This window comes from Cytobacillus sp. NCCP-133, from assembly GCF_026011715.1.
Classification (GTDB): Bacteria; Bacillota; Bacilli; order Bacillales; family Cytobacillaceae; genus Cytobacillus.
Window position 1 is genome coordinate 23,714 of sequence record NZ_BRVM01000004.1, and the last position, 57,671, is coordinate 81,384.

At 42.1% G+C, this 57,671-nt stretch carries 49 protein-coding genes and 1 pseudogene; 5 read left to right on the forward strand and 45 right to left on the reverse strand.

Going from position 1 to position 57,671, the window contains the following annotated elements:
* A partial coding sequence (locus NCCP133_RS07185) for a trimeric intracellular cation channel family protein (RefSeq protein WP_264804251.1) occupies nt 1-407 on the forward strand: 407 nt, incomplete at its 5' end.
* A 251-nt stretch (nt 408-658) separates the two neighbouring features.
* Here NCCP133_RS07185 and NCCP133_RS07190 read toward each other — a convergent pair.
* From NCCP133_RS07190 to miaA, 4 genes are all read right to left on the reverse strand, one after another.
* The gene (locus tag NCCP133_RS07190) at nt 659-892 is read right to left on the reverse strand and encodes a glutaredoxin family protein (RefSeq protein ID WP_264804252.1); all 234 of its coding nucleotides are present in this window, start codon (nt 890-892) and stop codon (nt 659-661) included.
* Nucleotides 893-1,000: 108 nt separating this feature from the next.
* On the reverse strand, nt 1,001-1,951 hold the full coding sequence (gene spoVK, locus NCCP133_RS07195; protein WP_264804253.1) for a stage V sporulation protein K: 951 nt from the start codon (nt 1,949-1,951) through the stop codon (nt 1,001-1,003).
* Between the two features lie 396 nt (nt 1,952-2,347).
* Nucleotides 2,348-2,581, reverse strand: coding sequence for an RNA chaperone Hfq (gene hfq / locus NCCP133_RS07200; RefSeq protein ID WP_264804254.1), 234 nt, complete (start codon nt 2,579-2,581; stop codon nt 2,348-2,350).
* Between the two features lie 27 nt (nt 2,582-2,608).
* A complete protein-coding gene (miaA, locus tag NCCP133_RS07205; RefSeq protein WP_264804255.1) occupies nt 2,609-3,571 on the reverse strand; it encodes a tRNA (adenosine(37)-N6)-dimethylallyltransferase MiaA in 963 nt (320 codons plus the stop codon).
* 318 nt (nt 3,572-3,889) lie between these two features.
* Between miaA and mreBH the strand changes: the two genes are divergently transcribed.
* Complete coding sequence (gene mreBH, locus NCCP133_RS07210; protein ID WP_264804256.1) at nt 3,890-4,897, forward strand: rod-share determining protein MreBH; 1,008 nt, start codon at nt 3,890-3,892, stop codon at nt 4,895-4,897.
* A 422-nt stretch (nt 4,898-5,319) separates the two neighbouring features.
* On the opposite strand, the gene mutL is transcribed toward mreBH, so the two are convergent.
* The 6 genes and pseudogenes from mutL to NCCP133_RS07235 form a co-directional block, all read right to left on the reverse strand.
* A complete protein-coding gene (mutL, locus tag NCCP133_RS07215) occupies nt 5,320-7,275 on the reverse strand; it encodes a DNA mismatch repair endonuclease MutL (RefSeq protein WP_264804257.1) in 1,956 nt (651 codons plus the stop codon).
* A 16-nt stretch (nt 7,276-7,291) separates the two neighbouring features.
* Nucleotides 7,292-9,910, reverse strand: coding sequence for a DNA mismatch repair protein MutS (gene mutS, locus NCCP133_RS07220; RefSeq protein WP_264804258.1), 2,619 nt, complete (start codon nt 9,908-9,910; stop codon nt 7,292-7,294).
* Between the two features lie 163 nt (nt 9,911-10,073).
* Complete coding sequence (locus NCCP133_RS07225) at nt 10,074-10,691, reverse strand: PH domain-containing protein (protein ID WP_264804259.1); 618 nt, start codon at nt 10,689-10,691, stop codon at nt 10,074-10,076.
* A 125-nt stretch (nt 10,692-10,816) separates the two neighbouring features.
* A complete protein-coding gene (locus NCCP133_RS07230) occupies nt 10,817-11,209 on the reverse strand; it encodes a VOC family protein (RefSeq protein ID WP_264804403.1) in 393 nt (130 codons plus the stop codon).
* 342 nt (nt 11,210-11,551) lie between these two features.
* Nucleotides 11,552-11,866, reverse strand: a pseudogene (locus tag NCCP133_RS21930) (VOC family protein); the annotation flags it as partial.
* A gap of 160 nt (nt 11,867-12,026) precedes the next feature.
* Complete coding sequence (locus tag NCCP133_RS07235; RefSeq protein ID WP_264804404.1) at nt 12,027-12,575, reverse strand: outer spore coat protein CotE; 549 nt, start codon at nt 12,573-12,575, stop codon at nt 12,027-12,029.
* Nucleotides 12,576-12,924: 349 nt separating this feature from the next.
* On the opposite strand from NCCP133_RS07235, the gene NCCP133_RS07240 reads away from it, so the two are divergent.
* Genes NCCP133_RS07240 through NCCP133_RS07250 form a run of 3 tightly spaced genes read left to right on the forward strand, consistent with a single transcriptional unit; the run spans nt 12,925 to nt 14,048 of the window.
* The gene (locus tag NCCP133_RS07240) at nt 12,925-13,299 is read left to right on the forward strand and encodes a hypothetical protein (protein WP_264804260.1); all 375 of its coding nucleotides are present in this window, start codon (nt 12,925-12,927) and stop codon (nt 13,297-13,299) included.
* A 45-nt stretch (nt 13,300-13,344) separates the two neighbouring features.
* Nucleotides 13,345-13,638: a hypothetical protein gene (locus tag NCCP133_RS07245; RefSeq protein ID WP_264804261.1), complete on the forward strand. Its 294-nt coding sequence runs from the start codon at nt 13,345-13,347 to the stop codon at nt 13,636-13,638.
* 59 nt (nt 13,639-13,697) lie between these two features.
* On the forward strand, nt 13,698-14,048 hold the full coding sequence (locus NCCP133_RS07250) for a hypothetical protein (RefSeq protein WP_264804262.1): 351 nt from the start codon (nt 13,698-13,700) through the stop codon (nt 14,046-14,048).
* Between the two features lie 101 nt (nt 14,049-14,149).
* Here NCCP133_RS07250 and NCCP133_RS07255 read toward each other — a convergent pair whose 3' ends face one another.
* From NCCP133_RS07255 to pnp, 35 genes are all read right to left on the reverse strand, one after another.
* Nucleotides 14,150-14,575, reverse strand: a complete 426-nt coding sequence (locus tag NCCP133_RS07255; protein ID WP_264804263.1) for a RicAFT regulatory complex protein RicA family protein — start codon at nt 14,573-14,575, stop codon at nt 14,150-14,152.
* Between the two features lie 2 nt (nt 14,576-14,577).
* Complete coding sequence (miaB, locus tag NCCP133_RS07260) at nt 14,578-16,122, reverse strand: tRNA (N6-isopentenyl adenosine(37)-C2)-methylthiotransferase MiaB (RefSeq protein ID WP_264804264.1); 1,545 nt, start codon at nt 16,120-16,122, stop codon at nt 14,578-14,580.
* A gap of 473 nt (nt 16,123-16,595) precedes the next feature.
* Entirely contained in the window at nt 16,596-17,462 is an 867-nt protein-coding gene (locus NCCP133_RS07265; RefSeq protein ID WP_264804265.1) for a 2-oxoacid:ferredoxin oxidoreductase subunit beta, read from the reverse strand.
* On the reverse strand, nt 17,463-19,199 hold the full coding sequence (locus tag NCCP133_RS07270) for a 2-oxoacid:acceptor oxidoreductase subunit alpha (protein WP_264804266.1): 1,737 nt from the start codon (nt 19,197-19,199) through the stop codon (nt 17,463-17,465).
* 300 nt (nt 19,200-19,499) lie between these two features.
* Complete coding sequence (locus NCCP133_RS07275) at nt 19,500-20,423, reverse strand: dipeptidase (RefSeq protein WP_264804267.1); 924 nt, start codon at nt 20,421-20,423, stop codon at nt 19,500-19,502.
* Nucleotides 20,424-20,791: 368 nt separating this feature from the next.
* Nucleotides 20,792-21,052, reverse strand: coding sequence for a stage V sporulation protein SpoVS (gene spoVS, locus NCCP133_RS07280; protein ID WP_009330666.1), 261 nt, complete (start codon nt 21,050-21,052; stop codon nt 20,792-20,794).
* 499 nt (nt 21,053-21,551) lie between these two features.
* A complete protein-coding gene (locus NCCP133_RS07285; RefSeq protein WP_264804268.1) occupies nt 21,552-22,349 on the reverse strand; it encodes a TIGR00282 family metallophosphoesterase in 798 nt (265 codons plus the stop codon).
* Nucleotides 22,350-22,611: 262 nt separating this feature from the next.
* Entirely contained in the window at nt 22,612-24,174 is a 1,563-nt protein-coding gene (gene rny / locus NCCP133_RS07290; protein ID WP_264804405.1) for a ribonuclease Y, read from the reverse strand.
* Nucleotides 24,175-24,785: 611 nt separating this feature from the next.
* Nucleotides 24,786-25,826, reverse strand: coding sequence for a recombinase RecA (gene recA / locus NCCP133_RS07295; protein WP_264804269.1), 1,041 nt, complete (start codon nt 25,824-25,826; stop codon nt 24,786-24,788).
* 431 nt (nt 25,827-26,257) lie between these two features.
* Nucleotides 26,258-27,508 carry a competence/damage-inducible protein A gene (locus NCCP133_RS07300; RefSeq protein WP_264804270.1) on the reverse strand — a complete coding sequence of 417 codons (1,251 nt, stop codon included), beginning with the start codon at nt 27,506-27,508 and terminating at the stop codon, nt 26,258-26,260.
* 22 nt (nt 27,509-27,530) lie between these two features.
* Nucleotides 27,531-28,109, reverse strand: a complete 579-nt coding sequence (pgsA, locus tag NCCP133_RS07305; RefSeq protein ID WP_264804271.1) for a CDP-diacylglycerol--glycerol-3-phosphate 3-phosphatidyltransferase — start codon at nt 28,107-28,109, stop codon at nt 27,531-27,533.
* A 77-nt stretch (nt 28,110-28,186) separates the two neighbouring features.
* The gene (locus NCCP133_RS07310) at nt 28,187-29,110 is read right to left on the reverse strand and encodes a helix-turn-helix domain-containing protein (protein ID WP_264804272.1); all 924 of its coding nucleotides are present in this window, start codon (nt 29,108-29,110) and stop codon (nt 28,187-28,189) included.
* A 21-nt stretch (nt 29,111-29,131) separates the two neighbouring features.
* Nucleotides 29,132-29,926 carry a DUF3388 domain-containing protein gene (locus NCCP133_RS07315; protein WP_264804273.1) on the reverse strand — a complete coding sequence of 265 codons (795 nt, stop codon included), beginning with the start codon at nt 29,924-29,926 and terminating at the stop codon, nt 29,132-29,134.
* A gap of 241 nt (nt 29,927-30,167) precedes the next feature.
* Complete coding sequence (locus NCCP133_RS07320) at nt 30,168-30,425, reverse strand: DUF3243 domain-containing protein (protein WP_264804274.1); 258 nt, start codon at nt 30,423-30,425, stop codon at nt 30,168-30,170.
* A 351-nt stretch (nt 30,426-30,776) separates the two neighbouring features.
* Complete coding sequence (gene ymfI / locus NCCP133_RS07325) at nt 30,777-31,499, reverse strand: elongation factor P 5-aminopentanone reductase (protein WP_264804275.1); 723 nt, start codon at nt 31,497-31,499, stop codon at nt 30,777-30,779.
* 67 nt (nt 31,500-31,566) lie between these two features.
* Nucleotides 31,567-32,856 carry an EF-P 5-aminopentanol modification-associated protein YfmH gene (gene yfmH / locus NCCP133_RS07330; protein ID WP_264804276.1) on the reverse strand — a complete coding sequence of 430 codons (1,290 nt, stop codon included), beginning with the start codon at nt 32,854-32,856 and terminating at the stop codon, nt 31,567-31,569.
* Nucleotides 32,856-34,136 (reverse strand): EF-P 5-aminopentanol modification-associated protein YfmF, encoded by a 1,281-nt coding sequence (yfmF, locus tag NCCP133_RS07335; protein WP_264804277.1) that lies wholly within the window; start codon nt 34,134-34,136, stop codon nt 32,856-32,858. The genes yfmH and yfmF overlap by 1 nt, the downstream gene beginning before the upstream one ends.
* A gap of 414 nt (nt 34,137-34,550) precedes the next feature.
* On the reverse strand, nt 34,551-35,501 hold the full coding sequence (locus NCCP133_RS07340) for an ABC transporter permease (RefSeq protein WP_442874245.1): 951 nt from the start codon (nt 35,499-35,501) through the stop codon (nt 34,551-34,553).
* A 9-nt stretch (nt 35,502-35,510) separates the two neighbouring features.
* Entirely contained in the window at nt 35,511-36,557 is a 1,047-nt protein-coding gene (locus NCCP133_RS07345; RefSeq protein ID WP_264804279.1) for an ABC transporter permease, read from the reverse strand.
* The gene (locus NCCP133_RS07350) at nt 36,550-38,085 is read right to left on the reverse strand and encodes an ABC transporter ATP-binding protein (RefSeq protein ID WP_264804280.1); all 1,536 of its coding nucleotides are present in this window, start codon (nt 38,083-38,085) and stop codon (nt 36,550-36,552) included. Before NCCP133_RS07350 ends, NCCP133_RS07345 begins: the two co-directional genes overlap by 8 nt.
* A gap of 470 nt (nt 38,086-38,555) precedes the next feature.
* Nucleotides 38,556-39,662 carry a BMP family lipoprotein gene (locus NCCP133_RS07355; RefSeq protein WP_264804281.1) on the reverse strand — a complete coding sequence of 369 codons (1,107 nt, stop codon included), beginning with the start codon at nt 39,660-39,662 and terminating at the stop codon, nt 38,556-38,558.
* Between the two features lie 73 nt (nt 39,663-39,735).
* A complete protein-coding gene (locus tag NCCP133_RS07360) occupies nt 39,736-40,461 on the reverse strand; it encodes a GntR family transcriptional regulator (RefSeq protein ID WP_264804282.1) in 726 nt (241 codons plus the stop codon).
* Nucleotides 40,462-40,880: 419 nt separating this feature from the next.
* Nucleotides 40,881-43,229 carry a DNA translocase FtsK gene (locus NCCP133_RS07365; protein WP_264804283.1) on the reverse strand — a complete coding sequence of 783 codons (2,349 nt, stop codon included), beginning with the start codon at nt 43,227-43,229 and terminating at the stop codon, nt 40,881-40,883.
* Nucleotides 43,230-43,399: 170 nt separating this feature from the next.
* Nucleotides 43,400-43,621 (reverse strand): YlzJ-like family protein, encoded by a 222-nt coding sequence (locus NCCP133_RS07370; protein ID WP_309298045.1) that lies wholly within the window; start codon nt 43,619-43,621, stop codon nt 43,400-43,402.
* Nucleotides 43,618-44,370: a ClpP family protease gene (locus tag NCCP133_RS07375; protein WP_264804284.1), complete on the reverse strand. Its 753-nt coding sequence runs from the start codon at nt 44,368-44,370 to the stop codon at nt 43,618-43,620. Before NCCP133_RS07375 ends, NCCP133_RS07370 begins: the two co-directional genes overlap by 4 nt.
* Nucleotides 44,371-44,724: 354 nt before the next feature.
* On the reverse strand, nt 44,725-46,392 hold the full coding sequence (locus NCCP133_RS07380) for a ribonuclease J (RefSeq protein WP_264804285.1): 1,668 nt from the start codon (nt 46,390-46,392) through the stop codon (nt 44,725-44,727).
* A 387-nt stretch (nt 46,393-46,779) separates the two neighbouring features.
* Nucleotides 46,780-47,646 carry a 4-hydroxy-tetrahydrodipicolinate synthase gene (gene dapA / locus NCCP133_RS07385; RefSeq protein ID WP_264804286.1) on the reverse strand — a complete coding sequence of 289 codons (867 nt, stop codon included), beginning with the start codon at nt 47,644-47,646 and terminating at the stop codon, nt 46,780-46,782.
* A gap of 132 nt (nt 47,647-47,778) precedes the next feature.
* Complete coding sequence (gene dapG, locus NCCP133_RS07390; protein WP_264804287.1) at nt 47,779-49,023, reverse strand: aspartate kinase; 1,245 nt, start codon at nt 49,021-49,023, stop codon at nt 47,779-47,781.
* A 45-nt stretch (nt 49,024-49,068) separates the two neighbouring features.
* Nucleotides 49,069-50,118 (reverse strand): aspartate-semialdehyde dehydrogenase, encoded by a 1,050-nt coding sequence (asd, locus tag NCCP133_RS07395; protein ID WP_264804288.1) that lies wholly within the window; start codon nt 50,116-50,118, stop codon nt 49,069-49,071.
* A gap of 295 nt (nt 50,119-50,413) precedes the next feature.
* Nucleotides 50,414-51,013 carry a dipicolinate synthase subunit B gene (gene dpaB, locus NCCP133_RS07400; RefSeq protein ID WP_264804289.1) on the reverse strand — a complete coding sequence of 200 codons (600 nt, stop codon included), beginning with the start codon at nt 51,011-51,013 and terminating at the stop codon, nt 50,414-50,416.
* Complete coding sequence (gene dpaA, locus NCCP133_RS07405) at nt 51,010-51,912, reverse strand: dipicolinic acid synthetase subunit A (RefSeq protein WP_264804290.1); 903 nt, start codon at nt 51,910-51,912, stop codon at nt 51,010-51,012. The genes dpaB and dpaA overlap by 4 nt, the downstream gene beginning before the upstream one ends.
* 416 nt (nt 51,913-52,328) lie before the next feature.
* Nucleotides 52,329-52,583: a YlmC/YmxH family sporulation protein gene (locus NCCP133_RS07410; RefSeq protein ID WP_264804407.1), complete on the reverse strand. Its 255-nt coding sequence runs from the start codon at nt 52,581-52,583 to the stop codon at nt 52,329-52,331.
* Between the two features lie 118 nt (nt 52,584-52,701).
* Nucleotides 52,702-53,937, reverse strand: coding sequence for a M16 family metallopeptidase (locus tag NCCP133_RS07415; protein WP_264804291.1), 1,236 nt, complete (start codon nt 53,935-53,937; stop codon nt 52,702-52,704).
* Nucleotides 53,938-53,977: 40 nt separating this feature from the next.
* On the reverse strand, nt 53,978-54,994 hold the full coding sequence (locus tag NCCP133_RS07420; RefSeq protein ID WP_264804292.1) for a polysaccharide deacetylase family protein: 1,017 nt from the start codon (nt 54,992-54,994) through the stop codon (nt 53,978-53,980).
* A gap of 191 nt (nt 54,995-55,185) precedes the next feature.
* Nucleotides 55,186-57,306: a polyribonucleotide nucleotidyltransferase gene (gene pnp, locus NCCP133_RS07425; protein ID WP_264804293.1), complete on the reverse strand. Its 2,121-nt coding sequence runs from the start codon at nt 57,304-57,306 to the stop codon at nt 55,186-55,188.
* Nucleotides 57,307-57,671 lie beyond the last annotated feature (365 nt).

The following is a 57,671-nucleotide window of genomic DNA, read 5'->3' on the forward strand; positions in this document are numbered from 1 at the left end:
TGTCCATCACAGCAGTAATGCTTTTCCCAAACAACTTGCTTAGACACTGGCAAAAATGGGGCAATTTCACTGATGCAATCGGGTTATCCGCATTTGCAATTCAAGGTGCTGTATACGCAACTGAAATGAGCCATCCTTTAAGTGCAGTTATTGTAGCTGCTGTATTAACAGGAAGCGGCGGCGGAATCATCCGTGATTTGCTTGCCCGCAGAAAGCCGCTCGTTTTGCGGGCAGAAATCTATGCTGTTTGGGCGATCCTTTGCGGTGCAGCAATTGGCCTTGGAATCGCCGTTTCTTCATTTGAGCTGTATACACTGTTTATCATGATTACCGCGCTAAGGGTCTTATCTTACACATACAAATGGAAGCTCCCGGTTAAAAGCCTGGGAACAAAAGCATCGGTCTAGACCGATGCTTTTGTCTATTAGAAGAAAACATCGCTACACGATCGTCAAAGTCGGATTCTGAATTCCAGGCGAATTCCCATAAATTTTGTTCAGGAGCTGCAAAATAAGCCGTCCGCCCTTCCCAAACGAATCACTTGGTTCACCCTGGATTTTACCGCCTGCTTCCTATATATTTTCTTTTGTAAAATTAAATTCATCCGGAGTGTCTACATAATTGCGTGGGCATGCTTGTGAACAGTTCAATCCCAAAATTATTGGTTAACATTCGCCATGATGCTGTTAGGGTCAAACCCTAATACCCATTTGCCATTAACATGAATCTGCGGCACACCCATCTGGCCAGTTGTTTCAACCAGCTTTTGCGCCTCACTCTGATCATTTTGTACATTTACCTCTTTGTACTCTAACCCTTGCTGATCCAGAAAGTTCTTTACCATTGTACAGTAAGGACATGTGTTAGTCGTATAAACAGTAATATCATTCATGTATACCATCCTCTCGATTTTTATTTTATACCTATATAGGTATTTTAACTTAGTAAAAAAACAATGTCAACACTGACTGACACTGTCTTTTTACTTTATAAAGTTCCTCTAAACTTCTTCATCAAACACTAAATCATTGCTTCTGATGGTCATTAAATCGTGCTTATCATAGCTGTTTTGCATGAGCAGGCGCATGGCCTGTACCCGGATTGACTTTTCTATTATATTCCTGATATACCGTCCATTCGAGAAACTATTTGGACTTAAGTTATTCTTTACATAGTATAAGTGTTCTCTCAGCTTCTTTTCAGACTCATGGCTTAATGTATATTCCCGCTCTTTCAGCATCCGCTTGCCGATTTCCATGAGCTGGTCTATTGAGTAATCCGGAAAATCAACTACCAGCGGAAAGCGGGAGTGGAGACCTGGATTCAGGGTAAGGAAATAATCCATTTCTCTTGAATATCCTGCCAGAATCAGAATGAATTCGTGCTGGCGGTCTTCCATATGTTTCACGAGTGTGTCGATCGCTTCTTTACCGAAGTCCTTTTCCCCTCCCCGGCCAAGCGAATAGGCTTCATCTATGAAAAGGATTCCCCCTATCGACTTTTTTACAAGGTCTCTTGTCTTTTGGGCTGTATGGCCAATATATTCCCCGACAAGGTCGGCACGCTCCGCTTCAATCAAATGTCCTTTCGATAATACGTTCATTTTTTGAAAAAGCTTGCCGATTAATCGGGCAACCGTTGTTTTGCCAGTGCCCGGATTCCCTTTAAACATCATATGAAGCGCTTGCTTCCCTGCTTTTAGCCCGGCTTCTTCACGCTTTTTATTTACATAGATCCAGGCATAAATCTCCTTGATCATTTTTTTCATCTCATCCATTCCTACAAGAGCGCCAAGTTCTTCTTCAATTTCCTTCAGGGCTGCATGCTCAGGCGGAATGGCCTTTGGAACCACTTTGGATTCTGGAAGTTCTTTTGTGTATGTTTTTCGCTTTTGTGAATTAAGCACGATGCTGATCTGTCCGTTATTTTTTAAGCGAATCGGCTGTTCCAAAAGCTATCACCTCACATTCTTAGCACAGTATACGCATAGAAGTAATCGTTGTGACAAAAGCCTATATGATACCGCTTGAACACAGTTTAAAGGCTAATCAACGACAAATTTCCGCTCTTTACAGCAGCAGATGATAAAAAAGTGTCGCTTCATGCGGTTTCCCGAGAAATAAAGTGAAATATCCGTTAGGAAGGCCTAGAAAGGGTTAGTTGTTCATGCGGAAAAAAGGAAAATGAAGCCGCCCTTTCAAAAGCAGAATCTTTCCCATATCTATATGTATTCAAGCTATCATGATTTCATTAAAGATTTTTGCCTTTCGTTGTGCTTAGTTGTGCTTATTAGAAAATAAAAATAACCCGCTCAATCGGAGCGGGCTTCCTTTATTAGAACTTTTATTTATTGCTGGCTATCCAAATCCAGCTGAATATTTCGGGAAGGTACGAAGGTAGAAATGGCATGCTTATAAACAAGCTGCTGCTTGCCTTCAGATTCAAAAAGAACAGTAAAATTATCAAAGCCTTTAATACAGCCTCTAATTTGGAATCCATTTAACAAGAAAACAGTACAATTTGTGTTGTCTTTGCGTAGCTGGTTAAGAACCTGATCCTGAATATTGATTGCTGATTTCATAATAATCCTCCTCTTTTATCTCTATCATTATGTATTCGATTTTATTTTCAGCTTTCCTTCAATATGAGCAGAAATTTCCGCGAATTTTTTTTCAAACTCATTCGGGTCGGCTGTATTGGACATATCAAACCATTCCACATTCATCTTATTTCGAAACCAGGTTAGCTGCCTTTTTGCAAATCTTCTTGAATTTTGCTTCAGATTTCCTATAGCGTCTTCAAGAGATACACGCCCATTGAAGTATTCATAAAGCTCTTTATACCCAATGGCCTGGATGGATTGGCAATCCTTTAACTCCTGATCAAATAAGGATTTCACTTCTTCTATAAGCCCTTCTTCCATCATGATATCAACACGAAGATTTATACGTTCATATAATTTCTCCCGGTCCATTGCCAAACCAATCAATGCTGTATCATAAAGAAGCTCAGGACTCTGATTTTTCTGGTATTCGGACATCGTTTTGCCTGTGCAATGGTAAATTTCCAGTGCACGGATGACTCGGCGGACATTGTGTGGATGGATATTTTCAGCGCTAGCCGGATCAATGTCCGTTAGTTCTTTATATAGCGCCCCATTGCCTTCCTGTTCTGCGCGTCTTTCCAGTATATTTCTGAACTCTTCATCTGATGGAGTCTCTGAAAACTGGTAATCGTAAATGACGGACTGGATATACAATCCTGTGCCCCCTACAATCATCGGAAGCTTGCCTTTTGATGTGATTTCAGAGACTTTGCTGCGGACCATCTCCTGAAATTCGGCAACCGAAAAAGGATCTTCCGGATTTCTGATATCAATCAGATGATGCGGAATGTTTTCCATTTCTTCTTTTTTTATCTTTGCGGTCCCGATGTCCATACACTTATAAATCTGCATGGAATCACCGCTGATAATTTCAGCATTATACTTTTTGGCAAGAAGAATGCTTAATTTCGTTTTCCCGACTGCTGTAGGGCCAATCAGCACTACAACCTTTTCTTTTTCACTCATCTGTTCACTGCCTTTACTGCCGTTCTATTTATCCCGCATGAAACGGGCAGCAGCTTCCCATGTGGAAGCTTCACTTTATAATCCTACCATAAAGCAGTAAAATGTTTCAGGTCTTATCTTCCCATCTTCATAAAACAGAACATTTAAGCAGTATAAACAGATTTCTCCCTTCCTATTCGACAAGTTCCCTAAAATTTTCATAAAGTATTACATTTTTTTAACGATTTGATAACAACTTAAGCTTGGCCCCCATATTCATGTTAATTTATTAGAAGGTTATATTGTGACAATATAAATGAGAATTGGGTGAATAATTTTATGATAAATACTTCTGAAATTGGAATTGATTTAGGGACTGCTAATATCCTTGTATACAGCAAAACAAAAGGCATTATTTTAAATGAACCATCTGTCGTAGCAATTGATACAGATACGAAAAAAGTGTTAGCTGTCGGTAAAGAAGCGAAAGAAATGATCGGAAAGACACCAGGCCGCATCGTTGCCATTCGTCCTCTTAAAGACGGCGTTATTGCCGATTATGATACAACGACGGAAATGCTGCGCCAAGTAATGAGAAAAGCTTCAAAAAAAGTCGGATTCGCAATTAGAAAGCCAAATGTCGTAGTTTGTACACCATCAGGTTCTACAAGCGTTGAAAGAAGAGCCATCCATGATGCGGTACGTAATGCGGGTGCGAAAAAAGTTCATTTAATTGAAGAACCTGTTGCAGCTGCAATCGGTGCTGGCATGCCTGTTGACGAACCAGTAGCAAACGTTGTTGTCGATATAGGCGGCGGTTCAACTGAAGTAGCCATCATCTCATTCGGCGGTGTTGTTGCATGCCACTCCATTCGGGTTGGCGGCGACAGATTGGATGATGACATCATTCAGCATGTCCGCAAAGAATACAATGTTCTGATCGGGGAAAGAACAGCAGAACACATCAAAATGGAAATCGGGTATGCATTAATCGACCATGAAGAATTGACGATGGAAGTACGCGGCCGTGACTTAGTAACTGGCCTTCCAAAGACTATAACATTGTCATCCTATGAAATTCGTGATGCAATCAAGGAATCGCTTCTTCACATCCTTGAAGCGATTCGTGCTACCTTAGAAGACAGCCCTGCTGAACTAAGCGGTGACATCGTCGACCGCGGGGTGATCCTTTCAGGCGGCGGCGCCCTATTAAATGGCATGCAGGACTGGCTGTCACAAGAGATCGTTGTACCAGTACATCTTGCGCCAAGCCCGCTTGAATCCGTAGCAATCGGTACAGGAAAAGCATTGAAATTTATTGATAAGCTGCACACTGCTGTGAGATAAGATGATCGAATAAAAGCATCCATTTTTCGGAATGGATGTTTTTTTCATTTATTTGAGTAGAGTCGCTGGTACTTCACTGTTGAATTAAATTAATCCTTATCTTTCCGATTAAATGATTTTCCGCCCTCTCGCTGCCGCTTAGGGATGAGGTTCCCTCTGGTTAACATCCGTTTGCCTCTGACTCTCCCTCATTTCGTCGTGAATCGCTCGGATTATCTTCCCTTTGCACCCGCCTCTTCCTATTTCGTCGTTAATTCCCCTTATCTACTACCTTTATCCTCTACTCACCCGTTTTCGTCACTAATTTCAGAAACCAATCAACTTCTCGCTGATTAGTTTACATAATAATATTATTGTCTATATAATAACAAACACAATAAAAACGCCAAACCCCTTCAAGGTTTAGCGTTTCTTCCTCTTTCCTACATAACCCTCTTAAACATTTTCTCCATTTCATAAGTGGAATAATGAATAATAATTGGCCGACCATGCGGGCATGTGAACGGATCCGATGACCTCCGCAATTCATCGAGCAGCGCCTGGATTTCATCATTGCGCAGATGATGGTTCGCTTTGATGGAAGCTTTGCAGCTCATCATGATAGCCGCTTCTTCGCGCAGCTTTTTAATATCGACTCGCTTCATTGCTAAAAGCTGCTCAATCATGTCCTCAATGATTTCCTGCTCCTCGCCTTTTGGCAGCCATTGGGGATGGGAGCGGACAATGAAGCTGTTGTGGCCAAAGGCTTCAAGAAAAACCCCTACTTTTTCAAGTTCATCTTTATATTCGTTGATTTTAATATAATCATCTGTTGAGTATTCAAACGTCATCGGCAGAAGCATCTCCTGCAATTCGCTTTCAACCTGGCCAACTTTTTCCCTAAAATACTCATATTTAATTCGTTCCTGGGCAGCATGCTGATCGATGATATATAATCCTCTATCATTTTGGGCAAAAATATACGTCCCATGCATTTGACCAATTGGATAAAGCGGCGGAACCCTAGATGGTCCCTGCTGTTCTTCACGCTCGGCATAAAGCATGTCAAGGCCTGCAGCTCTTGGCTCTTCTTTCTCAAACAAATGCTGATCCTCATTCGGACGCTCTTCAGCTTGAGAAACAAATTCCTCCGTCGTAGTTCCCTGAACCGAAACAGGATCTCGAACAGCCGGTTCAGCAGAAAAATGGCTTTGCTGGGCTGAAGCTGGTAATCCTGGTTCAAAAGAATAACTCAATGGTGCGTTATTCTGAACATCTTCCTCCCGTGTTTCGCGTACATAGGAAGGTACGGCTGGTTTCAGCTTTTCCCTCTCCTGCAGATGATCCAGGTCGAGAGCAGTCTGCTCAGACTTCGGCTTCATGCTTTTCGGCTGTGTTAAACCGGCTGGAATTAACTCTTCCTTTTTAAACGCCGCCTTTAAAGCGCCTGAAACCAGCTCATTCAACTCATGCTCCTTGCTCAGGCGCACTTCCATTTTAGATGGGTGGACATTAACGTCAACAAGCAGCGGGTCCATTTTAATATTCAATAGAACGATTGGATAGCGGCCAATCGGCAAAAGTGTATGATACCCTTCCTGAATGGCCTTTGCCAGAGAATAATTCTTGATAAAGCGGCCATTGATCATGGTTGAAATATAGTTGCGTGAAGCCCTCGTAATCTCAGGCAACGCTGCATACCCGCTAATGTTAAAATCAAGCGAGTTTGCTTCAAACGGTACCATCTTTTTTACGATATTCAGTCCATAAATCGCTGCAAGCACTTGCCGGACATCACCGTTTCCATTCGTTTGCAGGAGCTTGCGGTCATTATGAATCAGGCGGATGGCTACCTCCGGATGGGCAAGCGCCAAGCGGTTGACTACATCCGTAATATTGCCGAGCTCTGTATGGATCGTCTTCATATATTTCAGGCGGGCAGGCGTGTTGAAAAATAAATCTGTTACGGTCAAATCGGTCCCTTTTCTGCCGGGCGCCTTTTCTACCACTTCCGTTTTTCCGCCTTCAATGACAAGTCTAGTGCCGGCTTCCCCTGTTGATGTTTTCATCTCAATTCTGGAAACGGATGCGATACTCGGCAATGCCTCACCGCGGAATCCGAGCGTGCGTATGCGGAAAAGGTCATTTTCGTCTTTTATCTTACTGGTGGCATGGCGATGAAAAGCGTTGAGGACATCGTCTTCTTCGATTCCGTCGCCGTTGTCGATGATGCGGATCTTTGCCAGTCCCGCCTCTTCCACTTCTATTTCAATAATCGTGCTTCCGGCATCAATCGAGTTTTCCATTAATTCCTTTACAACCGATGCAGGCCGCTCAACCACCTCACCTGCAGCTATTTTATTCGAAAGTGAATCATCGAGCTGAATGATTTTCCCCATCTCGTCACCCCCTGCTTTAATTCTTTAATTTTTTATGCAGCTCATAGAGCGTATTCAATGCCTGCATTGGCGTCATATCAAGGATATCAAGCCCTTTTACTTTATCAATGATCTTCTTTTCCTTAGAGCTCATCGAGGCTTTCTTAACCTCTTCACCCGGCTCTTCAAAAAAGGATAGCTGAGCAGCAGAATCTGCTGCTTTCTGAGCTGCATGAGCAGGTGTTTCCTGCTGCGGAACATTGTCTGAAACAGAATCTTTAGACTCCAGCCCTATTAAAATTTCATTTGCTCTTATAATCAGCTCATTCGGAAGTTCTGCAAGCTGGGCCACATGAATCCCATAACTCTTGTCAGCTGCTCCTTCTTTAATTTTATGAAGAAATACGACCCTGCCATTTTGCTCAACCGCGCTGACATGGACGTTTTTCAATTTTGGCAGCTCTTCTTCCAGCACGGTCAATTCATGATAGTGTGTTGAAAATAAAGTCTTCGCACCAATCCGGTTATGGATGTACTCAATAATGGCCTGTGCCAGCGCCATGCCATCATAAGTTGATGTACCACGGCCGATCTCATCAAAAAGAATCAAGCTATTTTGAGTAGCATTCACAATTGCATTTCGGGCCTCAAGCATCTCAACCATGAACGTACTTTGGCCGGATATAAGATCATCTGCAGCCCCGATACGGGTAAATACTTGATCAAAAATCGGCAGGACTGCTTCAGAGGCAGGCACATAACAGCCGATTTGCGCTAAAATCGCTGTCAATGCAATTTGGCGCATATACGTACTTTTACCGGACATATTTGGCCCCGTAATCAGGAGCATTTCACGGTCGGCATCCATGTAGCAGTCATTCGGCACATATTCCTGTGCATTCATAACTTTCTCGACTACAGGATGGCGGCCGTCTTTCATATACACTCGCCTTTCATCTGAAAAAACAGGCTTTATATAATGCCTTTGCTCACTGACAGCGGCAAAGCACTGAAGTACATCCAATTCGCTCACGGTTTTAGCGAGCTTTTGCAATCTCGGAATATATTCTTTTACATACTCTCGGACATTGGTAAAAAGATCATACTCAAGCTCGACACATTTTTCCTGTGCTTCAAGGATTAAGGCTTCTTTATCCTTCAGCTCAGGTGTGATAAATCTTTCCGCATTTGTCAGCGTTTGTTTTCGTTCATACTGCCCTTCTTTTAAAAGGTGCAAGTTGGCGCGTGTTACTTCGATATAATAGCCAAACACGCGGTTATAGCCGATTTTCAAGGATTTGATGCCTGTTTTTTCCCGCTCCTGTTTCTCAAGCTGGGCAATCCAGGTTTTTCCGTTTCGGCTGGCGTCTCGGAATTTATCCAACTCCGCGTGATAGCCGTCCTTAATAATATTGCCATCTTTCAATGAAAGCGGCGGGTTTTCCATAATGGCATTTTCAAGAGTATCCGTGACTTCTTCACAGGCATCAAGCCTCTCCGCAAGTTTCACAGCTTCTTCATTTGGAAGAACTCTGACCATTTCTTTTAAAATCGGTATCTGCTGCAGGGATCTCTTAAGCTGCACCAAATCACGTGCATTCACATTACCAAACGCCACTCTTCCCGCAAGGCGCTCCAAATCGTAGACTTCTTTCAGCTTCTCGCGAATCTCTTCGCGTTCAAAGTAATAGCCGATTAATGTTTCTACAAGGGAATGACGGCGCTCGATTTCATTTGCATCAATGAGCGGCCTGTCAATCCATTGCTTTAAAAGCCGTCCCCCCATGGCCGTCTTTGTTTCATCCAGAAGCCAAAGGAGTGAACCTTTCTTGCCTTTGCTGCGAATGGTTTCTGTAAGCTCAAGGTTCTTTTTCGAAAAGTAATCAATCTTCATATATTGGTTAATTTGATAGGTTGCTACTTTTTGAAGATGATCAAGGCTTCTTTTCTGAGTCCGATACAGATAGTTAATTAATCGGGCAGAGGTAATTCTATGCTTATCCTGATTTAATTCAGTGAGAAGTTCTTTGAAAGAATCCCGTATCTCGCAATCATCCTCAATTGAAATAGCCATGACGGTACGCTCTTTCATTATACGCTGCCAGTCACCGCTGAAATCCGAGGGAAGGACCACTTCCTTTGCCCCTGACAAGGAAAGCTCATTCAAGGCTTCATCAAAACTGCCGCTCAGCATCGTTACCTTTGTTTCACCTGTCGACAAATCATTGGTGGCAAAACCAAATGTTTCATCTTCAAAAACAGAAATCGAGGCAATATAGTTATTTTCTTTTTCCTGAAGGCCCTTGCCTTCCATCATCGTTCCAGGCGTGATGAGCTGTACCACTTCCCGCTTTACGACGCCTTTTGCCTGTTTGGGGTCCTCTGTCTGCTCACAGATGGCCACTTTAAAGCCTTTTTCAATTAATTGTTCAATATAGACCGGGGCTGAATGATACGGCACACCGCACATAGGAATTCGTTCTTCCGTGCCGCCTTCCCGGCTGGTTAAAGTAATCTCAAGCTCCTGTGATGCCTTAAGCGCATCATCAAAAAACATTTCATAAAAATCGCCAAGGCGAAAAAATAAAAAGGCATCCTGATATTCTGCCTTTACCCGTAAATATTGCTGTATCATAGGCGTGTATGCTGCTGCCATAACTTCCTCCAACAATCCATAATCTATTATTTTCTAAGCCTGTCATCAAAGATTGCCCTTGAAAACGTCCCTTCTATTATAGCATAGATTATTTCATAGCTCAGACGTGCAAATTTTGGGGTAAAACAAAACAGCTCCCCCTTCAGAGAGCTGCTTATCAATCTTAGGTATTAATATATTTTTCAAAAACATAGCCGAAATCTTTTACATTGTACTTCTTGCGACTATTCATCAGCCAATTGAAGGCTGTTTCATTTAGTACGCGGAAGTTATCCACAACATTTGAATCCTGGCTGGAAGCGGATCGACCCAGTGTTCTGGAAGCGAGATTCAAGCTTTTTTCAGCATATTCCATAGAGACTTCATTTTCACGGCAAATTTCGGAGATGCGGATTAAGGCTTTATATAAATCTTTCAATTCTTCAATATGCTTTTTATGTACATCAATTGAAAAAGCTTCAGAACCAATCACAAACTTAATTTCAATATCCAAGTCTACTGTACCTGCAGTTTCAAGTATAACGTTTGAAATGCTATGCTCCTTGTAGCTATAGCGTCTCAGTGTGCGCTTTTTGCTGACTGCACTCCTTCCATCCAAATGAATAAGCGCCTTATTTGTAAAGCAATATTCATCCGATTTTGATTTAATCAGAAAATAAATCTTTTCATTATCTTCATGCAGCACATAATCATCCGCATCTACTTTATCATAATCTGCCGGCTGGATGACGCTTCCTACATCACTCAGGCCTAATACATCAGAAGCCACTTTTTTAAACATAGATCCTCAACCTTTCATCAGTCAATTTAATACTTTGCTATTTTAAGGAAATGGCAGCTTAAGCTATTTATATTTGAGACATAAATTTAAGCTTGGAAAAAGCCTTCAAAAATCGAAGCCTTTCTTTAAATCCCTGCTGTATTCATCAAAACGATCCGCCAGCCATCCGGATCTTCTATCGTTACTCCTCCCCTGCCCCAGTAAGGATTTTCAGGTTCCGTCGGTCCATACCCCATGGCAAAAAGCCGATTGGCAATTTCATCCCGTTCATATCGGTTCGCAACATAAAAAACTAATAAATGTTCTTTTGTGGGATCAGGAAGCTCCATTTTTTCTTCCGATTGTGTGAATTCCAGATGATATTGGCGGTCTGGCATGCCCAGCATAATGCCATCATAGCTTTCATGCTGCCAAAATTCCCCGACCCGTTTCAGGCCCAGACCCTTTTCGTAAAAGTCAATTAGCTTATCCAGCTGGTTTGTGGGCCGGGCAATGCGAAATTGGACGGCTGGCACCACTCCTGGCCATTCACTTCTGATAATTATTTCATATGGATAATGTTCATGCTTAAAATAAGCTTCTCTGTCTCCAGAGGCAACTATTTTAATAGGAAAAATTACGGCAGGCCTTTCAGTGGGATTCCAGTGGCGGCCTTCCTTAACGAGTACAAACACTCCCTTCGTGTCCCCATAAAAAGCGAATGTCTCACTGGAATCTATCTGTTCATTTTTCAAATAGACATCCAGTTCTTCTTCCATGCGGGCTACATCCTGTACAGGCATTCCGATTTCACCCACATCATGCCAGCCAAAACGGTTTTTGCCTCCGCCTTCAAGAGGCCGTTCCAGCATTTCAATGATATTTCCATCCGGATCTGCAAAGTAGGCCTGTTTCCCCTTCCAAAACATACTGTACTCCCCATTTTCATTTGGCAGCAGCACACTTTCCTTGCCAAGTTTTTGAAACATATAATCGTAGAAATCTGCGTTTGTACGGAAACATACATGATAAAAAGGCAAGCTATCATCCTTTTCAAAAAGGATTTTAGTCGTGCCGGCCATGATGATAAAAAATTGTTCCGATTCCGAAATTAACTCCATCTCGAGCACGTTTGTATAAAAATCCTTCATTCGCTCTAAATTATGGCATTTTACATTCAGCTGAACTATTTTCATCTTTGTCCTCTCCTTCGCGTTTTCTATATCTCCATTTTAAGGAGAGACTCATAAGATGAATTCAGACTAAAGGCTGAACAATCCATCGTTAATTCGCTTGAAAACTGGCCGGTTTTTATACAAAAAGAAAAACTAGGAAGCAAAACCTCCTAGTTTACATTTACTCTTCTTCGGTTCCAACTAAGAAATCAGGATTTAGATCCTCGAATTCTTCATCTTCTACGTCAAGGCCCCAAACGTCGTCGTCATCACAGTCGCATTTATCTGGATAAACGGCTATACAAACCTTTGTTTCACCGATTACCTCAACCATGAACTCCCTTTCAACCGAGACAATAATTTTGTTTCCGTTTGGGGAAATGACCGCTTCACAGCAATTTGGCTGCTGCAGTACGCGGGCAATGACATCATGGTCATCCAAACAGTCCGGATCACGGTATTTTAACTTAATGACATCTTTATACTCAACCCGTTCGGTTACTACTTCAGTTTTTGTATTATTGTTGAAAGAGTACCAAACGTTAATGTCATAACGGCCGCAGATTTCTACTGTTTTTCCAACCTTTTTCGCCTCGTACGTATGGTTTATGATCCAGCAGCCAAGAATGCTTGACGGATGGTGTGATGGGCAGATCGTATGATTGGACTGTGTAAATTTACGTCCTTTCGCAACGACTGCTTTCGTAATAATCTCTCTGTAATCTCCCATTGCGAGCGAACCCTCCTCATTCATTTTCAATTCATCCTATGCGGGATATTAGACTAGTGTGCGATAATTTTTGATGAATGTTAGGCAAAAGTATTGGCATGATTTATAGTATGCCGGGGGCGGGCGAATGTTCCGGTTTATGCATTTTCATGGAAAGCCTTAACTGGCTCTAAAGCTTGGATTCCCTCATTTCCTCTTATAAATGAGGCAAATGCCCACACAAAAGATTGCCATTCTCAAGTCCTTTAGGTATATATTTAAAAATTGCACGTTTGTCCTCTTACATTTGCGGATACAGCTTGGCTCATTTATCCATATAATGAAATGAACGAGAAGGAGGTGAACAGGAATGGCAGAGAAAGAGAACTCCAATTATAATGTTTCTATCAATGGCAAAGAACTTACAGGAGAAGAAGCAAAAGAATATGCAGAAAAAATGATAGCCAAGCTCTCAGACTCCTTAGGCGGTTTGTACTCCAAAGGCCTGGGAAAATTCCAGTCAGATGAGTTAAGAGAAAGCCTTAAGGACTCTCTGAAACATATAAAGAACCTGGAAGGGCTCTATACGAAAAATTCCTCCGGGATCGGCAATATAATACCTTCGCTAAAAGATCTGCTGCCTGTTGTAGAAACATCCGAGGATTATAAGCAGGTAAAACTTTCTGTGAATGGGAAAACACTTTTAGATATGGATCTCTCAAACTTAACGAAAAAGGATTCTTAGCTGATAAACAAAACCCAGTTCAATTCAATGGAGGAGGTGATATCCATGCTATCCAGATGTTATGAAGAAAATGAAAACAACAGCATCTTGCCTTTTGGCGATAATGTAAATGGAACTGATAGCGGTGACGAAGCTGAAGCCTTCACTTTTGCAGCTCAGGCGAACCTGCCGCAAACAAGCTTTAATGGCCAGCTGCCAATTTCTGTTGGCGGATTTGCCGTTAACGCCGCGCTAATTAACATTCCTATACTTTCAGCTCAATACAACATTGCTAACGGCGGCGATTCAACATCCATTGCTGTTAACGGTACTACTCAGCAGCAAAGCAACAAAGCGTAAATAGAATGACTATTTTCTATGCAGAATCATCAATGTCCAGAAAGAAGGGAGGGAGTACCATGCTGAATAATTACATTCAAAAGCTTGATCTTGACCCAGAGGTCCTAAAGCAGCTGGGTATTCCAGAGGAGCTCATTGCTGCTGCGGCAGAAGCCGGAATACCATCGATCAACAATCATGCCGCTGGCGGTACAGGCGGACGGGCTATCAACCTCACATATGTAGATAACTACTCAACATTGCTTCTCGTTTATACTTTTCTCCTAAACTTTTTGGACAAAGAATCAGACGATATTGGAACAAAAATGCTAAATCAATCTCTTTTATCAACGCTGAATACTGCTCTTGCTGAGCAGCAGGAATATCGAAAAGAATTTTTAAAGGCAGTTGAATTATTGCGAAACCAATAAGCGGCCTCCCCCCACAACCCAGGCCCATTGATTTTTCCTCCCTTTATATAGAACGTAAAAAACACCCTGAACCTTTGTTCAGGGTGTTTCTATGCCTTTGATCAGTGGGAACAGCTGCTGTTTTTAATCTTTGAGCCTGTTTCCCCGCTTAGCAGGTTGCCGCCAGTAGATGTTATGACTTCGTCTGTGACAGTATTCGAAATTGCATTTGCGACAATTTGAAGCAGCTCATTTACATCGATTTGAGACTGTTTAAATTCCTGTACAACTGGAATTTCATCCAGCTGCTGTTCCAATGAAGCAATTTTATCTTCCGTTTTCTTCAAAGCTTCCGCTTTACCGTAATGCTGAAGATTTACTGCCTGTTTTTGCAATCCTTTAATCGCTGTAATGGTTGCACTTACTTTTTCGTTTCCGTTAATCTGCGCTTCTGCTCGTTTGAAGAAGTCTACTTCTTCTGTTTCGGCAATCATGCGCGCCAATTCTTTCGCACGCTCTACAATATCGTCTTTTGTATACTTAGCCATTATTATTTCACCTCTACCGCGTCTCGTTCTTCAACCATTTCTCCGTTTAGTGACCATGTTTTTGCGTCTGTCACTTTTACTCTAACAATCTTGCCTATGGCAGTCTTTGGACCTTTGAAGTTAACCAATTTGTTCTTTCTTGTATACCCGGCAAGAATATCAGGATTGTTCTTGCTTTCCCCTTCAACAAGAACTTCAACAGTCTGTCCTTGATATTTTTTCATCGCTTCTGCTGAAAACTCATTCACAAGAGCATTCAGGCGCTGGAGACGCTCCTTCTTTACTTCCATCGGCACATTATCTACCATTTTGGCAGCTGGTGTACCTTCACGCGGTGAATAAATGAACGTATAAGCAGCCTCGAATCCTACCTCACGATACAGTGATAATGTTTCTTCAAATTGCTCTTCTGTTTCATTCGGATAGCCGACAATGATGTCAGTAGTAAAAGTCGCTTCAGGAATCGAAACCTTGATTTTGCGGACAAGCTCTAAATATTGCTCTCTTGTATATTTGCGTGCCATGATTTTTAGTATATCAGTTGAACCTGATTGTACAGGCAGATGGATGTGCTCGACAAGGTTGCCGCCTTTTGCAAGCACTTCAATCAGATGACCATCAAAATCGCGAGGATGGCTTGTTGTAAAGCGGACACGCGGGATATCGATTTTGCGGATTTCATCCATTAAATCGCCAAGACCGTATTTCATACCCTCAAAATCTTTTCCATAAGCGTTTACGTTTTGACCAAGAAGGGTAATTTCCTGATAGCCTTGTGCTGCCAATTGGCGCACTTCCTGTATAATGTCTTCAGGACGGCGGCTTCTTTCTTTACCGCGAGTATAAGGCACGATGCAATACGTACAAAACTTATCGCAGCCGTACATAATGTTTACCCATGCTTTTATATTGCCGCGGCGCACCTTTGGAAGGTTCTCAATGACATCGCCTTCCTTTGACCATACTTCAATTACCATTTCTTTGGACATATAGGCCTCTTGAAGAATGTTCGGAAGCCGATGGATGTTGTGTGTTCCAAAAATCATGTCAACCTGGTTATAGGTTTTAAGAATCTTGTTTACAACAGATTCTTCCTGGGACATGCATCCGCAAACACCTAGAAGAAGATCCGGATTTTCTTTTTTCAAATGTTTTAGATGACCAAGTTCGCCAAATACTTTATTTTCGGCATTTTCACGGATGGCACAAGTGTTAAGCAAAATGACATTAGCATCTTCAACAGCATCTGTTGGTTCATATCCAAGGCCAAGAAAGATACCTGCTATAACTTCAGTATCATGTTCATTCATTTGGCAGCCATATGTGCGGATATAAAACTTGCGGCCTTTGCCCATGCCATGGAATTCTTCTGGAATATCAAAATCTTTATGGTACTTCACTTCTTCTTTGCCGCGTTTTTTCGCTTCTTTTAATGAAGGAGCCGTATAAACAGTTTCAAAATATTTGCTGTAATCTTTGGCGGATTTTTTGTCCGAAGGATTTGCCGTTTGCACTTGCTGACTTTCTATACGTTGTTTTTCGTTCATTTTTATCCCCTTTCTACTTCTTCTAAGTAAGCATCTATCATTTTAGCTTGATTTGGCTGTAAGTAGAAGTGTGCCTATAAATCTGTGCACATTATTATAGTATAAGGCTTTCACCGAGTTAAAACAATAGAAAACCGAATCCTGCCACTCATCAGGCAGCTATTACTTGTATGTACGATAAGGGTTATTTTTAATCCTGCACAAATACTAATACTAAACAAAATAAAACTTTTTGTGTGTGATAAGTGTCACAATCAAATGTCTGTCTCCTTGGAATAGGCCCCAATTTCGTTTCCGCTGAATGCTTTTCCTCCATTTTTAAGATTTATTTCTGGTCTTTGTATACCCTTCCTTATTTACGCACTGGTTATCCTCAAATTCGGCATTCATTTCCCCAGTTTGAATTTTTATTCCCTAATCCATTCACATCTACCTCAAAAAAAGAAGCCCGGGAGTCCCGGCCTTCTTTTTTATTACATAAATTCAGCTGCAAGTTTATCAAAATGAGCTTGATCAAGGTTAAGATCTGCTTTTGATAAAGGAGTTTCAGAATATCCTGAAAGCAATTCCTGATAAGATTTGCGCTCAGTATTCTGATAGATTAAACCTGTTACAAGACCGTCGTGCTTCATAAGCGTCTGCATAGCCAATTCGCGGTTGGATTTGTCATAGCCTTCGATGTCACTTAATTTAGTAAGGTTCTCTTTGAACCAGTCATAAGTGTTTACTTTGTTATAAGTAACACATGGGCTGAATACGTTGATTAAAGAGAATCCATCATGCTGGATTCCTGCTTCGATTAATGCTGTCAAATCCTTCAAGTCTGTTGAAAAGCTTTGCGCAACGAAAGTCGCACCTGCAGTCAAAGCCATTTCCATTGGTGAAATAGCCTGTTCAATAGAACCTAGAGGTGTTGACTTTGTTTTGAAACCAGCCGCAGAACGCGGAGAAGTTTGACCTTTTGTTAAACCATAGATCTGGTTATCCATAACGATATAAGTAATATTTACATTACGGCGGATCGCATGGATCGTATGGCCCATACCGATTGCGAATCCATCCCCATCACCGCCGGAAGCGATAACAGTTAAATCTCGGTTAGCCATTTTAACACCTTGGGCGATCGGCAATGAACGTCCATGGATGCCGTGGAAGCCGTATGAATTGATGTAGCCGGAAATACGTCCGGAACATCCGATACCTGAAACAACCGCTAAGTTCTCAGGCTCTAAACCAACATTCGCAGCCGCACGCTGAATCGCCGCCTGCACGGAGAAGTCCCCACAGCCTGGGCACCAGTTTGGTTTAACATTATTTCTAAAATCTTTAAACGTGGCCATTTAGAACAACTCCTTGCATTTTGTGTGAATTTCATGTGGCAAGAATGGATTTCCGTCGTACTTTAATAGCTTGTGAACTTTCTCAGCATGTCCGACGTTCATCTTCATGATATTCGCTAATTGCCCTGTAGCATTGTTTTCAACTACAGCAATTTTCTTAGCAGATTTCACAAGCGGCAATAATTCATCAGTTGGGAAAGGATGAATCAAACGAACTTGTGCATGGTTAACTTTAACGCCATCGTTTTCCAAGCGGCCCATCGCTTCTTCAATAGCGCCGCGAGTTGAGTTAAATCCTACGATTAACAAGTCTGCTTCTTCATGAGGAGCATACTTGTGAACAGGTGTATTGAATTTAACGTTTTCAACTTTACGGAAACGCTTATCCATTTGCGCGTTACGATTAGCAGCTGATTCTGAAGGTTTTCCAGTCTCATCATGCTCAACACCAGTCACATGGTGGATCCCGTTCTTCATACCAGGGATTACACGAGGAGAAACTCCATCTTCAGTAACTTCAAAGCGCTTGAAGTAGCCTTTGTTTTCAATTTCAGGAAGCTCTTCTGTTGCAAGCTTTCCGCGGCGGATTTCCACTTTGCTGAAATCAAGCGGCTCTACTGTTTGCTTTCCTAGAGAAAGCTGCAAGTCTGTAAGAACAATAACAGGGCACTGATATTCCTCAGCAAGGTTGAATGCTTCAGCAGTATCATAGAATGCTTCCTGTACAGTACTTGGCGCAAGAACGATTTTGGGAATCTCACCATGAGTACCATAAATCATTGCCATTAAGTCTGATTGTTCCTGTTTAGTAGGAAGTCCTGTTGAAGGGCCTCCACGCTGAGTATCTACAATTACAAGCGGAGTTTCGGTAATGCCTGAAAGGCCGATTGCTTCCATTTTAAGAGAAAGTCCAGGACCTGCAGATGCTGTAATAGCACGAACTCCCGCATAGTTGGCACCAATAGCCATAGTAGCTGCAGCGATTTCGTCTTCTGTCTGGATAACAGATCCGCCAAGCGCTGGAAGCTTTTTAATTAAATATTCCATGATTTCGGATGCAGGTGTGATTGGATATGCTGCCATGAAACGGCATCCTCCTGCAAGTGCTCCAAGAGCGATCGCATCGTTTCCAATCATGAATAATCGCTTCATGCCATCCGCTTTTTCAAGCTCCATTAATTCAGTGTCATCGCTAAGCTTTTCTTTCATGAAGTCAAAACCAGCCTGGATTGCTTCCATGTTCTTGTCTACAACCTGCTGTCCTTTGCGACCAAAAATCTCTTGTACAACTTCTTCAAACACCTTAATATCTAAGTTTAGCACTGCACAAGTTGCACCCACAGCAACCATGTTTTTCATTAGGGATGTTCCCAGTTCCGTAGCAATCTCTGTAAATGGAACCGCATATAAAGATGCTTCCGTATCTTCTGGCTGTTTAGGATTAAACTTTGCGTCTGCAATCATGATCCCTTTATCATGAAGTTCTTTGTAGTTCAATTCAATTGTCTCTTGGTCAAATGCTACCAGAATATCTAAATCGTCAGAAATTGAGCGAATTTGTGACGTGCTTACGCGAATTTTATTATTCGTGTGCCCGCCTTTAATGCGTGATGAAAAGTGGCGGTAACCGTACAGGTAATAGCCTAAACGATTTAATGCAATGGAAAAAATTTCCCCGGTACTTTCAATACCTTCCCCTTGCTGTCCTCCAACTTTCCATGAAAGTTGATTGATCATGTCTTACACCCCTTTAGATACGTTAAGAAATTATGTAAAAACGGTTCATTAAAATAAGTGTAGTACTTGTCCAGTCAATCCGTTGGTTTCACTCTGCTTTAAGGCTATTTTTCGGAGGATGGATGGGTACTAAACGCTTTCAATTCTAGACCTATGCGTCTAAAAAAGCAACCCTTTCTAAATATTTATTGGCTAAAAGATGAATATTTTTTTATTTTTAGAAAAATAATAAATAGATTGTCTTTCCAAGGATTGAACCTTGCTTTTCAAACCACTGACATATCGTTTTTTTTACTATTATCACCTTGGAAAGCGGTTATAAAAATTCCTAAATAAAAACTTTTCAGCCTGTATATCAGAATAATATTTTGTGAGTTCATTCAGCAGATAATCGTATTTTCTTGCATTCTCCAGCCCTGCTACTCTTCCATCTGTACCGTCAAAATCTGAACCAAAGCCGACATGGTTCTCTCCGCCCAGTGAACATACATGCTCGAGGTGCCTCAGTATATCTGTAACAGTGGCAGTTTGTTTGCCGGATAAAAATTCATTTACAAACGTAATCCCGGTAACACTATCCCTATCAATCAGAGCTTGAATCTGCTCATTTGACAAATTGCGTGGATGTGGACAGAGGGAGTAGCAATTCGAATGGGAGGCAAAGGGATTGTCGCTCCATTCCATCACGTCCCAAAAACCTCGTTCAGATAGATGGGATACATCGCACCATGCACCTGCATCGTTCAAGACAGAGACCACTTGTTTGCCAAAAGAGGATAGCCCCGCACCCCTTTTTTCCAGCACTCCGTCTGCGGCACAGTTTCCGTAGTTCCAGGTCAAGCCAACTGAAGATACACCAAGCCTGAGAAGTGTTTTTAACTTAAGGAGATCGCAGCCAATTGCATCACACCCTTCCAGTGTCAGCACTGCACCTATTTCATCCTCTTTCAGCCGGCTGATATCCTGGCGGCTCAAAATAAGCTTTAATTGCGGATGAGGTTTCATCACTTTTCCATAAAACAGGTCGGCCATATACAATGCAGCACTAAACTTCATTTCAGGATGAACCGTTTCAGGAACATAAATGGCAAAGCACTGGACCTTTAGTTGAGATGCTTCTAGCCCTTCCAGATTAACTTGCAGCTTGCCTGAATCTGCAAAATTGATCTTTCTATCCATAAACATCTTATATAAAACGTCACAATGCGCATCAAAAATTTTCATCAGACATCTCCCCCTTTTCCTTATCTTATTAAAAAAGGCTCTTTTCTCATAGATTGTTGTTTTTGCTTATTAATTTAGCCCGTTGATTTCAGCACGGGGCACTTGCTTTCCGCGGGGAGGGACAGAGCTCCCCGCCGCTCTGAGCCATGGGGTCTCCCGCTCCTCCCGCAGGACATTGAATAATCTTCCTCTAATCAACTCAGCAAATTCAACTAAGTTATTGTAAAGCAACATACTTTACGAAAAAAGCCTTAAAAAAAGAACCTGTTTGCCTATTGCCGCAAACAGGTTTTATGATCTTTGACTGAAATGTAACCAATACTTTTTATGCATATGGCAATGGATGAGTCCTAATTTCGCCGTTTTCGCTACCTTGGTTCAACAATCAGTTTGATTGCCGTCCGTTCTTCGCCGTCAATCAGAATATCCGTGAATGCCGGGATACAAATTAAGTCCACTCCGCTAGGCGCTACGAATCCTCTTGCGATCGCTACTGCCTTAACAGCCTGGTTCAATGCACCCGCACCAATGGCCTGGATCTCTGCATTCCCTCTTTCGCGAAGAACTCCAGCAAGCGCACCAGCTACAGAATTAGGATTAGATTTTGCCGAAACTTTTAATATTTCCATTCCTAGCTCCTCCTCGTTTTACCTACCCCTAATGAATGCCTTGCTCAAAGCACCGGCTGCCCTCCAGCTGGCTTGAAACCCTTCCTACAAGGCCTTAAACTCTCACCTTTCTTTTCGGGCTTACACAAGACTGCTTTGATGGAATTTCAGCATCAGGTATATATATCATTCCATTGCTACTATATTCAGTATCAAAATCACATATTCCGGCTCGGACAAAAAAATCAAAGATTCTCACTTATTTTTATTTTATTCGTTTTTTGCGCTAGCTCGCACCTTTTGAGGAAGTTAATCACATACAGATCACTGTCACTGAGAAATTCATTATAGTATTGGGATTTTGTATTAGACCACCTCATCATTTATGGACCAATCCGCGCTAAAACGTTTCACTTTTTAAATTTGTAACTTATTTCTCCAGACAACTTTGCATCAGCTGCTTTCGAATCCCCTCTAAATAAAAAACTGCATCCGGGTAATTTCGAATGCAGTAAAGGTCTTATGAATAAAAAGGATGATCATCATTAATTAAAATCCGGTCGATTTTTTTGGCTAATCCCGTTTTTGGATTCAGCTCAATCAGTGCTGCGCTTAGCTGGGTCCTGCCTTCCTTAGGGACTTCAAAGCGGACCGGCAATCCAGTTATAAATCGTTTAAGAACAGCTTCTTTTTCAACACCCAGAATGCCATCATAAGGGCCTGTCATGCCTACATCAGACATGAACGCTGTCCCGCCAGGCAGAATTCGGTTATCAGCTGTCTGTACATGTGTGTGCGTGCCCACTACTGCAGAAACCTTGCCGTCCAGGTGCCAGCCCATTGCCTGCTTTTCACTTGTTGCTTCCGCATGGAAATCGACAAATATAAACGGAGTCCGTTCCCTGGCTTCTTTTATTAGCTGATCCGCCTTTTGGAAAGGGCAATCACTTGGATTCATAAATGTTCTGCCCTGAAGGCTAATGACCGCCACTTCCTGTGCATTGTATTTTAAATAAACAATCCCCTTTCCGGGATTATTGGAAGGGAAATTCGCCGGACGCACCATATATTTGGCACGGTCGATAAATTCGAAAATCTCCTTGTTATCCCACGTATGGTTTCCAAGAGTGACTGCTTGTGCGCCAGCTTCCAAAAACCCGCGATAAATCTTTTCATTAATTCCTTTTCCACCTGCCGCATTTTCCCCGTTAATGATAGTGATTTGCGGACGGTATTTTTCTTTCAGTTTTGGAACATATTCACGAATCGTGTCGCGTCCCAGGGAGCCTACAACATCTCCGACAAACAAAATATTCATATCATTACCCTTTCTGCTTTTAAAATTAATGGCTTTGCTAAACTTATATGTTGATTTTGCTCAAGACACTTAGCGGACAGCGGGCTTCCACTCCAATCAACATAATGCTAAAAACAAAATTGGCTTTTAGCCAAACTTTTATATGTAAAAAGTCACGCAAATGCATGCCTCTTATCTCTTTCCTATAAGTTTAACACAGATTCCGCCCGCCTTATGCAAACACACCCTCTAAAAAGAGATAAAGCGATGCATGTGCATCGCTTTATTTTGCATATTCAACAGCCCTTGTTTCACGGATAACCGTGACTTTAATATGGCCTGGATAATCAAGCTCTTCTTCAATCTTCTTGCGGATATCCCTGGCCAAACGATGAGCTTCAAGATCATCAATTTGTTCAGGTTTAACCATAATGCGAATTTCGCGTCCTGCTTGAATAGCGAATGATTTTTCAACACCATCATAGGACTCGGAAATCTCTTCAAGCTTTTCAAGACGGCGAATATAGTTTTCAAGTGTCTCTCTTCTAGCTCCGGGTCTTGCTGCCGATAAAGCATCTGCTGCAGCGACAAGTACGGAAATGATCGATGTTGGTTCTGTGTCGCCATGGTGGGAAGCGATACTGTTGATGACAACAGGATGTTCCTTATACTTAGTGGCAAGTTCCACACCGATCTCAACATGGCTTCCTTCTACTTCGTGGTCAATTGCTTTACCGATATCATGAAGCAATCCTGCACGGCGGGCCAATATCTCGTCTTGTCCCAATTCCGCAGCCAGCAAGCCTGAAAGCTGTGCCACTTCCATTGAATGCTTTAATACATTCTGGCCATAGCTTGTACGGAATTTTAAACGGCCAAGGATTTTGATCAAATCTGGATGCAGACCATGGACACCAACCTCGAAAGTTGTCTGTTCACCTATTTCACGGATATGCTCATCCACTTCACGGCGGGCTTTATCAACCATTTCCTCAATCCGTGCAGGATGAATGCGTCCGTCCTGAACCAGTTTGTCTAAAGCTAAGCGGGCTGTCTCACGTCGTATCGGATCAAAACCGGATAAAATAACCGCTTCCGGTGTATCATCGATAATGAGATCAATTCCAGTAAGAGTTTCAAGAGTTCTGATATTGCGGCCCTCACGGCCAATAATGCGCCCTTTCATCTCATCATTTGGCAGGTTGACAACTGAAACCGTCGTTTCTGCAACATGGTCAGCTGCACATCTTTGGATAGCCAGTGACAAGATTTCTCTCGCTTTCTTATCTGCGTCCTCTTTCGCTCTAATCTCGCTCTCTTTTACCATAATAGCGACTTCGTGAGCCACTTCCTGCTCCGTGCGCTCTAAAATGATGGACTTTGCCTCTTCACGAGTTAAGCCTGAGATACGTTCGAGCTCAGCTTGTTGTTCTTTAACCATCTCGTCCACTTTGCTTTCCATCTCTTCAATATGCTGTTGTCTTTTGCTAAGAGAATCGTCCCTCTTTTCTAAAAGTGCTTCACGTTTATCTAACGTTTCATCTTTGCGATCAAGATTCTCTTCTTTTTGCATTAAACGATTTTCTTGTTTTTGCAGTTCATTTCTTCGATCACGAATTTCACTTTCCGCATCTGTGCGAAGCTTGTGAATTTCATCCTTCGCTTCAAGCAAGGCTTCTTTCTTAATAGCCTCTGCCTCCCGCTTTGCGTCTTCCAAAATCTGCTCAGCAGCATCTTTAGCTCCTGCGATTTTAGCTTCGGCAATGGATTTGCGAACAAAATAGCCAACAAAAGCACCGACGATTAGGCCAAGCAAAATGGAGATGATTGCTGTTAAAAAATCCATCATTTCACCTCCTCTTGCTATGAACTTGTTTGTGTTACGTTTTTCAAAGTGTCGGCATGTACATTGTCCAATTCAATATACAGCACTAAGGCTTTTAAACGTTTTATTCTTTAAAAAACACTGGGGTTCCCGATCGGCTGCAAGCATAAATTTCCCGCTTCCGTACCGGAGCGAATACCTTATAAGTTCTGCCGATGGAACCTTGAGCCGGACAAAAGTCTAACTCAGAAAAAATTCCTCACATAGTAAAATATAAAATATACATGTTTAATTGTAAAGCTGAGGAATTTTATTGTCAAGGGGTTGTCCTGAAGGCTTTTCTTAATATTTTGATTGATTTGAACTCTTCAGATAATTGCTTCTACACTTTGTTAAAAGAATTTGTGTTTAAAAATAGTAAACGACTGTTTGCGGAGGTGTCGATTTTCGCTGCAGTCACTCGCTTTCCGCTCCAATCAGCACGTGCCAAATATGTAATAAGCTTCTCACAGCATTACTGAATCGGCTAAATTAAACAATCTTAACAAAAGGTAATTTTCCTGCTAGAATCATACACTTTTAATTGCTATACAAAAAGCAAAGCCTTTGGTGGCTTTGCTTTTCTCTTTGTATTAGTCGATTAGCTCAAATTCATCCTGACCTTCGTCTCCGTTTATCACTTTTTCCTCATCAAGACCATAGTGTTCACGGATTTGCTTTTGAATAGTAAGGCGGATATCAGGGTTTTCTTTCAGGAATACCTTGGCATTTTCACGGCCCTGGCCAAGGCGCTCTTCATTATACGAATACCATGAACCGCTTTTTTGGACGATGTCCAGTTCAGAACCAAGGTCGATAATTTCGCCTTCTTTGGAGATTCCCTCACCATACATGATATCTACTTCAGCTACACGGAACGGAGGAGCAACTTTATTTTTAACAACCTTAATCTTTGTTTTATTTCCGACCATTTCATTGCCTTGCTTTAACGTCTCAGCACGGCGAACTTCTAAACGAACAGATGAATAGAATTTCAATGCGCGTCCGCCAGGTGTTGTTTCAGGGTTACCGAACATAACGCCGACTTTTTCACGAATCTGGTTAATGAAAATGGCAATTGTTTTAGACTTGTTGATTGCACCCGATAGTTTCCGAAGCGCCTGGGACATTAAACGAGCCTGCAAACCAACATGGGAATCTCCCATTTCCCCTTCAATTTCAGCCTTTGGCACAAGGGCTGCAACAGAGTCAATTACTAGAATATCAACTGCTCCGCTTCGCACAAGCGCTTCAGCAATTTCAAGAGCCTGCTCACCTGTATCTGGCTGGGAAAGAAGAAGCTCGTCAATATTTACGCCTAAATTTTGTGCATAAACAGGATCCAAAGCATGTTCAGCATCAATGAATGCTGCTTGTCCGCCGCCTGCCTGAACCTCCGCGATTGCATGCAGAGCTACAGTTGTTTTACCTGAACTTTCAGGTCCATAGATTTCAATAATACGGCCTCGTGGATAGCCGCCTACCCCAAGAGCTGCATCAAGAGCAAGGGATCCGCTTGGAGCAGTAGAAATTTTGCGGTCCGTTTGTTCACCGAGCTTCATGATTGAACCTTTACCAAATTGCTTTTCTATTTGTTTTAACGCCATTTCAAGTGCTGCTTGACGATCACTCACTAATAGTTCCTCCTTTTATATAGACGAATCTATCTTTTGCAAGATTCGTTTGTCTCATCTCAAAACCTATCTTTACTATAAACCTTTTCCCAGCATTTGTCGAGCAAAAAATCGAACATCCATTCGTTTTTTTTATGCACTAATTCTGCTTGAAAATTGCAAAACCTGCAGGTGAAAATCGGATTTCCGCCTGTAAAAGAAAGTCAAAAATAGCATTTCCATATAAAGTCTGTCTATTTTTAACGCCTAAAAAAAGCGAGAGGCGCCCGCCTATGGGCGACAAGCATAAGACGAGCCGGCTGAAAGGCTGTTTTTTAACCTTTTGGACAGATTGGCTTAGACACGAGAGCAGATGGTGCCTGGAGCTAGACAGTTATCTAGGTTCAAAAGGATATAAATTCTGATATCATAAAAAAAATCAGAACGCCTGCTTAGGCACTCTGATCCTCTTTTAATGCTTTTATTAAAAAATGACATCCATATTTTACGGTTCGGACTCTATTGGCAGTTCTAGATCCGCCAAGATGAAGCTTTTCCGCATGGACCGGCCTTCCTTTAATCCAAATACCGATATATACCGTTCCGACAGGTTTCCCTTCAAGTTCTTCCGGACCTGCGACTCCGGTAAAACTGATTCCGATGTCCGCATTTGTCAGCGCGGCAACATTTTCAGCAAGTTCTTCTGCACATCGCGCACTGACAACTCCATCCTTTTCAATCGTTTCCTGGCTTACTTTGAGAACCTCTGCTTTTACCTCATTTGTATAACAGACCACTCCGCCTTTCAGAAGACCGCCGGCTCCCGGAATCGAAGTAAGCTCTTGCTCGAACATACCGCCTGTTAAGCTTTCCGCAGCCGAAATTGTCATTTTCTTTTCTTTAATCAGCTTGGTAAGTTCATACATTAATGACGTGTCATCGTACCCATAGAAAAATTTGCCGACGCGTTCCATGATTTGTGCTTCAGCCTCATCAATCAGCATAATGGCTGTTGCCGCCTGGTTATGCTTCGCTGTTAATCGCAAAGTAACCTCCCCATCGGATGCAAGCGGGGCAATAGTTGGGTTGCTTTGTGCATCAATAATGTCCTCTATTTCTGTCTCTAGCATCGCTTCCCCAATACCAAAGAAGCGCAGTACACGGGAAGTGATTACATCATCCGTTTCAAGCTTGGATTGAAGGGCAGGAAAGGCATGTTTTAGGAACATTGGTTCCATTTCTTTGGGCGGTCCCGGCAGCAGCATGTAAACATGTTTGCCCGAATCGGTGATCATCCCCGGGGCCATTCCATGCTCATTGGGAAGTACCTGGGCATCTTCCAGTACCAGTGCCTGCTTTTTATTATTTTCGGTCATTTCTCTCTTGGTCCGCTTAAAATAGAGCTTAATAGACTCAAGAGCATGCTCATCCATGACCAGTTCTTTGCCCAAGTGGCGGGCAATTGTTTCTTTTGTTAAGTCATCCTTTGTTGGTCCGAGACCGCCTGTTAAGATAATCAGATTTGAACGTTCTTCAGCAATTTTCAAAACAGACTTTAATCGTTCAGAATTATCCCCCACTACAGTATGATAAAAAACATTAATGCCCAGTTCAGCAAGCTGCCGCGAAAGAAAGCGGGCATTTGTATTAACAATTTGCCCTAGCAAAAGCTCGGACCCGACAGCTATGATTTCTGCGTTCATTCAATACCCCCCTTTGATCTGATCATTTTGAGTTAAGAAAAGCTTGCTTATTTTTTGCGAAGTAGTCCCATCCAGACCAGATTGTAAAGAACATAGCCACCCATAGGGCAATCATATCAAATGGGATTGAAGCCATTTCAAAGATTATATTATGCAGAAGCAATACAGAAATAGCTACGATTTGTGCCCACGTTTTAATTTTTCCAAGCTGATTCGCAGCGACTACTTCTCCTTCCCCCGCAAGTACAAGTCTTAAACCTGTCACAGCAAATTCACGGCTAATAATGATAATAACCATCCAGGAAGGAGCAAATCCAAGTTCGACCAGGACGATCAGCGCAGCAGAAACAAGGAGCTTGTCTGCAAGCGGATCCAGGAATTTTCCCAGATTCGTAACGAGATTGTATTTGCGTGCATAGTAGCCGTCAACCCAATCGGTAACCGAAGCAACGATGAATATCAGTGCTCCAGCCAGATGGGTAACCGGAAGTTCAGTACCTAAGAGCGCTACTTCACCCCATGAAAAAGGAACAAGCATTACCAGTAGAAAAATTGGAATCAGCATGATGCGTGAAACAGTAATTTTATTTGGCAGATTCATGATTTACCTCCATATATTAATACCTTATAATGTTAATTTTTACATTAAAATCGAAAATAGTCATCTCATGAAGATGACTATTCGGTCTTCGGCGCATACCTGATGGTTATAGCCTGCCGGACTGATTGAGAAGGCGGCACCTGGTACTGAATTTTTTCTCCGTTTACGTAGATTTCCGTTTGAGTGGAATTGCCCACAACGATGGAGGCTTCAGTCTCTTTAGAAAAGTCAGCATTGTGGCTTTTTTTACCTTCAGTGGTCAGCATACCCTGGAAGAGGGAAGTTCCTTTTCCGTTCTTGATATTCACCCAAGTCTCCCCGGTAGATACGACTTCGAGATTAAACTTGTCCGCATTTTTCAATTCATAAACCGTGTTTTGGCCGCTGGATTTCACTACTGCAACTTCCTGTTTCGTTTCTTTCTCAGCTTCTCGCCCTTCAATATTTTCATCAGTGGAATCAATTTCCTCTGCTGGTTTTTCCTGTTCGCCGGAAGAATCTTCCTTGCTTTCCTCTGTTCCTTGGTCTTTAGCAAGGTCTTCTGACTCTTCAATGACCGTTTGCTCATCTGTCAGATCACCAGGCTTTTCGCCATCATCGGTCTGATCTTTGGCTCCAAGGAAATTATAGAGTACTACTATAAGGCCAACAATAAAGGCACCGATAAGAATTTTCGGCAATACATCAAACACCTTTGATGTTCGTCCGGAAAGATCCTTCCTTGATTGGACACGTGATAACTTTTCTGGTATATCGTCATTCAAGGTCACAGGAATCTCACCTTTATATTGTTCAAAGATTTCTTCTGGTTCAATCCCCACTGCCTCGGCATATTGTTTGATAAACGCCCTGATATAGAATTTTCCGGGCATCATGCTGTAATCGCCCTCTTCAATCCCTATCAGGTAGCGTTTTTGTATTTTAGTAACCTTTTGCAGATCATCTAAACTCATGTCTTTTGCCAAACGAGCTTCTTTTAAAAGACTTCCTAGTTCTGTCAATTTGCAACACCTTCCAACTTACTAAAAATCAAAGCCTCCAAAATCGGATTCAGAGAACATGTTGTTCTTTTCCACAATGTCATATTTAATCTCTTCATCAGGATCGTGGCGAAGCTCAATTATATAATCGAAATCATTAAGGGAGTATTCAGTATTTTGCACAAAAATATCTGGATGCTCTACTACTTTTACTGCAGGAAGGCGCATGATTTCACGGACCAGCTGCCAGTGACGTTCGTTCGCACGTCTGGTTGAGACAATGCCGTCTATTATAAACAGATTGTTTTCATTGTATTCGTCTTCGATCAGCTGATTGCGGATCGTTTGCTTCAAGAGCGTCGATGAAACAAATAGCCAGCGCTTGTTCGCACAAACACTTGAAGCCACAATGGATTCAGTCTTACCAACTCTTGGCATTCCCCTAATTCCTATTAGCTTGTGCCCTTCCTGTTTAAATAATTCAGCCATAAAATCGACTAATAGTCCAAGCTCGTCCCTGACAAACCTGAACGTTTTTTTATCATCCGCATCTCTTTGTATATATCTTCCATGGCGTACAGCTAGACGATCTCTCAGCTTTGGTTCACGAAGCTTGATCACTTTAATCGTATCCATTGTATTTAGGATTGACTTCAAGCGTTCAATTTGTTCATAATCTTTCGCCAGGATCAGTAGTCCCCTCCGTCCTTGGTCTACACCATTAATGGTTACAATATTGATTGAAAGCATCCCAAGCAGGGAAGAAATATCACCAAGCAAACCGGGCCGGTTCTTTTGAATTTCATATTCCAAATACCATTCTGTTTTTACTACCACCAGAATAACCTCCTCCGGCATAATTGCGCCTTGTGCGCCTTTTTATATGTATAAATAATTGCAATTCTTTTATGTAAAATATTTTGAAGCATATCCTATTTTTTCATCTAGGTTCTATAATATATGATTTTTTGTCAAGATGAAAGGAAAAACCCGTTTAGGCTGGAATGAAATCTATTTGAAGAAAAAACGAAAGAGAGAGGGGAGTCCTCTCTCTTTCAGTCATGTGTTTATAAATTTCTTAATGGGCACCGTCGTTTTGGACAAGCTTAACCATTATGTTGGCAATGGCATGCTGCTCATCAGGTGAAGCAACAGACCATAGATCAGCAAGAATGCGCTCCTGGTCATTCTTTGGCTCCACTTGCTTGGCTAAGTAATCGCCAATTTGATATGCAAGGTCATTAACAGTATCTTTGTTCATTCCTTGATCCATTCCCTGATGAAGACGATCGCCTAGGAAGTCTTTCCACTGCTGCCAGTTGTCTAGTACAGACATAATTATTGCCTCCTTTTAATGTTGTACAATTATATTGTGCTTAGAGGGCGAATAAAATATACATGTACAAAGGAGGGTAAAAACAAAAATAAGTGACAATTATTTGAACAAGGCTGTTTTCATTGTTGTTTTAGCCCGTCAATGAATCCCTTTGATTTCCGCTTGCAGGCACTTGCTTTTCGCGGAGAGGAATGAAAACGTCCTCGGCTCCTCCCGAGGAGTGTCTCACTCCCTCTCCTCCCGCAGGAGTCAAGTGAACTCCGCACCAATCCACTCATCTGATTAAACCTAGTCTAACTTGAAAAAGCGGACAAAACGATAAGAAATATAACAAAGGTACCAAGCACCATTTTAAGTATACCATCCCCCATTTACAGCAAGGACTTGGCCAGTAATATAGGAAGACTTGTCCGAAAGCAGGAAAGAAACGGAGCTGGCTATATCCTCAGGAAGGGCAAGCCTGCCCATTGGGATTTCACTTTTTACCGTTTCAAGCTCTTCTTCTGTAAAGTCATTCAGCATGGCAGTCTGAACGGCACCAGGGGCCACCGCATTCACTTTCACTCCATTCAGGGCTACTTCCTTGCTTAAAGCTTTAACAAAGGCAATTTGGGCACCTTTAGCAGTTGAATAAGCCACTTCGCAGGCTGCTCCAGTCTGGCCCCAAATAGATGAAACAACCACAATATTTCCGCTTCCTTTTTTTAAAAGCTTGGGGAGGAGCTCCTTTGTCAGCAGAAGCGGACTTGTAACATGCAAATTCATTAGCTTTTCTGTTTCAGCCTCGGTAAGCTCTGTCAGCAGGCCATATTGCGATGATCCGCTATTATGGACAATGGCATCAAGGGAAAAGATATTTTCGGCAATTTTTTTATAACCATCCTTTGCAGCTAAATCTGCCTGTATCGGCATATATTCACCACTAAACTCCTGAAGGCTGTCCATTAGTCTGTCTATAGCCTGCCGATTCTGATTGTAATGCAGGTATAGGGAATATCCTTCCTCTGCCAGTTTAATGCTGATTGCCCGTCCTATTCCTCCGCTCGCACCTGTTACTAAAGCAAATTTCTTCATTCTGCACACTCCGTTACGTTTGTTGCACGAAAAAGCAAAGCGCCATATTGGCGCTCTGCAGAATAGTTTATTTTTTCGGGACCACCTGACAAACCGTGAAGCGATCTTCGCTTATCAAGTCCACAGCTGCATTTTTGACATCATTAAGAGTAATGCTTTCGAGTGTTGGAACAACGTCAAACAAATCCATTTCATTAAAAGCATACCGTGTAAATTGGTTGGCGATATATTCAGGCGAGTTAACCGCACGAAGGAATGCACCGATCTTTTTCTTTTTCGTCCGTTCCAGCGTTTCCTGCGAGATTGCTCCTTTTGCTTTGGCATCCAGGAGCATTTTTTGCAGCACTTCTGCCAAGCGTTCCGGATCATTCGTATCTCCGCCTACCATCGCAAAGCCAAAACCTTGTTCCTGGGTATAATCAAAGGAGAAGGTATCATCAATTAACCCTTCGTTATACAGTGAGCTGTAATGATCGGAACTTTTGCCGAATAGGATATCCAGCAGCACATTTACGCTCAGTTCGTTCTTCAGCATCGCCTTGCCTGTCTGGCTGACGTTTTTGCTTTTTATTCCTACTAGGCATTTGGACGTCTGGACATTCATTTCCAGCACTTTTTTCTTCTCAGCCGCTTCCGCAGATTCTTCATTAAATTCCCGCTTGATCTCAGGCTGTTCCTTATAATCTTTGTTGTTTTGATTATCCCTCACCAAATCCATGGTTTGAACAGGGTCGACTGGTCCAACTATGAATAGCAGCATATTGCTTGGATGATAGAAGGTCTCATAGCATTCATACAGCATATCCTTGGTAATATGGGAAATGGATTCAACCGTTCCGGCAATATCAATCTTAACAGGATGGTTTTTATACATATTTTCAATTAAGCCAAAATATAGGCGCCAATCCGGATTATCATCATACATCGTAATTTCCTGTCCAATGATGCCTTTTTCTTTTTCAACAGTCTTTTCTGTAAAATATGGCTCTTGGACAAAGTCAAGCAATGTGACAAGATTCTGTTCTACATTTGAGGTACTTGAAAATAAGTAGGCCGTTCTTGTAAAAGATGTAAAGGCATTCGCGGAAGCCCCTTGCTTACTGAACTGTTGGAATACATCCCCGTCTTCTTTTTCAAAGAGCTTATGCTCCAAAAAGTGTGCGATCCCATCAGGAACCTTAACAAATTCTTCTTTGCCCGGCGGCAAGAAATGGTTATCAATCGAACCATACTTCGTTGTAAAGGTTGCATAAGTCTTGTTGAAACCCCTTTTCGGCAAAATGTAGACGTCGAGGCCATTGTTCAGCTTTTCATAATACATTTCTTCCTGCAGCTGATCAAAAGTGATTTTTTCCATTACTTGCCCGCCTCCTTTCCAGTTAAGAAATACACTGTATCCAAGCTGACCTTTTTGGCAACCTCAGCGATTTCTTCACTCGTCACCTTATCCATTTCTTCCATCCATGTTTGAAGTGTAATATCTTTTCCGGATACGACATTATGATATAATACTTCAACAATTCCCCTGGCTGTATCCACTGTTTCAAGAAGCTGATTTTTAATAACTGCTTGCGTCTGATCAATTTCCTGTTCAGTAAAGTCGCCGTTTTTCATTGCTTCCAACTGTTCTTTTATAATGTTCACAGCCTGGTCGTAGTTCTTGTTATCGATCCCGGACATCACCATCATCAAGCCTTTATGGCTTTCAAGACGGCTTGCCACATAGTAGGCAAGGCTTGCTTTTTCCCGGACATTCAAGAAAAGCTTTGAATGTGAAAACCCCCCGAAAATCCCGTTAAAAACCTGCAATGCATAGTAATCAGGATCCCCATACACTACATTTGTACGATAGCCAATATTCAATTTGCCCTGTTTGACATCCTGCTCTTCCCTTACCTCGTTTACGTCATTTTTGCTACTTCCAGGTCTGGGTTCTGAAGTTTTAGGAGTTCTTTCTTCAAATGATAGAAGCTCACCTGCATAGGATTCTGCATCTGCTTCATTGACATCGCCTATTACATACAAATCCAGTTCATCCTCTGAAAGGGCAGTTTGATAATATTGATATAAACTTTCAGGCGTAATTGGATCAACATCTTCTTTATCACCATGAACATGTAATTCATAAGGCTCGCCTTTGCACATTTCCTGTACAAGGCGGAAATTGGAGTAGCGCATTTTATCATCATATACAGATTGAATCCGCTGTTTGAGCGTCCTTTTTTCCTTTGCGACCGTTTCTTTTTCAAAAGCAATCCCCTGCACATTCGGCTTCGTTAAGATTTCAGATAAAAACTGGAAGGCTTTTTTCAGCAAAGGTGTATTATCAGAGAGAAATTTTTCGTTGGCAATTTCAACTGACATTGTAATGACATGGTATTCTCCTTTTTTGGCAAGATCCACAAACAAGGTTGCTCCATATAGTTCATCAAGAGAAGAACGCAGCTTGCCGGTAGACGGGTAAGATGCGCTATTACTTTGCAGGACATGCGGCAAAAGCGATCTAATCGTCACTGTTTCTTTATTAAGTGGCGCCTTCATCTTCCAGACCAGGGTATTGGTTTTATATTTTTCCGTTTTTACAACATGAAGCTTAAAGCCTTTCATTGCTTTCACCGATTCAGAAATTACATCCATTTGGTTTCCTCCTGTCGAATATTGAAGAGTCCATAGCTTATTATACTTTTGCCAAGAAAGTGCATTCTCTATAACTATGTAAACACTTTGGTGCTAATTTCTATAATCTCCTTTGTTTTAAATCATATTCTTACTATAACTTGCCCTATTTCCTTATTTCAAGTTATTGGCTATGCTGGAAGGATTATTAAAAAAATGAATGCGTCTTGCCGGCCCCCGACAAGCACAAGACAAGCCCTGTAAGAAGGTGTTCTTTCTTTCTGTAAGGGATTGGCTTATGACCCCGAGTCCCTAGAAGCCGCAACTAGAAAAGATTGTGACCTCGAGGGGATAGGCTTTTTCTTAAAATTCAAAGGGATATAAATTCTGATATCATAAAAAAAGCCCCATTTCAAATGAAATGAGGCTTTTTGATTAGCGATTTCCTTTGATATACGGAGTTCCTGATGCCTTTGGCGCATCGGCACGTCCAATGAAGCCTGTTAAAGCCAGGATTGTCAGGACGTATGGTGCAATAAGAAGGTATACATTTGGAATGTTCTCCAGGAACGGCAAGCTTGAACCAATGATGCTTAAGCTTTGCGCAAATCCAAAGAACAATGCTGCTCCCATAACTCCAAGCGGGTGCCATTTACCAAAGATTAGTGCCGCCAAAGCCATAAACCCTTGTCCGCTGATTGTAGCATGTCCGAAATCCGAAGAGATGGATTGAGCGTAAACTCCTCCTCCAATTCCTGCAAGGGCACCTGAAATGAGAACACCGATGTATCTCATTCTTGTTACATTGATCCCCATTGTATCTGCAGCCATTGGGTGTTCCCCCACCGCACGCAATCTTAAACCAAATGGAGTTTTAAACATGACAAACCAAGCAAGGAAAGCGACAGCTATCGCCACAAAAGATGTATAATATGTGTTTGAGAATAGCAGCTTACCGATTACCGGAATATCGCTTAAAAATGGAATATCAATTTTGCTGAAACCTTTTTGGATGATATCAGTTTGTCCTTTTCCATAAATGAACTTAACTAGGAATAGGGCAGCTCCAATAGCAAGGAGATTAATGGCAACACCCGATACAACCTGGTCTGACCTGAACGTAATCGAAGCAACCGCATGAAAAATGGATAATAGTGCTCCAACAACCATGGCTGCAAGAAGGGCAACCCAAGGGGTCCAGCTTCCAAGAACATCTACGAAAGTTAAGTTAAAAACGATGGCTGTAAAGGCTCCAATCACCATCAAACCTTCCAAACCAATATTTACAACACCGGAGCTTTCCGAAAAGTTTCCGCCCAATCCAGTGAAAATAAGCGGGGCTGCCCAAAGCAATGTGGATGGAATGATAATTAATAAAATTTCCATTAAGCCCACTTACTTCACCCCCTTTTTACTTATACGGTCAATAAAGATGCGAATCATGTAGCTCGCTGCTACAAAGAAAACGATAAGAGCAATGATAATATCTACTAGTTCGTTTGGAACTCCAGCTTCAAGCGGCATATTCAATGCGCCTACCTTTAAACTGCCAAATAGCAATGCTGCAAAGATAATCCCAATTGGTCCGTTTCCGCCAAGAAGGGCAACGGCGATCCCGTCAAATCCAACTCCGGTAAATCCGCCTTTAATGGCTGCATAACCGAATGTTCCCAATCCTTCCATTGCTCCTGCAAGACCTGCAAAAGCACCGGAAATAACCATTGAAAGAATGATATTTCGGCTTACATTCATCCCTGCATATTCAGAGGCATGCTGGTTGAAGCCGACTGCTCTCAATTCATAGCCCTTAGAAGTCTTTTCTAATAAAAACCACATAATAAAGACACATGTCAAAGCAATTAGGATTCCCCAGTGAAGACGGGAATAATCTGTCAGACCTTCGAGGAATGGCGAACGCAATGAAGATGATTCTGAAATCATTTCTGTGCGGTCACTCTTATCCGAGAGGACAGTACGGATAAAGTAGTTTGTCACATGCAATGCAACATAGTTCATCATAATTGTTACAATTACCTCGTGGACTTTAAACTTTGCTTTAAGCAAGCCAGGGATGAAACCCCAGAATGCTCCTGCTGCAGCTGCTGCAAGCACAGCGAGCGGAAGATGAATAACTTTAGGAAGGTCAAAAGCAACCCCAACCCAAACAGCAGCAAGCCATCCTACGATCAGCTGTCCCTCTACACCAATGTTAAATAGCCCAGTCCTAAAAGCAAACGCTACTGCCAAGCCTGCTAAAATATATGGAGTAACCTGCCTGACCACTTCACCAGAATAGTAGATTTCTCCAAAAGCACCGTTCCAAAGGGCAATAAATGCTGCCCCGGCATTATACCCTGTTGCAATCATGATGATGGTACCGACGAGTACGCCGAGGAGAACGGCAACCAGAGGTACGATTATGTTTTTCATGCGATTAGACATGGTTTTCGCCTCCCGCTTCCTTCCGTTTTGAACCGGCCATCAATAAACCTAATTCTTGTTCAGTTGTTTCTTTCGGGTTCACTACTGCTACAATTTCGCCCTCATAAATAACGGCAATTCTGTCGCTTACATTCATAATTTCATCCAGCTCAAAAGAAATAAGCAGAACAGCCTTCCCATGGTCACGCTGTTCAATCAGGCGCTTATGGATATATTCAATTGCCCCTACATCCAATCCTCGTGTCGGCTGTGCTGCAATGAGTAAGTCCGGATTACGGTCGATTTCACGTCCGATGATGGCTTTTTGCTGGTTACCGCCTGACAGCGCCCTTGCATGCGTATATTCGCTAGGTGTTCTTACATCAAATTCCTTAATCAATGTCTTCGCTTTACTGTAGATCTCTTTAAAACTCAGGACGCCTCTCTTTGAAAAAGGAGATTTGTAATAGGTTTGAAGCACCATATTTTCCCCAATCGGAAAATCAAGGACAAGCCCGTGTTTATGCCGGTCCTGAGGAATATGTCCAACACCTGTTTCCGTAACTTTTCGAGGGGCCATATTCATGATTTCTTTACCATTCATTTTAATTGAACCGCTTTCAGACTTTCTAAGTCCTGTGATGGCTTCAATTAATTCTGTCTGCCCGTTGCCGTCAACACCGGCAATCCCGACAATCTCTCCTGCCTTTACATGCAGATTAAGATTATTAATAACACCAAGCCCGCGTGAATCTTTTACCTTCAGATCCTTGATATCCAATACATCCTGCTGCGGTTTGGATTCCGTTTTATCTGTCTTGAATGTAACTTCTCTTCCGACCATCAAGCTGGCTAGCTCATTCGGATTGGTCTCGCTGACATTGACAGTTCCGATTCCCGCACCTTTACGGATAACCGTAACCCTGTCACACACTTCCATAATTTCTTTCAGCTTATGCGTAATAAGAATAATAGACTTTCCTTCTTTAATAAGGGTTTTCAAGATTTGAATAAGTTCTTTAATTTCCTGCGGTGTTAAAACAGCCGTCGGCTCATCAAAAATAAGAATCTCCGCTCCGCGGTATAAGGTCTTTAGAATCTCCACTCTTTGCTGCATACCTACAGAAATATCTGAAATCTTCGCTTGCGGATCTACCGCAAGCCCGTATCTTTCAGAAATTTCTCTAACATCTTTTTCGGCCTTCTTAATATCGATTTTTCCGCCTTTAGTCGTTTCTTTTCCGAGAATGATATTTTCAGTAATAGTAAAGCGGTCTACTAGCATGAAATGCTGGTGAACCATCCCGATTCCCAAATCATTTGCTACATTTGGATCTGTAATGCGAACCGGTTTGCCTTTCACTTTTATTTCACCCTTTTCCGGCTGATATAAGCCAAAAAGGACGTTCATTAGGGTTGATTTGCCCGCACCGTTTTCCCCAAGTAATGCATGGATTTCACCTGGTTTCAATTGAAGTGTGATATTATCATTTGCAACAATCCCAGGGAACTCTTTACGTATGTTGAGCATTTCAATAACATATTCCATTTAATTCACTCCTTGCTCAAAATAAAGTAAAACTTCAATCAGCAGGAAGTTTTACCCTGCTGATTGTTAGTTGAGGCCCCACAGGAAGTGGGTCACAAAGACGTTGCCGCAGGACGTGGCATTCTTTGTCTTTGTTCTGCTTTTCGAGCCTTATCGGGCCTTTACGGGCAGTTTGGCCCCCACATATCCTCCATTGATTCCTCAGGATCTTCTAACGGAGGACTTACTGACGGTTAAACTGCGATAAAAGGAAATTTTCAGTAGTAAGAGGTCAGACCTTGGAAATTCTTAGAAAAACCTGGCGTATTGCCAAACTCTTCATTTAAAAAAGGAATAATGAAAGAAATAATGGCTAATGCGTTAAAACTCTAATTGAAAAGCAGAAACCGTTCTGCGTTTCAATTAAACTTCTAATCCCAAAAAAAGGAATAAGAGGCCGCAGTGCAACCTGTTTATTCCTTCCTATTTATTTATTCAGCTGAGAATGTTGCTAACTCATCTTTAGTAGATGGAACAGTTAGATCTCCACTCTTGATCTTCTCTTGCCACTCTTGAACTGCAGCTTCGATGTCAGCTTTTGCAGAAACTTCTTCGTTGATTGGAGCAAGGCCTACGCCATCTTCAGCCAACCCGTAAGTAGTTGTTTCTCCGCCAGGAAAGTTGCCTTCCTGTGCTTTTGCTGAAAGGTCCTTTACTGCGTTGTCAACACGCTTAAGAGCAGAAGTAATAATAACATTATGCTCTTTGCCATCAATTTCAACTACACCTTCAGCAGATTGATCAGAGTCAACACCAATTGCCCAGATTTCTCTTGCTGGATCTTTTTTCTTCAGGTCACGAGCTTCTTTGAATAGACCGTTACCTGTTCCGCCTGCTGCGTGGAAAATCACGTCAACGCCAGAAGAGTACATTTTAGAAGCAATTGTTTGGCCAAGTTCAGCTTTATCAAATGCACCAGCATATTGAACTTCAACTTTAATATCAGGGTTTACCGCTTGAACACCAGCAAGGAATCCAGACTCAAAACGCTCGATAACTGGGATTTCCATACCGCCGATGAAACCAATTTTGTTCTCTTTAGTTGCTTTTGCTGCAGCAACACCTGCAAGGAATGCAGCTTCTTGTTCTTTGAACATGATGCTAGCTACGTTTGGCTGATCAACAACAGCATCCACGATACCAAAATGAGAATCTTTTTGCTGCTGTGCAATTTCGTTGATCGCACCTTCCATCAAGTAACCGATACCGAATACAAGATCAAAATCTTGGCGTGCTAGATTGTTAAGGTTCGTAGAATAGTCAGCGTCAGATTGTGATTGAAGGTAGTCAAATCCGCCTTTCCCTTTTTCAAGGCCATTCTCTTTACCAAATGCCTTTAAGCCTTCCCAGGCAGATTGGTTAAATGATTTATCATCAACACCGCCGACATCCGTTACCATCGCTACAGAGAATGCATTTTCCTTTTCGTCTCCGCCAGCTGTTTCTCCGCCGTTTTCTTCACTTTTGCCGCAAGCACCTAAAATTGTTCCTGCTGCAAGTACTAAAGACAGCGCCAATCCAAATTTACGCTTTTTCAAGGTTGGTACCCCCTAAGAGTTTGTTTTTTACATTAGCGGAATGAATTGTTGCGTTCTCATGCTTCTGAAATTGTTAAATTCTTTTTCTGAGTACATGGAAACTGAACTTATCAGCTCTGAAGTAATTAACCGAATATAGTATCGGCATATCCGCTTCATCGAAATGCATCTGCTTTAGAACAAGCAAAGCTGTTTCTGGGTCACATTCCAGGACAGGAGAAATCTTTTCGTGATAGCCTATAGGCTCGATTTGGGCTACTGCGTATGTGATTTTCCGGTTTGCTTCCTCTTCAAGCATGTTGAAGATGGATTCTTGTTCGTGGGAGAAAGTATCTGGCAGAATATTCTCAGGAACTTTATCCACACAATATACGACCGGCTCACCATTAGCTGTTCTAACCCTTTCAATCACAGCAATTCCCTCGTCAGCGGAACATGAAAAGCGGCGGATGTCTTCTTCAGTCGGCCCCATTGTCACTGAGCTTAGGAAAATGGTTCCAGGCTTCATGCCTGCCTGCAAAATCATATTTGTCACACTATTGAGCTGTTCGATTCCTGATGTAAACAGCGGCTGTGCATTTACAAAAGTCCCTACTCCATGGCGGCGTATAATTACGTTTTCTTCTTCAAGAATCCGCAATGCCTCCCTAAGTGTAGCTCTGCTGACACCAAGCTGTTTGGCAAGATCAAATTCCGATGGTAGCTTCTCTTTTTCTTTATAAACTCCATTTTCAATATCTTGCTTTAAACGATCGATGACTTGCAAATATAAATGCCGGTTATCTGACTTAATAGACATGCAGGGTTCCTCCAACTTCAGTTCTCAAGACATCAGACCTCTGATGTTCAATCATTCCTACTAATCGAAAATACTATAACACTTTTTACCCAATAAAGAAATAGAATATCTTGAATTTGTCGAAAAAAAGTGAATACAAAAAATTGTTGCAATTTCCTTGTTTATCAATCCTTTTTTTCTGATATAATAGTACACTGAAAACGATTACATTCCTATATTTTTGTTCCCAATTATATTTTGGAAATACCTTTTTTCGATGGGATGGAAGTACCATACCTCTTTCATATTATGAAAGCGTTTTTAATAGTAAGGCACATTTTCCAACATGACCGGCTCTATCTTAGAAAATTTGATCGTACATAGAGAAAAATGGCCGTACGGAGACGGCCATTTTTTCAATCAGGCTACCTTATTTAATATTATGAACTTGCTTCTTCAGAGGAAGAAGATTTTCCTTGCAAGACTGATCTTGGTTTGCTTCCTTCATAAGGACCGACGATGCCTCTTGCTTCCATTTCATCTATCAGCCTTGCTGCCCTCGTGTATCCAATTCTAAATCTCCGCTGAAGCATGGAGACAGAAGCTGTTTGCATTTCCAGTATTAGTTCAACTGCTTCATCATATAAATCGTCTTCCACTTCCCCTGCTGCTTCAGGGATATCCTCTGGAATCATCTCTTCCTGGTATTGGGCTTTCTGCTGACCAATGACAAAATCAACGATTTCCTCAACTTCATCATCTGATAAAAATGCGCCCTGGACTCGAACTGGCTTGGATGCGCCAACCGGAAGAAAGAGCATATCCCCTCTCCCCAGAAGCTTTTCCGCTCCACCCATATCCAAAATTGTTCTTGAATCGGTCATAGATGAAACAGCGAAGGCGATCCTGGAAGGGATATTCGCTTTAATTACACCTGTAATTACGTCTACTGACGGACGCTGTGTGGCAATAATTAAATGGATACCGGCAGCACGTGCCATTTGTGCAAGTCGGGTAATCGCATCCTCAACATCTGACGAAGCGACCATCATTAAGTCAGCAAGCTCGTCCACTATGACAACAATGTATGGAAGCAGTGGCTGCTGGGCTTCCTCGACGGCATTTTGCCTTTTGATATACTCATTGTATCCTTCAATATTCCTTGTGCCGGTATGGGAGAAAAGCTCATATCGCCTTTCCATCTCACTGACAACCTTTTGAAGAGCCTGTGCGGCTTTTTTAGGATTTGTCACAACAGGCACAAGCAAATGCGGAACTCCGTTATATACGTTTAATTCAACCATTTTGGGGTCAATCATCATGAGTTTTACTTCATGCGGCTTCGCCCTCATTAGTATGCTTGTAATAATGCCGTTAATGCAGACACTTTTCCCGCTACCTGTTGCTCCGGCAACAAGTAAATGCGGCATTTTATTCAGCTCAGCCAGGACGGCTTCGCCAGTTATATCACGGCCAAGCCCGATCAGAAGCTTGGAGTCCGGCTTGTCATTTTGTTTGGATTCAATTACTTCTCTTAGAGAAACCATTGCCACTTCTGAGTTTGGAACCTCAATCCCGATCGCTGATTTTCCGGGAATAGGTGCTTCTATCCGGATGTCTTTTGCTGCAAGGGCAAGAGCCAGATCATCATTAAGACTGACAATTTTACTTACTTTTACGCCAACATCTGGATGGACCTCGTACTTTGTGACGGCAGGGCCTAAGTGGACCTGTGTCACTCTCGCTTTGACCCCAAAGCTTTGAAATGTTCTTTCAAGCTTTGCGGCATTGGCATGGATCAGTTCATATTCACCGCTTTGATCTGTCTGTCGAGGCAATTTAAGCAGCCTAATAGGAGGCAGCTCATAATCCTTATTCTCTACCTCTGTAAATGTGATAGGAGGTGCTTTTATCTCCTCTGGCTCATGGGCTGCTTCATCTTTTTCAGGTTCAGGTACTGCCGCTTCCTGCGGTTCCTCCTGATAGGCCCTCTCAGCAAAGCTTGAGATGATAGGCTCGGGCATCGGTTCTGCAACAGTTTCAGAAGAATTGTTAATGGTGATGATTGTCTCTGTTTCTTCCTCTTCCTGGACACGAGCTTGTTCCTCTTCTCTTTGAACTCGCCTTTCTTCACGTTTTTCCCTGTTCTTTTGTCTCCATTCCTTCATATCATTGATAAATGCTTCCCATTGCTTTTTGCAGAAATTCAGGATTGAAGCCATCATCTTACCCGCGGCATCCCCGAATGTTTTGCCTGTAATCAGGACAAAACCAATAATAATCAGCAAAAAGGCAACGATTTTGGAACCAGCTTCATCAAATAGATAGTAGAAAAGGGCAAAAAGAACGGCCCCGATCATACCGCCTCCTAAATCAGTGGTGCTTGTTTCCCCCCCCACTTCCATGCGGAAAAGCTCCCATGTATTCGCAATGACGCTTGGGTCTTCAAATTTCCCTCCATTCGAAAGGAGCTGAAAAAGTGTGACATGACTTAACAGCAGCAAAGAGCCAATAATTAAATATGTACCGATTAATTTTGTATGGAATAGAAATGGAAGGGTCCTCTTCCACATAAGATAACCTGCAAAGATTACTAATCCTATCAAGCTGACCATGTACCATTCACCCATAAAAAACCTGAAAAACAGAACTGTTGCTTTGCCTGCGGCTCCGAGCCTAGCCATTGATATAACAGCAAGCGCCAATAAAACCAGCGCAATCAGTTCAAATTTCATTGTGCGTTTGAGCGTTTCATTTTTTTTAGATTTTCTTCTCTTCTTTTTGGCCATTTTATCACCTTATTAATTTTCTTATTAACATCATCATCATTTTTCCATTATGTATACATTCTTCCTGCTATGAAAGAAGAAGCAGCCATTTTTTGGCTGCTTCTAAAATTACTTTTATTATATCACAATGCTTCTCGCGACGGTGATGTTAATTCGCTAAAAGGTTTATTTCAGCTGAGCTGCGTTAATGTAATCATTGACCCTGGCGTGTATCTTTCGTCCATGAAATGGGCAGGATCGCTACTCATTACCCTTAATATGCGGCATTCCTGCCCTGCATTCATTTCTACGAGAAGAGGGATCCCTTCGTATGAGACTATTCTCTGCTTCCCGAAATCCTCATTCTCATTTTGATATATCAGTTCCTTTGGCATCATGGTATATAAAATCATTGTACAATCACTTCTTCTTTCGGCTTATTTATTTCAATCAGCTCGTTCAGCTTTGCGAGTGCCGGGCCTACTCCCCCAACTGCATCAATCAGGCCATATTCAACTGCATCTTTTCCGACTACATTTGTACCAATATCCCTCGTCAGATTGCCTTTTTCAAACATAAGGTCTTTGAACTTCTGTTCTGAAACATTTGAATGCTTGGTAACAAAGTTTATGACGCGATCCTGCATTTTATCCATGTATTCAAAAGTTTGCGGAACTCCAATCACCAGGCCAGTCAGCCTGATTGGATGGATAGTCATCGTAGCTGTTTCCGCTATAAATGAATAATCGCATGACACAGCAATAGGCACACCAATAGAATGACCTCCCCCCAGGATGATGGAGACGGTTGGCTTGGATAGTGATGATAGCATTTCCGATATTGCCAGCCCAGCTTCCACATCTCCTCCTACAGTATTCAAAATGACGAGGAGCCCTTCAATTTTAGGATTTTGTTCAATAGCAACAATTTGAGGAATTAAGTGCTCATATTTTGTCGTTTTATTTTGCGGCGGGAGCTGAAGATGCCCTTCGACTTGCCCCACAATCGTTAAACAGTGAATCTTGGAATCCTGGGACAGCTGCGGCACGTTCGTTTGGCCAAGCTGCTGGATTTTTTCCATCAGCCCTGACGGCTTATCCTCTTTTGGCTGCTCTTGACCTTCTCCGCCCTCATTTCGGTTATTTTTTATATCGTTATCCATCCTTATTTCTCCCTTCAAGCAATATATTGTTAGTATGAACGTTGGATAGTTTTTCATGCGCATATTGTTGAAGGAGAATAAAAAGCGCCTTATCGATCTCACCAGCACCCCGAAAAGCCCTAAAAGTTTACGGATTTTGTGCGTATAATAAGAAAAGCGCAAGGCGCCTTGTCCACCTCCGACAAGCACAAGACGAGCCTCTCGGAAAGGCGTCCTTTGCCTTTTTGGGAGGCTCGTCTTGTAACCTCGAGGGGGTATGCGCCTGGAGCTAGACAGTTATCTAAGTTCAAAAGGATATAAATTATGATATAACGAAAAAACAGCCCGGCAAATGCAGGACTGCTTATGCGGCGCTTAGCCTTCCATAAGAATTGGAAGGATCATCGGTCTGCGTTTCGTTTTTTCATAAAGATACTGGTTAAGGCTGTCTCGCATATCCTGTTTGATGCCGGACCAGTCAAAGAACTCTCTGGCCAGGTTCTGCTCAACCGCTTCTTTGACGATTTTTACAGCTTCTTCAAGAAGCTTCTCTGATTCCCTTACATAAACAAAGCCTCTTGTAATAACTTCAGGGCCTGCAGAAATTTTCTTTTCCTTTTTATTCAAAGTGACCACTACTAATAAAACTCCGTCTTGTGAAAGAAGTTTCCGATCTCTTAGGACAATATTTCCAACATCGCCAACGCCAATCCCGTCAATGAGTACATTGCCACAAGGAATTTTTCCTCCTGTTATAAGTTTGCCACTTTTGATTTCAGCGACTTCGCCTTTATCCGGGATGAAGATTTGACCACTTGATAATCCGAATTCCCTTGCAATACCGGCATGTGCTTTTAACATACGGTACTCACCATGGACCGGAATAAAGAATTTAGGATTCATAAGATTCATCATAAATTTAAGCTCTTCCTGGCTCCCATGGCTGGAGGTATTAAAAGTCCCTTTGCCAGAAATAACTTCTGCACCCGCTCGAAGTAACATATCAACGGTTTTAAAAATAAATACCTCCGTCCCCCTAAGCGGTGATGCAGCTAATAAAACGGTATCCCCTTGTTTAATATTAACCTGCCTGTGGGACTGCTTAGCCATTTTTTGAAGAGCTTCAATCGGCTCTCCCTGTGAACCAGTAGCAAGAACAACTAGTTGATTGTCAGAGAACTTTCCTATATCCGCCACAGGGATTATAAGATCTTCTCCTGCTTGCAGATATCCTAATTGAAGGGCGATATCATAGATTTTCTGCAGGCTTTTCCCGACTACTGCCACTTTCCTTCCAGTTTCCATAGCGGAATCAAAAATATGCTGAATACAGATTATATCTGAAGCAAACGATGCAGCAATAACCCTGCCTTTCGCAGCATAAAAGGCTGCCGTCATTTCTCTGGCTACTTTAGCTTCAGAATTTGTGTAGCCTGGCTTCTCTGCTTCTGTACTATCAGAAAGCAGGCAAAGTACCCCCTCTTCTCCCAAGCGAGCCATTTTTCCAATTTCGGGTTTGTAAAGTGCGGTTGCCGCCTGGTCAAACTTAAAGTCTCCGGTATAAACAATTGCCCCTTCTGAGGTATGGATGGCAACCCCCACACTATCCGGAATGCTATGTCCCGTTTTAAAGAAGGTTACATGTGCCGAATCAAATTCCAATTTCGTATCTGAATTAATTTCAATAAACTGCGCTTTTCCTCTGTATTCCTGTTCTCTCAATTTTGCTTTTGTAAGAGCTAGCGTCAACTTCGTCCCATAAACAGGTACATTGACCCTTGCCAAAACATAAGAAAGGCCCCCAATATGATCTTCATGTCCATGTGTTAAAAATATTCCCTGCACTCTTTCTTTATTTTGAACTAAATATGTAATATCCGGAATCACGATGTCAATTCCGAGCATTTCATTTTCAGGGAACATTAAGCCGGCATCGATCACATAGATATCCTCATCCACTTCAGCCAGGAACATATTCTTCCCCAGTTCTCCGACTCCTCCAAGTGCTGCTATCTTGATGTTTTCATTCTGACTCTTTTTCAATGTACGTTTCCTCCCATGCATGTTCAGCCGATCAAGATCAGTTATCCATATTATACTTTATATCATAAAACCGTGACAACCAAATTTATACATGGCTAGGGTTTTTCACCAGCTGCATTGCTAATTTAAATGATTGAATTCGGGAGAAATTCAGGAGAGTTGACAACTGCAAAAATTTAAATGAAGAATAATGAGTTCAACAAACAGGGGAAACAGATTTTAACTCATAAGACAGGTTACATAGAAGTTTCTTCTTGATGGAATTGATATTTTGGATTTTTGAAGACTCCAAGGAGGGGTTGGCGCCTGGAGCTAGACAGTTCTCTAATAAATTTTGATATTACAAGAAAAGCCAACCAGCATACACTGATTGGCAAAAAAAATAAATTATTTAAATAGAGCAACTATGGCATTTCGTTCCTGTTCAGTTAAAGGCACCATTGGCAGGCGGACGGACCCGACATCAAGCCCCTTTAATTGAAGAGCTGTTTTTACAGGCACAGGGCTTGGTGCAGCAAAAAGCCCTTCCATGATTGGAAGAATCTGCTGATGAATCTTCGCAGCCTTTTCGTTTTCACCGCTAAGGTATGCCTTTACCATTTCCTGCATTTCGTTTCCAATCACATGAGAAGCAACAGATACGATGCCTGTTCCTCCAATCGCCATGCATGGAAGTGTAAGGCCATCATCACCGCTATACAGCAAGAAGCCTTCATCTGTCCCCGCTATGATTTTTGCCATTGCATTAAGATCTCCACTTGCTTCTTTCACTGCTGCGATGTTTGGAATCTTAGAAAGGCGGATAATCGTGTCCGGCTGAATATTAACGGAAGAGCGGCCTGGAATGTTATAAACCATAACAGGAAGCTTCGTATTTTGAGCAATTGCCTTGAAGTGCTGATAGAGCCCTTCCTGGTTTGGCTTATTGTAATATGGCGCAACAATCATGATGGCATCTACACCAATTTGCTCTGCTTTCTTGGTTAACTCAATTGATTCATACGTATTATTGCTGCCTGTTCCTGCAATGACAGGAACGCGTTTATCAGCTACTTTTACTGCATGCTGGAATAAAGCCAGCTTTTCTTCTTTTGTCAGGGTAGGCGACTCACCAGTTGTTCCAGCGACAACTAATGATTCGGTGCCATTTTCAATAAGATGGTTGATTAGCTGTGTCGTTTTAGGAAAATCAATATGTCCCTTGTGATCGAACGGCGTCACCATTGCTGTAGATATTCGGCCAAATAGAACCATTTTTACACTCCTTGCAATTGTTCAAAAAGCCCGGGAAAATACGGGCAGATCTGCCGCACATAATGCTGATCCGTCGATCGCCGCATCATAGGCTTTTCTTCCCCTTTTTGAACATTTATTTTTATAAATAAATTAAATATCTGTTCTCTCGTACTCTGTCAGATCTTGTTCCAGATGAAAAGCATCATGCAATGCATTTACTGCTTTTGACAGATCTTCCTGTTTTACAAGAACCCAGATGGTTGTATGACTGTCTGCAGATTGGAGAATTCGGATGCCCTGCTCGGACAGTGCCGTCACGATACGGGAAGCCACTCCTGGCACTCCCTGCATCCCTGCACCGACAACAGATACTTTGGCGCATGCTCTTTCGACTAACGGAATATGGCCAAGGCCCTCTAATATATTGATCGCTTTATCGGTCATTTCCTCTGAGACCGTATAGTTCACTCCATTTGGGTAAATGTTGATAAAGTCGACACTGATGCCTTGGTTTGCCATTGCCTTAAATACCTCTGATTGCAGATCATATTGGTCCTTCTTGGCAAGGACTTTAATCTGCGTCACATTAGAAAGATGCGCAATGCCAGTAACGGGACGTTCTTTAATATCTGTACCCCGTCTGTTTTTGTTAAGAGTAGTCACAAGTGTTCCGGGACTTTCTAAATAGGTAGAGCGGATCCGGATCGGAATTTTAGCCTGCATGGCAATTTCCACAGCACGGGGATGAATAACTTTTGCCCCCTGGTAAGCCATGTTGCAGACTTCTGTATAGGTAACCACCGAAAGCGGACGTGCATTTGCAGCAATGCGAGGATCCGCAGTCATGATGCCTTCTACATCGGTAAAAATATCAATCCACTCAGCATTTAAGGCTGCCCCAAGAGCAGCAGCGGAGGTATCGCTGCCTCCTCTGCCAATTGTGGTAACATCCCCAAGCTTGGAGGTTCCCTGGAACCCTGCCACGACAATGACATCATGCTCCTCCAATTCTTTCAGGAGCCTGTCACATTTCATATCAATAATTTTTGCGTTTGTATGATCATTATTTGTTCTGAAACCTGCTTGGGCACCGGTCAAGGCAGCTGCAGTGATGCCATTTTCCTTAAGCATGCTGGAAAAAACAACACTGGAAATGACTTCTCCGCAGGATAGAAGAAGGTCTGTTTCCCGTTTGCTGATCTTGCTGCAGTTCCCATCTACAAGGGAAAGCAAGGTATCTGTCGCATATGGATCACCTTTTCTGCCCATTGCTGATACGACAACTACAACCTTATATCCTTCAGACAGCGCTCTTTGAATATGTTTTAGCGCATGTTCACGGCTATTTTGGTCGCGTACTGATGTGCCTCCATATTTTTGAACGATAATATTCATTAAAACACCTCTAACTTCTCTTTTACATGAAGAGAAACTCGTTAACTATTTTACTAACCCAAGCTTAATTAAGCTTTCGGCAATTTGTACGGAGTTCCATGCTGCCCCTTTAAGAAGATTATCAGAAACAACCCACATATGGAAGCCTTTATCCTCATCCAGATCTTTGCGGATACGGCCGACAAATACATCATTTTTTCCGACACAATCAGCAGGCATAGGGTAGACCTGGTTTTTCGGATCATCCTGAAGGACAATCCCAGGTGCATTTTCTAAAAGGCCCTTGATGTCATTTGCTGTTACATCAATTGTCTCCACTTCAAAATAAAGCGATTCTGAGTGGCCTGTTGCCACTGGAAGGCGCACACATGTTGCAGCTACTTGAAGCTCCGGCATATGCATAATTTTCTTCGTTTCATTTATCATTTTCATTTCTTCAAAAGTGTAGCCATTATCCTGGAATTTATCGATTTGTGGAATCGCATTGAAAGCAATTTGATAATGTTTTTTGTCGCCTTTTACCGGAAGGATTTCCGGCTCAAACTCTTCACTATTTATAATTGCTTTTGTTTGTTCATTTAATTCCTGTACTGCAGCAGCTCCTGAACCTGATACTGCCTGGTAAGTAGATACAATGACTTTCTTCAATCCGTACTTTTCTTTAACTGGCTGCAAAGCAACAACCATTTGAATTGTAGAGCAGTTTGGATTGGCGATAATGCCGTTATGCTTAAGGAGATCATCTTCATTCACTTCAGGTACGACAAGAGGCACATTTGAATCCATTCGGTAAGCACTTGTGTTATCTACCACAATCGCACCATGTTCAACAGCATGGGGAGCAAGTTCTTGCGACACGCTTCCTCCAGCGCTGAATAATGCTATATCTACACCCTTAAAGCTCTCGGGCTTTGCTTCCTGCACAGTATACTCTTGGCCTTTGAACATTACCTTGTTGCCAGCAGAACGGGCTGATGATAAAAGAGTTAATTGAGAGATCGGAAAATCTCTGTTTTCAAGTGTTTGAACCATTTGCTGACCTACTGCGCCAGTTGCTCCTAATACCGCTACATGAAATCCTTGTTTTTGTTCCAATTTCCTTTTCCCCTTCCAGTACCAATATATTTTTCTAGCAAAATTAGTTATTAGCGATAAGCAATACGCCCAAAATTCATAGAACGGCGTCCAATATGATTTGGCAGCCGTTTATCTGCCCACTTGTTTCTAAAGGCAGGTTTCCATGTATATCATCAGCATATTGACCATAAGCTCCAAGTTGTTATTATTAAAATATTTTTAAACTCAGCTTGGAGGTTGGTTATCTTAGTAACCTTTATTCTAACATATTCGTTCACTAAAGGACTAAATTTTTTGCTAGAAAAAACAGGGGTTAATTACCGTCTTTATATCTTTCTACTACAACAGGCTGAAGCTGCTTTCCTTCCATCGCATGAAGTACGGTATCTGACAAGGCTGTCATTCGTGCAACCATGGAATTTGGCTTCTTAACTGGATCATCCTGGCCATATGGGATAAAATAAATATTTTTGGTAGCCATCAGCCTCATTAAGTTTACTCCATTCAATCCAAGTGCATCATTTGTAGAAATCCCGAGAATCACAGGTTTTCCATTTCTCAAAGTCGCTTTGGCTGCCATAAGCACCGGTGAATCGGTCATGGCATTAGCAAATTTGCTCATGGAATTTCCAGTTAACGGTGCAATCACCATACAATCCAGCGGGATTTTTGGTCCCAGCGGCTCCGCTTTAACAATCGAATCAATCACTTTATGGCCTGTTAAATCTTCAATTCTTTGGACCCAGTCTTCCCCTTTGCCAAATCTTGTTTCTGTATTCTTGACTGTAAAAGTTACCACAGGGAGCACCTCCGCCCCTGCATTAACCAGCTTTTCTATTTCCGGAAAAACAGCATCATACGTACAATGTGATCCGGTTAACCCAAATCCGATTCTCTTCCCTTTAAAACTCATATTGTATTCCCCTTTCTCTTTTGCAAGTCTTCCTTAATCAATTGAGAAAGAACATTTGCCAATATTTGCCCTGCTGTTTTCGGAGCAACGATTCCAGGCAGGCCTGGAGCAAGCAAAGCTTTCACTCCTCGCTTTTCCGCATAGCGGAAGTCTGTTCCGCCAGGCTTTGAAGCCAGATCAATAATAAGCGTATGTGCAGGCATTTTTGAAATGACTGACGCAGTCACTACTAGATGGGGGGCTGTATTGATGCAAATATCCAGATCTTTAACCGCATCCTCGATATCTTTTAAGTGAAATGGAGTAAGACCCATTTCTGTTATCCTCGCTATATGTTCACTCTTCCTGGCCCCAACTTTCACTTTCGCACCCAATGCGTGGAAAGTTCTGGCTACACTCATGCCAACTCTCCCCAAGCCAATCACTCCTATTTTAGAGCCATGAATGGTAAAATCCGTATGCTGGATTGCCATCATAATGGTTCCCTCAACAGTTGGGATTGAATTGTAAATGGCCACATCATCTCTCTCAAATAATTGCACCAAACGCCGGTCTGCCTGCTTTGTAATTCCTGTTAAATATGAATTTGTGATGCCTGAATAAACCGTACAGTGAGCAGGTGTTTGTGAAAGAATGTCCTCCTCAAAAACAACTTTTTCATTCGAGAAAATCGTTTCTATTTGGCCCTCCAGACCCGTGCCAGGCACTGGGAGGATAATAGCGTCTATATTCGTAAAGTCCACTTCATCTATTTTTTCTTTTACCGCACCAGAGAACGCATGATCCAGCTGCTCGAAACCAATCAATGAGAGCTTTGCATCAAGCTCGGTTAGTTTCCGGATGATTTCCAGCTGCCTTGCATCACCGCCGATAACTGCTATTTGGGTTCCTGTCAGCATGCAACACTCACCTTCTTTTTTCTTTCTTTTTGGAAGAAAGCATTTATTTTTGAAGCCGTTTGCCATCATGACTTCGGGCAAAAATCTCCTCGTACCGGCAACGCCACTGTACAATAGCTGAGGCACGAGACAGCAATTGCTTAGGAAGCTTCTGATTTAAACAATGTGTGGCGTGTTTCTTGGCCGGCAACTCCAATTAAATACGTATGTGGATTGTTATATTAAACTACTTCAACATCTTATGTACGAAAAGAGGAATAGGTGAGTTTTCCATTAAAAAGAAATGGGTTTATAAGGGGGATAAATATTGGGAAAACGTTTGCTGGAGGCTGTTGACAAGCTAACTTCTAACTTGATAGCAAAACATACTTCTTTACATTGAAAAAAGGACCTTCTGAAGGCCCTCTTGCTCTGGTTTATTTTGGTTCTTCTTCACCTTCCGGTATATCTATGATAATCATATCATTGCCTATCTTTCTGATATGCTGCCAGGCAACTCGTATTTCATCTCCTTGACGCTTAAAGCCAAACCATTTCAGTGAAGGAATCAGCAAAGCCTGAATTTGCCCGCTTTTTTCATTAATCTCCAAATCTGTCTGTCCGAGAACCCCCAACCGTTCCGCCCTTTTTACATCAACGATCTCTTTTCCGCTCAACTCGCTTAATCTCATCATTTGCCCCCCTTTCTTCTTCTATATATCTTTATCTGTTAAAAGCCGCTTTTAGAAGTCTTGGACAAAATAAAACAGCCCGCATGCAATACAGGCTGTTTTTAGGAAATATATAATTTTAAAGATTTTTCGGAAGTTCCCCATCCGGGCTGATTAGGGCAACTGAGTATTTACCTGTGAAAATAGTGTTCGCCATACCATTTACTCCTTGCATGGATACTGCATCAATTTCCTCAATAATTTCATCCATGGAACGATGGCGGCCCAGCAGGAGCTCATTTTTGCCGTTTCGGCTCATGCGGCTGTTTGTGCTTTCCAGGCTTAGCATCAAGCCGCCCTTCAGCTGTTCTTTGCTGTTGTTCAGCTCTTTGTCAGTAATGCCTTCCTTTTTAAGGGTAGCCAGCGTTTCCTGAATGGTATCAAACAGGACGTCCAGCTGCTTAGCACCTGTTCCCCCATAAAGTGTCACAATGCCGCTATCCTGGAAAGCAGAATGATACGAAAAGACTGAATAAGCCAATCCCCTTTGCTCCCTGACATCCTGGAACAACCGGCTGCTCATGCTTCCGCCTAGAATATTATTAAGCACAATCAGATTGTAAATACCTTTATGTCCAACTTTCAAGCCTTCAAATCCAATGCATAGGTGGGCTTGCTCAGTATCCTTCTTGCGTGCGAAGTTGTTAGAATGAAACTCAGGCTTTTGCTCCGTTCTTTCTCTTTTGCCGCCTTTATAGGAACCAAAGTATTTTTCTACTTCCTTAATAAAGGACTCGTTTATATTTCCTGCAATAGAAATAACAACATTCTCTGGCGTGTATGTTTCATGCATATACTGCTTCAATGTATCTCCATTGAAGGTACCTAAAGTGTCTTCCGTCCCAAGAATTGGATATCCGAGCGAGTGATTTTCGTAAATCGCCTTGCTTAAAAGATCATGTACAATATCATCAGGTGTATCCTCGTACATTTTGATCTCTTCATATACAACATTTTTCTCTTTGTTTAATTCTTCATCAATAAAGGTAGAGTTAAAAAACATATCGGAGAGTACTTCAAGAGCAAAATCCGAATGTGTATCCAGCACCTTGGCATAATAACAAGTATACTCTTTTGAAGTAAAGGCGTTTACCTGGCCGCCTATGCTATCGAAACTCTCTGCAATTTCTCGCGCACTTCTAGTTTTGGTTCCTTTAAAAAACATATGCTCCAAGAAATGAGAGATTCCGTTATTTGCGGTATCTTCATTCCGTGAGCCTGTTCCGATCCAAACTCCTATCGCCACAGAACGGACGGTTGGAATATTTTCTAGTACGACTCTTACTCCGTTTTGGCAAGTATATTTCTTTATCAAGTAAATTCCTCCTGTCTGAAACCTTAAACCCTGTGCTCCATTAGTTTAAATCATTATTGTTATTTTTTCCAAAATCATAATTATTATTTTCTCGTTTCCGGATTCTCTCTTCGCTCAATAGTTCTGAAACTGTTCCAATTTGGAGATTTTTCTGTTTAAGGGCCAGAATCAATTGATCCAGTGATTTTTCAGTAGAGTCAGTCGGGTGCATGAGGATTAATGCACCATTATGAACCTTGCTCAAGACCCGACTAATAAGCACTTGCGGAGCCGGGTTTTTCCAATCCACTGTGTCTACCGTCCACATAACTGTTCCTAGTTTCTCTTGGGCAGCAATCTTAACAATCTCATCTCTGTAACTTCCGCTCGGTGGTGCAAACCAAGTGATTGGCTTTCTCACTTTTTCATCCATCGTTGCTTCGATCACATTGTTCGTCTTCTGAATTTCTTCTCTTGCCTTTGCGGAAGAGATCACTTTCATATCTGGATGAGTATAAGAATGGTTGCCTACTTCATGCCCTGCATCCAAAATCATTCTGGCTAGCTCCGGATTATTCTTTACCCATCTTCCCTCGAGAAAAAAACTCGCAGATACATTATGTTCCTTCAAAGTAGACAGCATTCCGGACAAATATTCATTTCCCCAGGCAACATTAATAATGAAACTGACCATCGGCTTATCAGGATGGCCCTTATATACCGGTGCCGGAGGAAGATCTCTTAACTTTACTTTTGGTTCAACTTGTTTAAAAACAAGCTTTTCTTCGGAAAACTTCTGTTTAGGCTTCATTTTTTTATAGGATGCCTCGACATCTACTTCTATTCCATTGTACCCCGGTATAGCTTTCCAAACGGGATCTATTTTCGCATCCTGAGCAGGTATGCGGTATTTAGCTGCCTTTGCTTCGATTTCATCATACAGGGAGTCCTTTGGCTTTGAGACAGCCACAGCCCCTGATTCTTTCTTAAGACCAGCAACATACTGATCTGTCAGTGGATTATTGACAAACGCTAATGCAAAAACAAACATAATCGCAATATGGATATACTTCCTCATTAAACATGCCTCCTTCAATTCATTTTATGAGTTAAAGGGACAAGGTAGAACGGAAGCGTTTTGTTAAGGTATGCAACATAAGGCCGAATCCTGCAGAAAAACCTGAATATGTAAAAAGCCAGGGTTTCCCCTGGCTCATAGGAATGGCCAGCCACATACAAAGCGCCTCTTATAGAAGCCTGCTTTTAGTATTACTGCTGAGCTTTTTCCTTTTGCTCGCGCTGTTCACGCAATACTGCTTTGCGGGAAAGGTTTACGCGTCCCTGCTTATCTATTTCTGTTACTTTTACAAGTAATTCATCACCAAGGGATACAACATCCTCCACTTTTCCAACACGCTCTTCAGCCAGTTCGGAAATATGGACTAATCCGTCTTTTCCTTGGAATATTTCAACAAATGCACCGAACTTTTCAATGCGCTTTACTTTGCCAAGGTACATCTGTCCGGTCTCGACTTCACGCACGATGTCTTCAATAATCTTTTTCGCCTTTTGGTTCATTGCTTCATCTATAGAAGAAATGAATACTGTACCATCTTGCTCGATATCGATCTTAACGCCTGTTTCTTCAATGATTTTATTGATTTGCTTACCGCTTGGTCCAATGACATCACGGATTTTATCAGGATTGATTGACATCATTAAAATTTTAGGAGCAAACTTGGAAAGCTCTTTTTTCGGCTGGTCTATAGTGCTCAGCATGGAATCAAGGATTTGCATGCGGCCTTTCTTGGCCTGCTGCAATGCTTCTTCAAGAATTTCACGGGATAAGCCATCGATCTTTATATCCATTTGAAGGGCAGTTACACCATTGGAAGTTCCGGCAACTTTGAAGTCCATGTCGCCAAGGTGATCTTCCATGCCTTGGATATCAGTCAAAATCGAATAATGCTCACCTGACTTAATTAGGCCCATTGCAATTCCAGCAACTGGTGCTTTAATTGGCACCCCGGCGTCCATCATTGCCAATATGCTCGCACAAATACTCGCCTGGGATGTAGAGCCGTTAGACTCTAATACCTCTGATACAAGACGGATAGTATATGGGAAGTCATTTTCAGATGGAATGATTGGTTCCAGCGCACGCTCACCCAAAGCACCATGCCCGATTTCCCGGCGGCCTGGTCCTCTGATCGGGCCTGTTTCCCCCACACTGAAGTTAGGGAAGTTGTAATGGTGCATAAATCTCTTTTCTTCTTCTATTCCCAAACCATCAAGGATTTGGACATCGCCAAGAGCCCCTAATGTACATATGCTAAGGGCCTGCGTTTGGCCGCGCGTAAATAATCCTGATCCATGTGTACGAGGAAGTAATCCTATCTCTGAAGAAAGAGGGCGGATGACATCTAGTCCCCGGCCATCAGGACGTACTTTATCCTCTGTAATAAGACGGCGCACTTCAGCTTTTACAATCTTATCAAGGATTTGCTTGATTTGCTTAAGCTTATTTTCGTCCGCTTCTTCAGCTACATATTTAGCTGTAATTTCATCTTTTACTGCTTTAATAGCAGATTCACGGGCATTCTTTTCCTGAACCTGGATTGCTGTAATCATATCCTTCTCACAGATGCCTCGCACTTCAGCCTCAAGATCTTGGTCAACCTGGTATAAAACAACTTCTATTTTCTCTTTGCCAATCTCAGAGACAATCTCTTCCTGGAAAGCGATCAGGCGTTTAATTTCTTCATGGCCGTACATGATGGCTTCAAGCATAATTTCTTCAGGAACTTCATCTGCTCCGGCTTCAACCATGTTGATTGCATCTTTCGTTCCGGCAACCACAAGGCTGATATCGCTCTTTTCAGCCTGCTCTACAGATGGATTGATTATGAAATCTCCATCAATGCGGCCCACGCTTACACCTGCAATCGGTCCTCCGAAAGGAATATCAGATACGCATAACGCCAATGATGAACCAAACATCGCAGCCATTTCAGATGAACAGTTTTGATCAACACTCATGACCATGCTAACTACTTGTACATCATTTCTGAAGCCGTCCGCGAATAATGGACGAATTGGCCTATCGATCAAGCGGCTAGCCAAAATAGCCTTCTCGCTTGGACGGCCCTCTCTTTTAATAAATCCGCCCGGAATCTTACCTACTGCATATAAACGTTCCTCATAGTTAACGGTCAGTGGAAAGAAATCCAGGTTTTTCGGTTCTTTTGATGCTGTAGCTGTACTAAGTACAACAGTATCGCCATAGCGCACTAATACTGCACCGTTGGCCTGTTTAGCCAGCTGGCCAACCTCAACGGTCAATTTGCGCCCAGCCCACTCAAGGCTGTAGACATTTTTATCTTGTCCCATATTTGTACCCCTCTCTGCATTCACTTAAAGACCGGCGACTTTCCGCCTGGTCCATTCAATCATTATTTATCCTGCAATGGCTGCCGGTAATCCTGCAAAACACTTAGAGTACTCTGCGGGCACCTTCAGCTCATACAGCTTTTTAATATACAAAAGCAATAATGCTCTTTAATCATTTTTAAAATATGCATATTATAGTATGCACAATTTTGCCGTCCGCTAAAATAAGAATAGATTATGTATGTACAATAAGAATAGCGTAAGGCGCAGCTTATCGGAGACTAGCATAAGACGTTCGGCCTTGAACCGATGGCACCAGAAGCTAGACAGTTCATGCAAAAAACTCATATTCTGGAACAAAATTC

What these genes read in the sequence shown, in the direction of transcription:
- NCCP133_RS07190 (WP_264804252.1), bottom strand. Translation starts at nt 892, where the DNA reads ATGAATGATATTACTGTTTATACGACTAACACATGTCCTTACTGTACA.
- hfq (WP_264804254.1), bottom strand. Translation starts at nt 2,581, where the DNA reads ATGAAATCAGCAATCAATATTCAGGATCAGGTTCTTAACCAGCTACGC.
- miaA (WP_264804255.1), bottom strand. Translation starts at nt 3,571, where the DNA reads ATGAGTGAAAAAGAAAAGGTTGTAGTGCTGATTGGCCCTACAGCAGTC.
- mreBH (WP_264804256.1), top strand. Translation starts at nt 3,890, where the DNA reads ATGATAAATACTTCTGAAATTGGAATTGATTTAGGGACTGCTAATATC.
- mutL (WP_264804257.1), bottom strand. Translation starts at nt 7,275, where the DNA reads ATGGGGAAAATCATTCAGCTCGATGATTCACTTTCGAATAAAATAGCT.
- mutS (WP_264804258.1), bottom strand. Translation starts at nt 9,910, where the DNA reads ATGGCAGCAGCATACACGCCTATGATACAGCAATATTTACGGGTAAAG.
- NCCP133_RS07225 (WP_264804259.1), bottom strand. Translation starts at nt 10,691, where the DNA reads ATGTTTAAAAAAGTGGCTTCTGATGTATTAGGCCTGAGTGATGTAGGA.
- NCCP133_RS07235 (WP_264804404.1), bottom strand. Translation starts at nt 12,575, where the DNA reads ATGGGAGATTACAGAGAGATTATTACGAAAGCAGTCGTTGCGAAAGGA.
- NCCP133_RS07240 (WP_264804260.1), top strand. Translation starts at nt 12,925, where the DNA reads ATGGCAGAGAAAGAGAACTCCAATTATAATGTTTCTATCAATGGCAAA.
- NCCP133_RS07245 (WP_264804261.1), top strand. Translation starts at nt 13,345, where the DNA reads ATGCTATCCAGATGTTATGAAGAAAATGAAAACAACAGCATCTTGCCT.
- NCCP133_RS07250 (WP_264804262.1), top strand. Translation starts at nt 13,698, where the DNA reads ATGCTGAATAATTACATTCAAAAGCTTGATCTTGACCCAGAGGTCCTA.
- NCCP133_RS07255 (WP_264804263.1), bottom strand. Translation starts at nt 14,575, where the DNA reads ATGGCTAAGTATACAAAAGACGATATTGTAGAGCGTGCGAAAGAATTG.
- miaB (WP_264804264.1), bottom strand. Translation starts at nt 16,122, where the DNA reads ATGAACGAAAAACAACGTATAGAAAGTCAGCAAGTGCAAACGGCAAAT.
- NCCP133_RS07265 (WP_264804265.1), bottom strand. Translation starts at nt 17,462, where the DNA reads ATGGCCACGTTTAAAGATTTTAGAAATAATGTTAAACCAAACTGGTGC.
- NCCP133_RS07270 (WP_264804266.1), bottom strand. Translation starts at nt 19,199, where the DNA reads ATGATCAATCAACTTTCATGGAAAGTTGGAGGACAGCAAGGGGAAGGT.
- NCCP133_RS07275 (WP_264804267.1), bottom strand. Translation starts at nt 20,423, where the DNA reads ATGAAAATTTTTGATGCGCATTGTGACGTTTTATATAAGATGTTTATG.
- spoVS (WP_009330666.1), bottom strand. Translation starts at nt 21,052, where the DNA reads ATGGAAATATTAAAAGTTTCGGCAAAATCTAATCCTAATTCTGTAGCT.
- NCCP133_RS07285 (WP_264804268.1), bottom strand. Translation starts at nt 22,349, where the DNA reads ATGAATATTTTGTTTGTCGGAGATGTTGTAGGCTCCCTGGGACGCGAC.
- rny (WP_264804405.1), bottom strand. Translation starts at nt 24,174, where the DNA reads ATGGATTTTTTAACAGCAATCATCTCCATTTTGCTTGGCCTAATCGTC.
- NCCP133_RS07300 (WP_264804270.1), bottom strand. Translation starts at nt 27,508, where the DNA reads ATGAACGCAGAAATCATAGCTGTCGGGTCCGAGCTTTTGCTAGGGCAA.
- pgsA (WP_264804271.1), bottom strand. Translation starts at nt 28,109, where the DNA reads ATGAATCTGCCAAATAAAATTACTGTTTCACGCATCATGCTGATTCCA.
- NCCP133_RS07320 (WP_264804274.1), bottom strand. Translation starts at nt 30,425, where the DNA reads ATGTCTGTACTAGACAACTGGCAGCAGTGGAAAGACTTCCTAGGCGAT.
- ymfI (WP_264804275.1), bottom strand. Translation starts at nt 31,499, where the DNA reads ATGAAGAAATTTGCTTTAGTAACAGGTGCGAGCGGAGGAATAGGACGG.
- yfmH (WP_264804276.1), bottom strand. Translation starts at nt 32,856, where the DNA reads ATGGAAAAAATCACTTTTGATCAGCTGCAGGAAGAAATGTATTATGAA.
- yfmF (WP_264804277.1), bottom strand. Translation starts at nt 34,136, where the DNA reads ATGGATGTAATTTCTGAATCGGTGAAAGCAATGAAAGGCTTTAAGCTT.
- NCCP133_RS07340 (WP_442874245.1), bottom strand. Translation starts at nt 35,501, where the DNA reads ATGGAAATTTTATTAATTATCATTCCATCCACATTGCTTTGGGCAGCC.
- NCCP133_RS07345 (WP_264804279.1), bottom strand. Translation starts at nt 36,557, where the DNA reads ATGTCTAATCGCATGAAAAACATAATCGTACCTCTGGTTGCCGTTCTC.
- NCCP133_RS07350 (WP_264804280.1), bottom strand. Translation starts at nt 38,085, where the DNA reads ATGGAATATGTTATTGAAATGCTCAACATACGTAAAGAGTTCCCTGGG.
- NCCP133_RS07360 (WP_264804282.1), bottom strand. Translation starts at nt 40,461, where the DNA reads ATGTCTATTAAGTCAGATAACCGGCATTTATATTTGCAAGTCATCGAT.
- NCCP133_RS07365 (WP_264804283.1), bottom strand. Translation starts at nt 43,229, where the DNA reads ATGGCCAAAAAGAAGAGAAGAAAATCTAAAAAAAATGAAACGCTCAAA.
- NCCP133_RS07370 (WP_309298045.1), bottom strand. Translation starts at nt 43,621, where the DNA reads ATGATTTTATATACCATGATGCCAAAGGAACTGATATATCAAAATGAG.
- NCCP133_RS07375 (WP_264804284.1), bottom strand. Translation starts at nt 44,370, where the DNA reads ATGGATAACGATATAAAAAATAACCGAAATGAGGGCGGAGAAGGTCAA.
- dapA (WP_264804286.1), bottom strand. Translation starts at nt 47,646, where the DNA reads ATGGTTCTATTTGGCCGAATATCTACAGCAATGGTGACGCCGTTCGAT.
- dapG (WP_264804287.1), bottom strand. Translation starts at nt 49,023, where the DNA reads ATGAATATTATCGTTCAAAAATATGGAGGCACATCAGTACGCGACCAA.
- dpaB (WP_264804289.1), bottom strand. Translation starts at nt 51,013, where the DNA reads ATGAGTTTTAAAGGGAAGAGAATCGGATTTGGGTTAACCGGATCACAT.
- dpaA (WP_264804290.1), bottom strand. Translation starts at nt 51,912, where the DNA reads ATGCTGACAGGAACCCAAATAGCAGTTATCGGCGGTGATGCAAGGCAG.
- NCCP133_RS07410 (WP_264804407.1), bottom strand. Translation starts at nt 52,583, where the DNA reads ATGAGATTAAGCGAGTTGAGCGGAAAAGAGATCGTTGATGTAAAAAGG.
- NCCP133_RS07420 (WP_264804292.1), bottom strand. Translation starts at nt 54,994, where the DNA reads ATGAGGAAGTATATCCATATTGCGATTATGTTTGTTTTTGCATTAGCG.
- pnp (WP_264804293.1), bottom strand. Translation starts at nt 57,306, where the DNA reads ATGGGACAAGATAAAAATGTCTACAGCCTTGAGTGGGCTGGGCGCAAA.